The 56,444-nt window shown below is 70.7% G+C and carries 54 protein-coding genes, 1 tRNA gene and 2 riboswitches (1 of these 57 running past the window's edge); of the genes, 31 read left to right on the top strand and 24 right to left on the bottom strand.

From position 1 onward, the window contains the following. On the bottom strand, positions 1–714 hold the 5' portion of the coding sequence (locus ACSDR0_RS10865; protein WP_435288640.1) for a DivIVA domain-containing protein. It extends 573 nt beyond the left edge of the window; only the first 714 of its 1,287 coding nucleotides appear in the window; its start codon is at positions 712–714; its stop codon lies off the left edge, out of view. A 157-nt stretch (positions 715–871) separates the two neighbouring features. Next, positions 872–1,333, bottom strand: coding sequence for a methylmalonyl-CoA epimerase (mce, locus tag ACSDR0_RS10860; protein ID WP_435288639.1), 462 nt, complete (start codon positions 1,331–1,333; stop codon positions 872–874). A gap of 84 nt (positions 1,334–1,417) precedes the next feature. Between mce and ACSDR0_RS10855 the strand changes: the two genes are divergently transcribed. Next, entirely contained in the window at positions 1,418–2,605 is a 1,188-nt protein-coding gene (locus ACSDR0_RS10855; protein WP_435288638.1) for an acetyl-CoA C-acetyltransferase, read from the top strand. Continuing rightward, positions 2,602–3,546, top strand: a complete 945-nt coding sequence (meaB, locus tag ACSDR0_RS10850; RefSeq protein ID WP_435288637.1) for a methylmalonyl Co-A mutase-associated GTPase MeaB — start codon at positions 2,602–2,604, stop codon at positions 3,544–3,546. Before ACSDR0_RS10855 ends, meaB begins: the two co-directional genes overlap by 4 nt. Before the next feature lie 106 nt (positions 3,547–3,652). Here meaB and ACSDR0_RS10845 read toward each other — a convergent pair whose 3' ends face one another. Next, positions 3,653–4,330, bottom strand: a complete 678-nt coding sequence (locus ACSDR0_RS10845; protein ID WP_435288636.1) for a DUF4230 domain-containing protein — start codon at positions 4,328–4,330, stop codon at positions 3,653–3,655. Between the two features lie 55 nt (positions 4,331–4,385). Beyond that, positions 4,386–5,801, bottom strand: coding sequence for a hypothetical protein (locus tag ACSDR0_RS10840; protein WP_435288635.1), 1,416 nt, complete (start codon positions 5,799–5,801; stop codon positions 4,386–4,388). A 291-nt stretch (positions 5,802–6,092) separates the two neighbouring features. On the opposite strand from ACSDR0_RS10840, the gene ACSDR0_RS10835 reads away from it, so the two are divergent. The 5 genes from ACSDR0_RS10835 to ACSDR0_RS10815 all read left to right on the top strand — a co-directional run bounded on the left by ACSDR0_RS10835 (position 6,093) and on the right by ACSDR0_RS10815 (position 11,865). Continuing rightward, positions 6,093–6,626 carry a MarR family transcriptional regulator gene (locus ACSDR0_RS10835; RefSeq protein ID WP_435288634.1) on the top strand — a complete coding sequence of 178 codons (534 nt, stop codon included), beginning with the start codon at positions 6,093–6,095 and terminating at the stop codon, positions 6,624–6,626. A gap of 201 nt (positions 6,627–6,827) precedes the next feature. After that, positions 6,828–8,495 carry an acyl-CoA mutase large subunit family protein gene (locus ACSDR0_RS10830; RefSeq protein WP_435288633.1) on the top strand — a complete coding sequence of 556 codons (1,668 nt, stop codon included), beginning with the start codon at positions 6,828–6,830 and terminating at the stop codon, positions 8,493–8,495. A gap of 46 nt (positions 8,496–8,541) precedes the next feature. Continuing rightward, entirely contained in the window at positions 8,542–9,483 is a 942-nt protein-coding gene (locus tag ACSDR0_RS10825; RefSeq protein WP_435288632.1) for a tetratricopeptide repeat protein, read from the top strand. A 202-nt stretch (positions 9,484–9,685) separates the two neighbouring features. After that, positions 9,686–11,098 (top strand): NAD-dependent malic enzyme, encoded by a 1,413-nt coding sequence (locus tag ACSDR0_RS10820; RefSeq protein ID WP_435288631.1) that lies wholly within the window; start codon positions 9,686–9,688, stop codon positions 11,096–11,098. Positions 11,099–11,286: 188 nt separating this feature from the next. Continuing rightward, positions 11,287–11,865, top strand: a complete 579-nt coding sequence (locus tag ACSDR0_RS10815; protein ID WP_329091052.1) for a YqgE/AlgH family protein — start codon at positions 11,287–11,289, stop codon at positions 11,863–11,865. Between the two features lie 5 nt (positions 11,866–11,870). Here the strand turns inward: ACSDR0_RS10815 and ACSDR0_RS10810 are convergent, their stop codons facing one another. Then, a complete protein-coding gene (locus ACSDR0_RS10810; protein ID WP_435288630.1) occupies positions 11,871–12,527 on the bottom strand; it encodes a TetR family transcriptional regulator in 657 nt (218 codons plus the stop codon). Positions 12,528–12,681: 154 nt separating this feature from the next. Between ACSDR0_RS10810 and ACSDR0_RS10805 the strand changes: the two genes are divergently transcribed. The 6 genes from ACSDR0_RS10805 to ACSDR0_RS10780 all read left to right on the top strand — a co-directional run bounded on the left by ACSDR0_RS10805 (position 12,682) and on the right by ACSDR0_RS10780 (position 20,013). Continuing rightward, positions 12,682–14,268, top strand: coding sequence for an MFS transporter (locus ACSDR0_RS10805; RefSeq protein WP_435288629.1), 1,587 nt, complete (start codon positions 12,682–12,684; stop codon positions 14,266–14,268). Positions 14,269–14,403: 135 nt separating this feature from the next. Next, on the top strand, positions 14,404–14,655 hold the full coding sequence (locus tag ACSDR0_RS10800) for a DUF3039 domain-containing protein (RefSeq protein ID WP_386155541.1): 252 nt from the start codon (positions 14,404–14,406) through the stop codon (positions 14,653–14,655). A gap of 120 nt (positions 14,656–14,775) precedes the next feature. Next, entirely contained in the window at positions 14,776–15,654 is an 879-nt protein-coding gene (locus tag ACSDR0_RS10795; RefSeq protein WP_435288628.1) for a M43 family zinc metalloprotease, read from the top strand. Continuing rightward, positions 15,651–17,042 carry an MFS transporter gene (locus ACSDR0_RS10790; RefSeq protein ID WP_435288627.1) on the top strand — a complete coding sequence of 464 codons (1,392 nt, stop codon included), beginning with the start codon at positions 15,651–15,653 and terminating at the stop codon, positions 17,040–17,042. Before ACSDR0_RS10795 ends, ACSDR0_RS10790 begins: the two co-directional genes overlap by 4 nt. Positions 17,043–17,140: 98 nt before the next feature. Beyond that, positions 17,141–18,007 carry a hypothetical protein gene (locus tag ACSDR0_RS10785; protein WP_435288626.1) on the top strand — a complete coding sequence of 289 codons (867 nt, stop codon included), beginning with the start codon at positions 17,141–17,143 and terminating at the stop codon, positions 18,005–18,007. Between the two features lie 254 nt (positions 18,008–18,261). Beyond that, positions 18,262–20,013: a DEAD/DEAH box helicase gene (locus tag ACSDR0_RS10780; protein WP_435288625.1), complete on the top strand. Its 1,752-nt coding sequence runs from the start codon at positions 18,262–18,264 to the stop codon at positions 20,011–20,013. Between the two features lie 201 nt (positions 20,014–20,214). On the opposite strand, the gene ACSDR0_RS10775 is transcribed toward ACSDR0_RS10780, so the two are convergent. Further along, entirely contained in the window at positions 20,215–20,952 is a 738-nt protein-coding gene (locus ACSDR0_RS10775; protein ID WP_435288624.1) for a hypothetical protein, read from the bottom strand. A gap of 200 nt (positions 20,953–21,152) precedes the next feature. On the opposite strand from ACSDR0_RS10775, the gene ACSDR0_RS10770 reads away from it, so the two are divergent. Next, positions 21,153–21,620, top strand: a complete 468-nt coding sequence (locus ACSDR0_RS10770) for a hypothetical protein (protein ID WP_435288623.1) — start codon at positions 21,153–21,155, stop codon at positions 21,618–21,620. A 7-nt stretch (positions 21,621–21,627) separates the two neighbouring features. Here ACSDR0_RS10770 and ACSDR0_RS10765 read toward each other — a convergent pair whose 3' ends face one another. Both ACSDR0_RS10765 and ACSDR0_RS10760 read right to left on the bottom strand, forming a co-directional pair. Further along, positions 21,628–22,203, bottom strand: coding sequence for an isochorismatase family protein (locus tag ACSDR0_RS10765; protein WP_435288622.1), 576 nt, complete (start codon positions 22,201–22,203; stop codon positions 21,628–21,630). Positions 22,204–22,207: 4 nt separating this feature from the next. Then, complete coding sequence (locus tag ACSDR0_RS10760) at positions 22,208–23,485, bottom strand: nicotinate phosphoribosyltransferase (RefSeq protein ID WP_435288781.1); 1,278 nt, start codon at positions 23,483–23,485, stop codon at positions 22,208–22,210. Between the two features lie 52 nt (positions 23,486–23,537). Between ACSDR0_RS10760 and clpS the strand changes: the two genes are divergently transcribed. From clpS to ACSDR0_RS10730, 6 genes are all read left to right on the top strand, one after another. After that, the gene (clpS, locus tag ACSDR0_RS10755) at positions 23,538–23,825 is read left to right on the top strand and encodes an ATP-dependent Clp protease adapter ClpS (RefSeq protein WP_329091067.1); all 288 of its coding nucleotides are present in this window, start codon (positions 23,538–23,540) and stop codon (positions 23,823–23,825) included. 151 nt (positions 23,826–23,976) lie between these two features. Next, positions 23,977–24,501 carry a DUF2017 domain-containing protein gene (locus tag ACSDR0_RS10750; protein ID WP_435288621.1) on the top strand — a complete coding sequence of 175 codons (525 nt, stop codon included), beginning with the start codon at positions 23,977–23,979 and terminating at the stop codon, positions 24,499–24,501. A gap of 9 nt (positions 24,502–24,510) precedes the next feature. Further along, on the top strand, positions 24,511–24,927 hold the full coding sequence (locus ACSDR0_RS10745) for a Mov34/MPN/PAD-1 family protein (RefSeq protein ID WP_435288620.1): 417 nt from the start codon (positions 24,511–24,513) through the stop codon (positions 24,925–24,927). Between the two features lie 107 nt (positions 24,928–25,034). Then, on the top strand, positions 25,035–25,172 hold the full coding sequence (locus tag ACSDR0_RS10740; protein ID WP_435288619.1) for a hypothetical protein: 138 nt from the start codon (positions 25,035–25,037) through the stop codon (positions 25,170–25,172). A gap of 87 nt (positions 25,173–25,259) precedes the next feature. Then, positions 25,260–25,538: a MoaD/ThiS family protein gene (locus tag ACSDR0_RS10735; RefSeq protein WP_435288618.1), complete on the top strand. Its 279-nt coding sequence runs from the start codon at positions 25,260–25,262 to the stop codon at positions 25,536–25,538. Positions 25,539–25,673: 135 nt separating this feature from the next. Next, the gene (locus ACSDR0_RS10730) at positions 25,674–26,621 is read left to right on the top strand and encodes a PLP-dependent cysteine synthase family protein (protein WP_435288617.1); all 948 of its coding nucleotides are present in this window, start codon (positions 25,674–25,676) and stop codon (positions 26,619–26,621) included. Between the two features lie 229 nt (positions 26,622–26,850). Here the strand turns inward: ACSDR0_RS10730 and ACSDR0_RS10725 are convergent, their stop codons facing one another. After that, positions 26,851–28,695 (bottom strand): DUF3352 domain-containing protein, encoded by a 1,845-nt coding sequence (locus ACSDR0_RS10725; RefSeq protein WP_435288616.1) that lies wholly within the window; start codon positions 28,693–28,695, stop codon positions 26,851–26,853. Between the two features lie 351 nt (positions 28,696–29,046). Between ACSDR0_RS10725 and ACSDR0_RS10720 the strand changes: the two genes are divergently transcribed. The 6 genes from ACSDR0_RS10720 to ACSDR0_RS10695 all read left to right on the top strand — a co-directional run bounded on the left by ACSDR0_RS10720 (position 29,047) and on the right by ACSDR0_RS10695 (position 35,118). Continuing rightward, positions 29,047–29,838 (top strand): thioesterase family protein, encoded by a 792-nt coding sequence (locus ACSDR0_RS10720; RefSeq protein ID WP_435288615.1) that lies wholly within the window; start codon positions 29,047–29,049, stop codon positions 29,836–29,838. Between the two features lie 249 nt (positions 29,839–30,087). Continuing rightward, complete coding sequence (murI, locus tag ACSDR0_RS10715; RefSeq protein WP_435288614.1) at positions 30,088–30,909, top strand: glutamate racemase; 822 nt, start codon at positions 30,088–30,090, stop codon at positions 30,907–30,909. A 120-nt stretch (positions 30,910–31,029) separates the two neighbouring features. After that, a complete protein-coding gene (locus ACSDR0_RS10710; RefSeq protein WP_435288613.1) occupies positions 31,030–31,782 on the top strand; it encodes an MBL fold metallo-hydrolase in 753 nt (250 codons plus the stop codon). A 5-nt stretch (positions 31,783–31,787) separates the two neighbouring features. Further along, positions 31,788–32,504 carry a ribonuclease PH gene (gene rph / locus ACSDR0_RS10705; protein ID WP_435288612.1) on the top strand — a complete coding sequence of 239 codons (717 nt, stop codon included), beginning with the start codon at positions 31,788–31,790 and terminating at the stop codon, positions 32,502–32,504. Beyond that, complete coding sequence (rdgB, locus tag ACSDR0_RS10700; RefSeq protein WP_435288611.1) at positions 32,501–33,109, top strand: RdgB/HAM1 family non-canonical purine NTP pyrophosphatase; 609 nt, start codon at positions 32,501–32,503, stop codon at positions 33,107–33,109. The genes rph and rdgB overlap by 4 nt, the downstream gene beginning before the upstream one ends. A 317-nt stretch (positions 33,110–33,426) precedes the next feature. Then, the gene (locus tag ACSDR0_RS10695; RefSeq protein ID WP_435288610.1) at positions 33,427–35,118 is read left to right on the top strand and encodes a molybdopterin-dependent oxidoreductase; all 1,692 of its coding nucleotides are present in this window, start codon (positions 33,427–33,429) and stop codon (positions 35,116–35,118) included. A gap of 148 nt (positions 35,119–35,266) precedes the next feature. Here the strand turns inward: ACSDR0_RS10695 and ACSDR0_RS10690 are convergent, their stop codons facing one another. Further along, positions 35,267–36,124 (bottom strand): SAM-dependent methyltransferase, encoded by an 858-nt coding sequence (locus ACSDR0_RS10690; RefSeq protein ID WP_435288609.1) that lies wholly within the window; start codon positions 36,122–36,124, stop codon positions 35,267–35,269. A 297-nt stretch (positions 36,125–36,421) separates the two neighbouring features. On the opposite strand from ACSDR0_RS10690, the gene ACSDR0_RS10685 reads away from it, so the two are divergent. Then, positions 36,422–37,177, top strand: a complete 756-nt coding sequence (locus ACSDR0_RS10685) for a toxin glutamine deamidase domain-containing protein (protein ID WP_435288608.1) — start codon at positions 36,422–36,424, stop codon at positions 37,175–37,177. A 94-nt stretch (positions 37,178–37,271) separates the two neighbouring features. Then, positions 37,272–37,541: a hypothetical protein gene (locus ACSDR0_RS10680; RefSeq protein ID WP_344919251.1), complete on the top strand. Its 270-nt coding sequence runs from the start codon at positions 37,272–37,274 to the stop codon at positions 37,539–37,541. A gap of 30 nt (positions 37,542–37,571) precedes the next feature. Here ACSDR0_RS10680 and ACSDR0_RS10675 read toward each other — a convergent pair whose 3' ends face one another. From ACSDR0_RS10675 to bcp, 7 genes are all read right to left on the bottom strand, one after another. Further along, positions 37,572–40,088 (bottom strand): ABC transporter permease, encoded by a 2,517-nt coding sequence (locus ACSDR0_RS10675; protein WP_435288607.1) that lies wholly within the window; start codon positions 40,086–40,088, stop codon positions 37,572–37,574. A gap of 1 nt (position 40,089) precedes the next feature. Then, positions 40,090–40,860, bottom strand: coding sequence for an ABC transporter ATP-binding protein (locus ACSDR0_RS10670; RefSeq protein WP_435288606.1), 771 nt, complete (start codon positions 40,858–40,860; stop codon positions 40,090–40,092). A gap of 268 nt (positions 40,861–41,128) precedes the next feature. Beyond that, the gene (locus tag ACSDR0_RS10665) at positions 41,129–41,686 is read right to left on the bottom strand and encodes a DUF1707 domain-containing protein (RefSeq protein ID WP_435288605.1); all 558 of its coding nucleotides are present in this window, start codon (positions 41,684–41,686) and stop codon (positions 41,129–41,131) included. Positions 41,687–41,695: 9 nt separating this feature from the next. After that, a complete protein-coding gene (locus ACSDR0_RS10660; protein ID WP_435288780.1) occupies positions 41,696–42,361 on the bottom strand; it encodes a response regulator in 666 nt (221 codons plus the stop codon). Between the two features lie 23 nt (positions 42,362–42,384). Continuing rightward, the gene (locus ACSDR0_RS10655) at positions 42,385–43,584 is read right to left on the bottom strand and encodes a sensor histidine kinase (protein ID WP_435288604.1); all 1,200 of its coding nucleotides are present in this window, start codon (positions 43,582–43,584) and stop codon (positions 42,385–42,387) included. A 713-nt stretch (positions 43,585–44,297) separates the two neighbouring features. After that, positions 44,298–44,370: transfer RNA gene (locus ACSDR0_RS10650), tRNA-Leu, on the bottom strand. Positions 44,371–44,910: 540 nt separating this feature from the next. Beyond that, complete coding sequence (gene bcp, locus ACSDR0_RS10645) at positions 44,911–45,375, bottom strand: thioredoxin-dependent thiol peroxidase (RefSeq protein WP_435288603.1); 465 nt, start codon at positions 45,373–45,375, stop codon at positions 44,911–44,913. 111 nt (positions 45,376–45,486) lie between these two features. Between bcp and ACSDR0_RS10640 the strand changes: the two genes are divergently transcribed. Both ACSDR0_RS10640 and ACSDR0_RS10635 read left to right on the top strand, forming a co-directional pair. Further along, positions 45,487–45,816, top strand: a complete 330-nt coding sequence (locus tag ACSDR0_RS10640; RefSeq protein ID WP_435288602.1) for a DUF3618 domain-containing protein — start codon at positions 45,487–45,489, stop codon at positions 45,814–45,816. Between the two features lie 120 nt (positions 45,817–45,936). Beyond that, positions 45,937–46,410 carry a hypothetical protein gene (locus ACSDR0_RS10635; RefSeq protein WP_435288601.1) on the top strand — a complete coding sequence of 158 codons (474 nt, stop codon included), beginning with the start codon at positions 45,937–45,939 and terminating at the stop codon, positions 46,408–46,410. A gap of 345 nt (positions 46,411–46,755) precedes the next feature. Here ACSDR0_RS10635 and ACSDR0_RS10630 read toward each other — a convergent pair whose 3' ends face one another. Next, the gene (locus ACSDR0_RS10630; RefSeq protein ID WP_435288600.1) at positions 46,756–47,949 is read right to left on the bottom strand and encodes an amino acid deaminase/aldolase; all 1,194 of its coding nucleotides are present in this window, start codon (positions 47,947–47,949) and stop codon (positions 46,756–46,758) included. Between the two features lie 149 nt (positions 47,950–48,098). On the opposite strand from ACSDR0_RS10630, the gene ACSDR0_RS10625 reads away from it, so the two are divergent. Further along, positions 48,099–48,758: a DUF6286 domain-containing protein gene (locus tag ACSDR0_RS10625; protein ID WP_435288599.1), complete on the top strand. Its 660-nt coding sequence runs from the start codon at positions 48,099–48,101 to the stop codon at positions 48,756–48,758. A 227-nt stretch (positions 48,759–48,985) separates the two neighbouring features. Here ACSDR0_RS10625 and ACSDR0_RS10620 read toward each other — a convergent pair whose 3' ends face one another. The 6 genes from ACSDR0_RS10620 to ACSDR0_RS10595 all read right to left on the bottom strand — a co-directional run bounded on the left by ACSDR0_RS10620 (position 48,986) and on the right by ACSDR0_RS10595 (position 56,298). Continuing rightward, positions 48,986–50,992 carry a hypothetical protein gene (locus tag ACSDR0_RS10620; RefSeq protein ID WP_435288598.1) on the bottom strand — a complete coding sequence of 669 codons (2,007 nt, stop codon included), beginning with the start codon at positions 50,990–50,992 and terminating at the stop codon, positions 48,986–48,988. A gap of 301 nt (positions 50,993–51,293) precedes the next feature. Next, positions 51,294–52,670: an L-serine ammonia-lyase gene (locus ACSDR0_RS10615; protein ID WP_435288597.1), complete on the bottom strand. Its 1,377-nt coding sequence runs from the start codon at positions 52,668–52,670 to the stop codon at positions 51,294–51,296. 72 nt (positions 52,671–52,742) lie between these two features. Next, positions 52,743–53,135, bottom strand: coding sequence for a glycine cleavage system protein GcvH (gene gcvH / locus ACSDR0_RS10610; RefSeq protein WP_435288596.1), 393 nt, complete (start codon positions 53,133–53,135; stop codon positions 52,743–52,745). Further along, positions 53,132–54,220 (bottom strand): glycine cleavage system aminomethyltransferase GcvT, encoded by a 1,089-nt coding sequence (gcvT, locus tag ACSDR0_RS10605; protein WP_435288595.1) that lies wholly within the window; start codon positions 54,218–54,220, stop codon positions 53,132–53,134. Before gcvT ends, gcvH begins: the two co-directional genes overlap by 4 nt. 33 nt (positions 54,221–54,253) lie before the next feature. Further along, a riboswitch (glycine riboswitch) is annotated at positions 54,254–54,348 on the bottom strand. Continuing rightward, positions 54,349–54,447: riboswitch (glycine riboswitch) on the bottom strand. A gap of 73 nt (positions 54,448–54,520) precedes the next feature. Next, positions 54,521–55,216 carry a gamma-glutamyl-gamma-aminobutyrate hydrolase family protein gene (locus ACSDR0_RS10600; protein WP_435288594.1) on the bottom strand — a complete coding sequence of 232 codons (696 nt, stop codon included), beginning with the start codon at positions 55,214–55,216 and terminating at the stop codon, positions 54,521–54,523. A 197-nt stretch (positions 55,217–55,413) separates the two neighbouring features. Next, positions 55,414–56,298 (bottom strand): Ig-like domain-containing protein, encoded by an 885-nt coding sequence (locus ACSDR0_RS10595; protein ID WP_435288593.1) that lies wholly within the window; start codon positions 56,296–56,298, stop codon positions 55,414–55,416. Positions 56,299–56,444: the final 146 nt, after the last annotated feature.

Here is a 56,444-nt window from a genome sequence, read left to right as displayed (position 1 = left end):
CTCGGACTCCTCGAGCACCCGCTGGGCCTGGGCGCGCATCTCGTCGGCCTGGCGCTTGGCGGTGGTGAGGACCTCGTCGCGCTCACGCTTGGTCGAGGCGCGCAGCTGGGCCACCTCGCGCTCGGTGGTGGTGCGCAGCTTGGCGATCTCGCGCTCGGAGTCGGCGCGCTTCTCGGCCACCTCGTGGTCGGCGGTGGCGCGCAGCTTGGAGACCTCGCGCTCGGTGGTGGAGGTCAGCTCGTCGGCCTCGCGGCGCGCGGTCGAGCGGATCTCCTCGGCCTCGCGCTCCGCGCTGGTGCGCATCTCGTCGACCTCGCGGGTGGCGAGGGCGCGCTTCTCGGCCGCCTCGTTCTCGGCGGCGGCGCGCAGGTCGGCGGCCTCGACCTTGGACGCCGCCTTGATCTCGTTCGCCTCGGACCTGGCGGCCTGGACCAGCTCGGTCGCCTGCTCCTCCGCCAGGCGGAGCAGTTGCTCGATCCGGGCGCCGAGCCCGGAGTAGGTCGGGCGCTCCTGCTCCTGAAGCTGGCGCTGGGAGTCGGACAGATCCCGCTGCAGGCCCTGAACCTGCTCCCGGGACTGCCGGAGCTCGCCGTCGAGCTGCTTCAGGTGGTCGTGGACCTGGTGCCGGTCATAGCCACGGAGCACCACGTCGAATTCCCGAGCGGGGGCGTCTTCAAAGAAGTTGTTGAGCTGGGCGTCGATGTCGGACTGCATGGAGGCTCGATCCTGGGTTGTCGAGACGGCTACACGGGCCGGACGGGGGTTTCAGGCATCCGAAGCGGGAGCCGGGGCGGGATCCACGTCCGGTGGTACGCCAGCGTACTCCGCCGCTGCCGAGTTGGCGGTCTCGTCCGGCTTTATGCGTGACTTGTTACGTATCAGCGTTTCTTGCATTCGCCGTGGCCTCGCCTTGCCTTTCCGCGGCCTGTACGAGTTCGGTGAGCATTCCCCCGACGTCTTTGGGATGAAGAAAAGCGATCGAGGAGCCCAGGGTGCCGTGGCGCGGCTGGGCGTCGAGCAGCCGGACGCCCCTGCCGCCGATCTTCTCCAGGGCCTGCACGACGTCCGGGACGCCGAAGGCGACATGGTGAACACCTTCCCCGCGCTTGGCGAGAAATTTGCCGACCGGTGTGTCGGGGCCGAGCGGTTCGAGGAGCTGGATATAAGATCCACCGCCTTCGCCGTCGGCGATGTGCAGCATGGCCTCCTTCACTCCCTGCTCGGTGTTCACCTCGCGGGCCACCACCGTGAGCTCGAAGGTCCGCTCGAAAAAGGCGATCTTCTCCTCAAGGTCGTGGCAGGCGATTCCCACATGATCGATGCGCATGAACATAGGGACATCCTCCATGGCGATCGCTGATGTACTCATGGGTATGGTGGCAAAGTCGCCCCAAGCCCCGCCAGGGAGGCTCCTCTTATGTCTGGTTCCGTCATCGTCGCCGGAGCTCGTACGCCCATCGGACGGCTGCTCGGCTCGCTGTCCGGCCTGTCGGCCACCGAGCTCGGCGGCATCGCCATCAAGGCCGCGCTGGAGCGTTCCGGCGTCGCCCCCGAGGCCGTACAGTACGTGATCATGGGGCAGGTGCTCCAGGCGGGCGCCGGTCAGATCCCCTCCCGCCAGGCAGCCGTCAAGGCGGGCATCCCGATGACCGTGCCCTCCCTGACGATCAACAAGGTCTGCCTCTCGGGCCTGGACGCCATCGCCCTGGCCGACCAGCTCATCCGCGCCGGTGAGTTCGACATCGTGGTCGCGGGCGGCATGGAGTCCATGTCGAACGCCCCACACCTGCTGCCCGGCCTGCGCAGAGGCGTCAAGTACGGCGCCGCCGGCATCGTCGACTCGATGGCCTTCGACGGCCTCACCGACGCCTACGACCAGGTGGCGATGGGCGAGTCCACCGAGCGGCACAACGCGCGCCTCGGCCTGACCCGCGAGGAGCAGGACGAATACTCCGCCCGCTCCCACGAGCTCGCCGCCGCCGCGATCAAGAACGGGACGCTCGACGACGAGATCGTGCCGGTGGCGATCCCGCAGCGCAAGGGTGAGCCGGTGGTCTTCTCCGCCGACGAGGGCGTGCGCGGGGAGACCACCGCCGAGGTCCTGTCGCGGCTGCGGCCCGCGTTCACCAAGGACGGCACGATCACCGCCGGGTCGGCCTCGCAGATCTCCGACGGCGCCTGCGCGGTGGTCGTGATGTCCAGGGCCAAGGCGGAGGAGCTCGGCCTCGACTGGCTGGCCGAGATCGGCGCCCACGGCAACGTCGCCGGACCCGACAACTCGCTCCAGTCCCAGCCCGCCAACGCGATCAAGCACGCCCTGGGCAAGCAGGGCCTCTCGGCCGGCGACCTCGACCTGCTGGAGATCAACGAGGCCTTCGCGCAGGTCGTCCTCCAGTCGGCCAAGGAACTCGGCGTCCCCCTCGACAGGGTCAACGTCAACGGCGGCGGCATCGCCGTCGGCCACCCGATCGGCGCCTCCGGCGCCCGCATCGTCCTCACCCTCGCCCACGAGCTCAGGCGCAGGGGCGGCGGCCTCGGCGCGGCCGGCCTCTGCGGCGGCGGCGGGCAGGGCGACGCCCTGATCATCCGCGTCCCCTCGGCATGACCGCGGAGGTCTCCGACCTGGTCGCGATGGCCAGGGAGGGCAGGCCCCGGGCCGTGGCCCGGCTGATCTCCATGGTCGAGAACGGCTCCCCGCGACTGCGGGAGATCACCGGGCTGCTCTGCGCCGACCGGCCGCACCGGGCCCGGATCATCGGGCTCACCGGCTCTCCCGGCGTCGGGAAGTCCACCTCGACCGGGATGCTGGTCCACGCGTTCCGCAAGCGGGACATGAGGGTCGGCGTGCTCGCCGTCGACCCGTCCTCGCCGTTCACCGGCGGGGCGCTGCTGGGCGACCGGGTCCGGATGCAGGACCACGCCACCGACCCGGACGTGTTCATCAGGTCGATGGCCAGCCGGGGACACCTGGGAGGGCTCTCCTGGGCCACGCCCCAGGCGCTGCGCGTCCTGGAGGCGGCCGGCTGCGAGGTCATCCTCGTCGAGACCGTCGGGGTCGGCCAGGCGGAGGTCGACATCGCCTCGCTGGCCGACACCACCGTCGTGCTGCTCGCCCCCGGGATGGGCGACGGCATCCAGGCGGCCAAGGCAGGCATCCTGGAGATCGCCGACGTGTTCGTGGTGAACAAGGCGGACCGCGAGGGCACCCAGGCCACCGTCCGAGAGCTCCGCAACATGATCGCCCTGGTCGAGCGGCCCTGGAGGCCGCCGATCGTGCAGACCGTGGCCTACCGGGGCGAGGGGGGCGAGGAGGTGGTCGACGCCCTTGGCGACCACCTGGCCTATCTGGAGGCGTCAGGCGAGCTCGTCCGGCGCCGCCACGCCAGGGCCAGGGACGAGATCGAGGCGATCGCCCTGACGACTCTGCGCTCCCGCTTCGCCCACCTGCACGGCGACCGGCGCCTCGACGCCCTCGCCACCCGCGTCCTGGACACGGGACTCGACCCCTACACCGCGGCGGACGAACTCCTGGCCGCCACGGGCTGAGCGAGGCTCACCGCCCCGGTCCGGACGCCGGCTCACGGTGCCGGGCGCTAATGCCCGCGAGATACCGGTGCCCGAGCCCATGCGCAGGGGGCTCGGGCACCGGGGCTCAGGTCTCGTCGGCGAACTTGACGGTGACCTTCTCGAAGCCGAGACCCCTCAGCAGGCCCTCAAGCATGATCTTGGTGTTCTGGTCGGCCCGGTTGCGCAGGTCGCTGGCCTGGGCGGCCTCGGCGATCTTCTTCTCGGCGAGTACGTAGAGCTCCCGCTGGTCGGCGGGGGAGGAGGACAGCAGGTCCTCGACCCGGTCGAAGAGGCCGCGCTGCTGGGCGTAGACGTACGAGCGCTTGTTGTCGATGTTCGGCTTCTCCAGCTGGGCGCGGGGCAGCTTCATCGTGACCTCGGTGCGGTCGGGGGAGACCGTCAGGGCGTTGCCGGCGATGCCGCCGAAGTCGACGTAGGCGTCGACGCCGCCCGCTCCGACGAAGAGCGTCCTGCTGCCCTTGACCGCGTCGGGCAGGAAGGCCGCGTCCTTCTCCAGGTCCACCACGACCTGGAAGTTGCCGGTGGCGGCCTCGAAGCGGCTGAGGTTGTGGATGGACTCCAGCAGCACGGGCTGGCTGCGGTCGACCGTTTCCTCACCGAACGGGTTCAGCCACGACCACGTGAGGCGGGCGCCCACGACGAGGAGGATCCCGACGACGAGCAGCCCGGCGAGAAAACGCCAGCCGCGTCCGCGGCGCGCGGCCGGGGGCGCCACGGGCGGAGCTTCTTGGGAGGCTTTCACAGCGCTCTCCTTCCCCGGACGGTGACCTTCTCACGCGGAGCCTATGTCGATCTTCTCACCCTCGTGGCGACGGGAGCGCGCCGCCTTCGGCGAAGGGGGCGCGCCAGGGGCCGGTCGGCATGATCGATCCGGGGGACGGGGACCCGCCGGGTGCCTGGTGGACGGTGCCGGGCCGGGGTTCGGGGCCGGTCGAGGCGCCCCCCGCGCCCTGCCCGGCCTGCCCTGTCTGAGTGGTCTGCCCGGCCTGGCCCCCGAAGTGAGTGCTTTGTAGCCGGCAGCCGGTGAAGTCGGCGTAATACAGGCGGAGCCAGTCGCGCCGCTGGACGTCGGTGAGGCCGGAGAACCACGCCGCGGCGTAGCGGTGCTCCGGGAGCGGCCCGCCGGGAAGCGGCTCGCCGCGCAGCCACGCGGCCACGATGTCGCGGTAACCCGACGCGGGGCTGGCGTCGCACCGGGCGGCCAGGCCGTCGACGAACTCGTCGGCCGCCTTCTCGGCGAACCCGGCCGCCAGGTCGTCGACGTGGATCGCGATCACGCCCGCGGCGACGGGGGAGTTGTCGCGCCGGGGGTGCTGCTCGACCCGGGAGAACTCCCCGGGCGTCCCCGCCAGCCGTGACGCGATCTTGATGAACTCCGAGCCCAGCTCGGGCAGGCCGGCGCGCATCCCGGGGTGCACGCAGACCATGATCGGCCATTCCTGGCAGCTGTAGACGACCTGCTGGGCCGAGACCGGCTGCTGCTCGGTGAACAGCCGGGCCATGCCGGTCCCCGCGGCCAGCACCGCGATCAGCGCCGCGGCCAGCACCAGGGCCTGGCGCGTCACGACCGCCGCCCAGCCGAGCAGCAGCGCCGAGCTGATCCCCACCAGCCAGAGCGTCTGATCGGTGAACGCCGCCGCGTTCAACCCCTGGAACGGGTCGTACGGCTCCCGCGTGGCGGGGGCGAGCCGGTCACCCCAGGTCGGCCCCTGGCACAGCCAGGTGAACAGGCTGTAGCAGCCGAGCCCGGCCAGGACCGGCGTGATCGTCCACGGCATCAGCCAGCCGAGCACCCAGCCGATGACGACGTACAGCGCCAGCCCGGCGGCGCCCATCACCAGGCCGCTGGGCAGCAGCCGCCCGGCCTGTTCCGTGATCATGGTCCTGACCGCGAGGACCATGACGGTGGCGGTGAACGCGCCTCCCGTGACCACCAGGATCGCCAGCGGCGCGCGCACCGCCTGCCACGGGGTCATCGACCTCCCGCGCGTCCCGCGCCGCCTGCGCACCGCCACCCAGGCGGCGAACGCGGCCGCCACCGGGCCGGTCAGCCGGAGCGAGCCGATCACCGCGACGATGATGTTCTCCCACGCGCTGACACCGGGAATCAGGACGCTCCACGCCGCGACCACCCCGAGCACGAGCAGGATGGCGACGGCCATCAACCCGCTCTGCTGGAGTTCCTCGCGTGAAACGCCCCTGTGCTCACGCACCGGCGGGCGTGGTGGGAACCCACGCCGCGTCGGTGTGGCCGAAGCCTGTCTGGCGTTCGAACGCCGTCAAGTTGTCGTTCATCAAGCACCCCCCGTGCCGTGAATGTGCGGACGCCGGTCCCCTCGGCACCGGTCCGGCTCGCGTCCCCCGCAGGCCGGACTGAGTCATCGTGGCCACTTGGCCACGGCCTCACCATTCGATGTGGGAACCATAACGGAGCGTGACGTTTGGCGTCCGGGTTCTTGGTGAAGCCATCAGCCCGGTGACTCTACGTATATGGGCGAATCGGGATGAGGCCGCGCTACCGTAGCCCTGTGGTTACAGGTCAGCTGAATCTCCCGTTTGACCCCATCGAACGTGCCGCGGAGACGTGGCGCGTTCACTTCGGGCCCTCCTCGGCCATGGCCGCCGTCACATCGATCATGAGAGCGCACCAGATCCTGCTGTCGCAACTGGACACGCTGCTCAAACCGCATGACTTGACCTTCGCCCGGTACGAGGCGTTGGTGCTGCTGACCTTCAGCAAGACGGGGGCGCTGTCACTCTCCAAGATCGGCGAGCGCCTGATGGTCCACCCCACGAGCGTGACCAACACCGTGAGCCGCCTGGAGCGCGCAAGTCTGGTGCGGCGCATGCCCAACCCCCGCGACGGCCGGGGCGTGCTCGCCGAGATCACCGACCGGGGCCGCGAGACCGTCCGCCTGGCGACCGCCGACCTGATGGAGGCCGACTTCGCCATGCCCATGTACGACGAGGCGAGCCTGGAGCAGATGTTCGGCCTGTTCAGGACCCTCCGCGTGGCCGCCGGCGACTTCCGGCTCTGACGGCGGCGCGGGCGCGTCGCGGCGAGGCCGCTCGGGCCGGCCCCCTCCCGCCTCTCCCCGTCGTTCGTCCGCCGCGCTCCTCAATCCCTGTTCCAGCCCTCGTGCGACCCCGCGCCTGGCCAAGAATTAGTAGGACGTCCTAGTATCTGCATGAGGCCACAAGCCGGATAAGAAGCCACATGCCGTACAAGGGAGTTGGCCATGGACGCTGAGCGGGTCGAGGCGGGACGGGCGCGCTGGCAGGCGCGGTTCGACGGGGCGCGCAAGCGTGATGCGGAGTTCCGCACCCTCTCCGGGATCGACGTGGAGCCGGTCTACGGGCCCGAGGGCGGCGATCCGCGCATGGAGCGCATCGGCTGGCCGGGCGAGTACCCGTTCACGCGCGGCCTGCACCCCACCGGCTACCGGGGCAAGGCGTGGACCATCCGGCAGTTCGCCGGGTTCGGCAACGCCAGGCAGACCAACGAGCGCTACAAGATGATCCTCGGCGCGGGCGGCGGCGGGCTGAGCGTGGCCTTCGACATGCCGACGCTGATGGGCCGCGACTCCGACGACCCGCGCTCGCTCGGCGAGGTCGGCCACTGCGGCGTGGCAATCGACTCCGCGCTGGACATGGACCTGCTCTTCGACGGCATCCCGCTCGGCGACACCACCACCTCGATGACGATCAGCGGCCCGGCCGTCCCGATCTTCTGCATGTACGTCGTCGCCGCCGAGCGGCAGGGGGTGCCCGTCGGGAAGCTCAACGGGACCCTCCAGACCGACATCTTCAAGGAGTACATCGCGCAGAAGGAGTGGCTGTTCACCCCCGAGCCGCACCTGCGGCTGATCGGCGACCTGATGGAGTTCTGCGCCACCGACGTCCCCGCGTACAAGCCGCTCAGCGTGTCGGGCTACCACATCCGCGAGGCCGGGTCCACGGCCGCCCAGGAGCTGGCCTTCACCCTGGCCGACGGGTTCGGCTACGTGGAACTGGGCCTGTCGCGCGGCCTGGACATCGACGTCTTCGCCCCGGGCCTGTCCTTCTTCTTCGACGCGCACATCGACTTCTTCGAGGAGATCGCCAAGTTCAGGGCCGCCCGGCGGATCTGGGCGCGGTGGCTGCGCGACGTCTACGGCGCGAAGACCGACAAGGCCCAGTGGCTGCGCTTCCACACCCAGACGGCCGGTGTGTCGCTGACCGCGCAGCAGCCGTACAACAACGTGGTGCGCACCGCGGTCGAGGCGCTCGCGGCGGTGCTCGGCGGCACCAACTCGCTGCACACCAACGCGCTCGACGAGGTCCTCGCGCTGCCCTCGGAAAAGGCCGCGGAGATCGCGCTGCGCACCCAGCAGGTGCTCATGGAGGAGACCGAGATCGTCAACGTCGCCGACCCGCTCGGCGGGTCCTGGTACGTGGAGGCGCTGACCGACCGGCTGGAGGCCGAGGCCGAGGCGATCTTCACGAGGATCAGGGACATGGGCTCGGACGGCACGATGACCTCGGGCATCCTGCGCGGCATCGAGGACGGCTGGTTCATGTCCGAGATCGCCGAGGCGGCCTTCGACTACCAGCGCAAGCTGGAGAAGGGCGAGAAGAGGATCGTCGGGGTGAACTGCCACACGGCCTCCATCGACGAGCCGCTGGAAATCCTCCGGGTCAGCCACGAGGTCGAGCGCGAGCAGAACCGCGTCCTGGCCGAGCGCCGCGCCGCCCGCGACCAGGCGGCCGTGGACGCCGCCCTGGCCACGATGGTGCAGGTCGCCAGGGGTGAGGGCAACATGATCCCCGCCATGCTCGACGCGGCCAGGGCCGAGGCCACGCTGGGCGAGATCTGCGACGCGCTGCGCGACGAATGGGGCGTCTACACCGAACCGGCCCGCTTCTAGCGGAGGCGCGTCGGGGCATCGACCGGGATACGGCAGGATTGGAGTCATGAGCCCAGCGGACTTCACTCGACCCGGATCGCTCCACGGCGCCGTCGATCTCGGCGCCCGCAAGCAGGCACTCGAGGCACAGGCGCGGCGGGAGACCACCGCGCAGGAAACCGGCGGTGTTCCGGCGCCGGTCATCGACGTCGACGACGCCAACTTCGCGACCGAGGTCGTCGAACGCTCCATGAACGGCCTCGTGCTGCTGGAGCTCACCGTCACCCGTGCCGAGCAGGCCAAGCAGTACAGCCAGCTGCTGGAGAAACTGGCCGCGGAGAACACCGGCCGGTGGCTCCTGGCCAGGGTCGACGTCGAGCTCAACCCCCAGATCGCGCAGGCCCTGCGGGTGCAGAACGTGCCCGCCCTGTACGCGATCTTCCAGGGGCAGCCGGTGGCCGTCGTCCCCGGCATCGCCACCGAGCCGCAGCTGCGCGACTGGCTGTCGCAGCTGATGGAGGCACTGGCCCAGTACCTCCCGCCTCCCGGCGAGGAGGCCCCGAACGGGGAGGAGCAGCAGCAGCCGCAGGAGCCCCCGGTCGACCCGGACGTGCTCGCCGCCGAGCAGGCCGTCGACGCCGGTGACCTCGACGGCGCGGTGGCCGCGTACCAGCGGCTGCTGGCCCGCTCGCCGAACGACCAGGACGCCAAGCTGGGCCTGGCCGGGCTCGGCCTGATCCGCCGGACGCAGGACGTCGACCCGGCCGACCTGGAGGGCCGCCTGGCCGACCCCGCCGACGTCGAGGCCCAGCTCCTGGCCGCCGACTTCGAGATGCTCTCCGGCGAGGTGGACAAGGCCTTCGACCGGCTCGTCGACGTGGTGCGCCGCACCTCGGGCGCCGACCGCGACACGGCCAGGGTGCACCTGCTCGGCCTGTTCGACACGCTCCCCGGCGACGACCCGTCCATCGGCAGGGCCCGCAGGAACCTGGCCAACGCCCTGTTCTGAGCGGCCGGCGGCCCGGACACCCGGCTCACGTCTCCCCGTCGGGGGCCGGGTGGGGTGGAGTGCGTCGTGACCGTATCCGGTGGAGTGCGTCGTGACCGCATCTATATGGGCAGGTCCGCCGACCACGGCGCGCACACCCGTCATGGGATGGCACGATGGAAGCCATCCCAACCAAAGTCAGTCGCAAAGGAGCGGATTGGCTGTGGCCACCGTGCCGAGTGTGTCGTACTCCATCACCGTGCGCCTGGAGGTGCCCGCCGGCGGCAATGCCGTCAGCCAGCTCACCCACGCCGTAGAGTCCGCCGGAGGTGTGGTCACCGCGCTCGACGTGACCACGGCCGGGCATGAAACGCTGCGCATCGACGTCACCTGTGCCGCGCGTGACACCGATCACGCGCAGGCGATCGTCGACAAGCTGGAGGGCGTCGAGGGCGTCGTCATCCACAAGGTCTCGGACCGGACCTTCCTCATGCATCTCGGCGGCAAGATCGAGATGCGGTCGAAGGTGCCGCTGCGCAACCGTGACGAGCTCTCCATGGCCTACACCCCCGGCGTCGCCCGGGTCTCCATGGCCATCGCCCGCAACCCCGAGGACGCCCGCCGCCTGACCATCAAGCGCAACACCGTCGCCGTCGTCACCGACGGCTCGGCGGTGCTCGGCCTGGGCAACATCGGCCCGGCCGCCGCGCTCCCCGTCATGGAGGGCAAGGCCGCGCTGTTCAAGCGGTTCGCCGACATCGACGCCTGGCCGATCTGCCTGGACACCCAGGACGTCGACGAGATCGTGCGCACGGTGCAGATCATCGCCCCCGGCTTCGGCGGCATCAACCTTGAGGACATCTCGGCGCCGCGCTGCTTCGAGGTGGAGCGGCGGCTGCGCGACCTGCTGGACATCCCGGTCTTCCACGACGACCAGCACGGCACCGCGATCTGCGTGCTGGCCGCGCTCACCAACGCGCTGCGCGTGGTCGGCAAGGACCTGGGCGAGGTCCGCATCGCCCTGGCGGGCGCGGGCGCGGCCGGTACGGCGGTGCTGCGGCTGCTGCTCGCGGCCGGCGCCCGCAACGTGGTCGTCTGCGACTACCTGGGCGCCGTGCACCGCGGCCGCCAGGACCTGGACGACTCGCTCCAGTGGATCGCCGACCACACCAACGCCGAGGGCTACTCCGGCGATCTGCGCGGCGCGGTCAAGGGCGCCGACGTGTTCATCGGCGTGTCCGCGCCCGGCATCCTCAACGGCGACGACATCGCCACGATGGCCAAGGACGCCGTGGTCTTCGCGCTCGCCAACCCCGAGCCCGAGATCTCGCCCGACGACGCCCGCGAGTACGCCGCGGTGGTCGCCACCGGCCGCTCCGACTACCCGAACCAGATCAACAACGTACTGGCCTTCCCCGGTGTCTTCCGCGGCCTGCTCGACGCCCAGGCCACCGTGGTCAGCCAGGAGATGCTGCTGGCCGCGGCCAAGGCGCTGGCCGCCGTGGTGACCACCGAGGAGCTCGGCCCCAACTACATCGTTCCCAGCGTGTTCCACCCGGACGTGTCGGGCGCCGTCGCGGCGGCCGTGCGCGAGTCGGCCGGTGGCCGGGCCCGTACGGGCATGACGGAGGCGTGACGAGGAGAGCGTGACGGGAGCGCGACGAGGGGCATGACGGGGAGCCGGGGTCCTCGTTTTCCCCCGGCCACCCTCTCCGCTTCGCGGAGTGCCCGACCGTGCGCGCCGCGTGACATCGGGCGGGCTCCGGGCCATCGGAAGAGCGGGTGGAGCAGCGCGAGAGGGGGTTCACCCCTCATGATGGAGGTATGGCGGAGGCGATCTACGTCGGTGGGCTTCTGGTGGCGACCCCGCAGCTGGAAGATCCCAACTTCCGGCGCAGCGTGGTCCTGGTGCTGGAACACGACCTCGACGGCGGCACCCTGGGCGTGGTGCTCAACAGACCGAGCGACATCTCGGTGACCCAGGTGCTCCCCACCTGGGACACCATGGTCACCGGCCCGTCCGTGCTGTTCCAGGGCGGCCCCGTCCAGACGGACAGCGCCCTGGCGCTGGCCGCCGTCCCGAGCGGGCAGGAGCCGCTCGGCTGGCGGCGGCTGCACGCGGGCACCGCGGCCGTCTCCAGGCTCGGCACCGTCGACCTCGACGCGCCGCCGGAGATCCTCGCCGGGGAGATCGCCCAGATGCGCATCTTCGCCGGGTACGCGGGATGGTCGGCGGGGCAGTTGGAGAGCGAGATCGGCGAGGGCGCCTGGTACGTCGTGGACTCGGAGCCCGGCGACACCTTCCACCACGAGCCCGAGTCGCTGTGGCGGGCGGTGCTGCGCCGCCAGAGGGGCGAGCTCGCCTACGTGGCCACCTGCCCCGACGATCCGTCGATGAACTAGATGAACTAGCCGGACGACGGCCCTGGGACGGCGGGCCGTCCGGGGCGGTCCCAGCCGGGACGCAGGGAGCGTTCGGCCAGGGCGAGGGTCGACTCCAGCCGGGCGGCCAGGGCGCTGACGCCGTCGCTGCCGGTGGCCTCGCAGAACTCGAACCCGACCCGGGTGACGGTGGTGAAGAGCGCCACTGCGAAGTGGGGCAGGAGGTCGTCGGGGCCGGCGCCCTCGCGCCGGGCGAGCTCGGTGATCAGCCGCCGCTCGTTCTCCATCAGCCTGCGCACGCTTCCGGCGAAGAGCGCCGGGGTGGAGTCGATCACCTCGTGGGCCTTGAGGAACCTGGCGGTGTCATCGTGGTCCCCCTCCTCCAGCACGGTGACCATCGCGCGCACGGCGTGCGAGAGCGCGACGAACGGCGGCTCCTCGGCGGGCCGGGTGGCCAGCTCGGCGAGCATGACCTCCTGCCCGTCGTCGAGCAGGGAGAGAGCGACGTCCTCCTTGGTGGCGAAGTAGCGGAAGAACGTGCGGGGGGAGACATCGACGGCCGCGGCGATCTGGTCGACGGTCGTCGCCTCGTACCCCTGCTCCTGGAAAAGGGCGAGGGCGGCGTCGACGAGCGCCAGCCGTGTCTTCTGCTTCTTGCGCTCCCGTAAGCCGGGCCGACCCATGCTCGTCACCCCTTCGAAACGTGTGGTTCACAGTCTGCCATAAGTCACCGGCTGTATCTTGGGAGGATTTGTCACTTGTCAGTGACTGTCATAAATTACCGGAGGTTGACGCCTCAAGCGGGGGCGGACGAAAGAGCACAAGGGGGACCCTTCCATGGCACAGGCCAAGACGGTGACGATGCCGCCGCCACCGGATCCGGGCAGATCGTCCAGGCAGGGGCACCCGTGGCTCACCCTTCTCGCGGTGTCGCTCGGCGTGATGATGGTGATGCTCGACGGCACCGTCGTCTCCATCGCCAACCCGGTGATCGGCAGGGAGCTCAATGCCTCCCTCTCCGACCTGCAGTGGGTGACCAGCGGCTACCTGCTCGCGCTCGCGGTGTTCCTGATCACGGCCGGCAAGCTCGGCGACCTGTTCGGGCACAAGCGGCTCTTCGTGATCGGCATTGCGGGCTTCGCGCTCACGTCCCTGGCCATCGGGCTGTCCGACTCCATCACCTGGCTGATCGCCTTCCGCGTCCTGCAGGGGCTCTTCGGCGCCCTGCTGCAGCCCGCGGCGCTGGCCCTGCTCCGCGCCGCCTTCCCCGCCGAGAAGCTGAACATGGCGATCGGCGTCTGGGGTGCGACGATCGGCCTGTCCAGCGCCGCCGGTCCCATCGTGGGCGGCCTCCTGGTGGAGAACGTCAGCTGGCAGTCGGTCTTCTTCATCAACGTCCCGGTCGGCATCGTGGCCCTGATCGTCGGACTCCTGGTGATCAAGGAGAGCAGGGCCGCCTCCCTGTCGAGGATCGACTGGCTCGGCGTGGTCCTGCTCTCCGGCGCCATGTTCTGCATGGTCTGGGCGATCATCAAGGCCCCCGAGTACGGCTGGGGTGACGCCAGGACGCTCGGCTTCCTGGCGGGCGCCGTGGTGATCGGCGCCGCGTTCGTCTACTGGCAGACCAAGGCCGCCGAGCCGCTGATCCCGCTCAGCCTGTTCAGCAACGTCTCGGTCGCGATCGGCACCGTGCTGATGGTGCTGATGGCGTTCTCGATGTTCGGCGCGATGTTCTTCCTCACCTTCTACTTCCAGGGCGTGCACGGCCTGTCGCCGCTCGACTCGGGCCTGCGGATGCTCCCGATGAGCGCGGGAATGATCGTCGCCTCGCCGCTGGCGGGCATGGCGATCGGGAGGTTCGGCCCGAAGATCACGATCTCGGCGGGCATGCTGATCACGGCCGTGTCCATGTTCATGCTCTCCCGCCTGGGCCTGGAGTCGGAGTACATCGACAGCGCGATCCCGTTCGCGCTGCTCGCCTTCGGCCTGTCCCCGGTGATGGTCGGCGCCACCGAGATCATCGTGGGCAACGCCCCCGAGGAGCTCAGCGGCGTCGCGGGCGGCGTGCAGCAGTCGGCGATGCAGGTCGGCGGATCGATGGGCACCGCCGTGCTCGGCGCGATCGTCGCGGCCAGGGTGGCCGACGTGCTCCCCGGCCACTGGGCGGCGGCCAAGCTCCAGCCGCTCCCCCCGGAGCAGATGGCGGGGGTCAACGAGGCCGCCTCCTACGCCCAGGCCATCCCCATCCCCGGCGCGCCCGAGTCGATCGTGCAGGCCGTCAACGGCGTCGTTCACATGTCCTTCCTGGAGGGCATGCAGCTCGGATTCACGGTCAGCACCGGGGTGGCCGTCCTGGCGGCGCTGCTCGCCCTGTTCGTCCGGGCGGGCCGCAAGACCGAGGGCGCGCCGGTCCACATGGGCTGACGCCCTTCACGGCCGCCGCCCCCGCACCCGGCCGCCGGGCCGATCGGGCCGTCGCCCCCGCGCCGGTGGGTCGTCTTCCGCGACTCACCGGCCGCCGGTGCCCGGGCGCGGCGGTACGGGCATAAAATCGCCAGGGTGAGTACGAAGATTCTCCCTGAGAGCGACATCCGCCCGGACCTGTCGCACGGCGACGGCGACCACGAGCGCTTCGCCCACTACGTCGAGAAAAACAAGATCATGGAGAGTGCGCTGAGCGGGACCCCGGTCCGCGCGCTCTGCGGGAAGGTCTGGGTGCCGAACCGCGACCCCCAGAAGTTCCCGGTCTGCCCGGAGTGCAAGGAGATCTACTCGGGTCTGCCAAAGGGCGAAGACAGCAACAACGAGTGAGTGTTGCTCATGGGTGATCGCCACAGATGAGGCTACGGTCGGGATGCCGCCGGGGGGCGGCGAACGACCAGTGTCCGGGATCTGTCGGGGGAGTCCATGTTTCGGCGTGCGATCGCCGTTGTGTCCGCATGCCTGTTCACGGTGGGCGCCGCTTCTCCCGTCCCCGCCGCTCCCGGCCGGGGAACCGCCGCGTCCGGGCCGGGGTGCGCCCTCGCCCCCCGGGCCACCCGCTCTGTGGTGCCGGGACACGCGTCCGCGCCGTCACCCGCGCCCACCGGCGGGCGGCGCGAGCCGAGCCCGATTCCGCCGGCGCTTCCCATCACCGTGCCCACCTGGGTGCACGTCATCACCGACGGCCGCCTCGGCGCGCCCGAGGTCGCCGTGCGCGCCCAGATCATCACGCTCAACGCCGCCTACTCCGGGCGGTTCGGCGGCGTGGACACCGGGATCCGGTTCAGGCTGGACGGCCTCACCCGTACCGTCAACCCTGCCTGGTTCCGCGAGCCCGTCACCCACGAGCGGGCGATCAAGCGGATGCGCAGGGGCGGGCCCGAGACCCTGAATCTCTATATCGCCCAGCTCGGCGAGCTGGTGCTCGGCTACTCCACCTACCCCCACGGGTACGGCAAGGAGCCCGGTCTCGACGGCGTGGTCGTCGACTGGCGGAGCCTGCCCGGCGGGGCGATGCGCAGCTTCGACCGGGGATACACGGGGGTCCACGAGATCGGGCACTGGCTCGGGCTGCTGCACACCTTCGAGAAGGGCTGCGAGCCGCTGGGCGACGGCGTGGCCGACACCGAGCCCGAGGGGCAGCCCACCGAGGGCTGCCCGCTGACCAAGGACACGTGCAGGGGCGGCGGACCCGACCCGATCCACAACTTCATGGACTACTCCGACGACCGCTGCATGTCCGGTTTCACCCCTGGCCAGACCGTCAGGATGCAGGAGATGTGGGCCGCCTACCGGGGCCGGGAGGCGGACACTACCCTTAATGGGTGACAGCACCGAAGACAGTCGACGCTCCATACAAAACCCCCCGGATCTTCGGTCCCGAGTACCGAACCGCCTCCCTGGGCATCCTGCTCGTCGTCACGCTGATCGCCTTCGAGGGCATGTCCGTGAGCACGGTCATGCCCGCCGTCTCCGAGGACCTCGACGCCCTGGACCTGTACGGGGCGAGCCTCTCCGCCTTCCTCATCGCCTGCCTGCTCGCCAATGTCGTCGCCGGGCTCTGGTCCGACCGGCGGGGGCACGCCTGGCCGTTCCTGCTCGGCGTGGGGCTGTTCACAGCAGGTATGGCCATGGCGGGGGCCGCCGTGACCAAGGAACTGTTCATCGTCGCGCGGGTCGTGCAGGGCCTCGGCGGCGGCGCCGTCATCGTGGCGATCTACGTGATGATCGCGCGGGTCTACGTCCCGGAGACCAGGCCCCGGGTGTTCGCCGCGCTGTCGGCGGCCTGGGTGCTCCCCGCCCTCATCGGACCCGGCCTCACCGGCCTCATCGCCGAGACCGTGGGATGGAGGTGGGTCTTCTACGGCATCGTGCCGCTGGTCGTCCCCGCCCTCGTGATGCTCCTGCCCGCGCTGCGCGTCGGCGGAGACACCCAGGTGCCCACGCCCTCCGCGGGACCCCGCTCCAGGCCGCTGGCGATGACCCTGGCCGCCACCGCCACGGCGTGCGGCGCGGGAATCCTGCTGTACGGGGCGAGCCACCTCCACGACGCCCCGGTACCGGGCGGGATCGCCACCGTCGCGGGACTGGCCGCCCTCGCCGCGGGCCTGCCGAGGCTGCTGCCTCCCCGGGCCCTCAGGTTCGGCCGCGGCCTGCCCACCACGATCATGATGCGCGGGGTGCTCGCCTCGGCGTTCTTCGGGGTCAACGCCTTCATCCCGCTGTTCCTCACCAAGGTGCACGGCTTCTCCCTCGCCGAGGCGGGGGTCGCCCTCACCATCGGCGCTCTGGGCTGGACCATCGGCTCCTACCTGCAGACCCGACGCTCGTACGACAGGCCGCTGCTGGTACGGATCGGCGCCGTGGCGATCACCGTGGGCATCCTGACGACCCTGCTCGCCCTCGTGCCCGGGGTCACCGGCTGGGTCACCGTGCCCGCCTGGGTCATCGCCGGGTTCGGCATGGGCCTCAGCATGACCAGCGTCAACGTCACCGCGATGCAGCAGTCGCCCGACGCCGAGCAGGGCGCCAACTCCGCCGCGCTCCAGGTCGTCGACACCCTGGGCAGCGCGATCACCATCGGCTTCGGCGGGGGTCTGATCAACCTGATCGGCCACGACGACATCGCCACCGGCTACACCACGATCGTCGCGCTGATGGCCGCCGTGGGGCTCTTCGGGGTGATCGTGGCCCGGCGCATGAGAGACATCCCATGACTCATTGGTCACTCCCGTAACAGCGATCACCCATAGCCGGGTCACGCCACGGGATGCGTGGTAGGACGGTAGGACCGTCACCGCCGGGAGGAGGTCCCGTGCACGAACGACCTCGCCGGTCGGACCCGCCCGACGAGCCCGGCCGTGGCGGGGGGCGCCGGTCCCGGCGGGCCCGCAGGGCCGCGCGGGCGGCCGAGGACCAGGTGTGGCCGCCGACCGACCCGGACCTCGACGACGAGCGCCGTCCCTGGCCGGCCCCCGAGGACGACGAGTACCGTCCCTGGCCGCCGCCGGAGGACGAGCCGTCCGACGCCCGCTCCAGCCTGACCTGGCCTCCCCGCATCCCCGAGCCCGGCGACGACCTCCCGCCCTCCGCCCGCTGGTACGGCACGCCCATCGCCCCTCCCGAGCGCCGTCCGGGGCGCCTGCGCCGCGTGCTGCTCGTGCTGCTCGCCCTGGCCGCGGGGGGCGGCGTCATCGCCGGGGTGGCCGTGCTGGCGCTGCGGGCGCTGCCCTCCACGCCGCCGGCGCGGGTGGTCGATCAGGTCGCGGGGGTGAGCTACCCGCTGCCCGACCGCTGGCTCACGGGTACGGTGCCGCCGGTCACGGACTTCACCTCGGCCGCGGGCGACGGCGTCAACACGACCGTGATGGTCATGCCCGCCGAGCCCGCGACCGACGTGCGCGCCACCACCACCGAGCTCAGCGATCTGTACGCGCGGCTCCTGCTCCACGGCGACGAGGTGAAGGTCGTGGACGACACGGAGATCACCGTGGGCGCGCGTACCGGGCACGCCCGTTCCCTGCGCGCGGAGTACCGGGACGTGGTGAACCGGCCGGCGTACCTGCGCGTGGTCTTCCTCGCCGGGGCCGGAGGGCGCCCGGTGGTCGTGGTCGCGATGACCCAGCCGGACGATCCCGTGTCGAGGGCCGAGATCGACACGGTGATCGGGGGCCTGCGCTGAGGGGAAGGCCGAGCGGGCCGAGGGTGTGGTTCTTGCGGGCGGCGGCCTGTTCCGAGAGCCGGTGGGTTCCATCCCGGTGAGCCGCCGGTCCCGGCCTCGTGAGGCGATGGTCCCGGCTTCGCGGGCCGGTTGGTTTCGGCTCCGCGGGCCGGTGGTTTCGGCTCCGCCGGTCACTAGCACGCGGGGACGACCTTGGCGAGGATCTCGGCGGATCGGCACGTCTTGTCGGCGGCGCAGATTACCCTGGGGACACTGTGAGCACTTTCGCCGCATCCCACCTCTCGCCCTCATATCCGGACCGTGCCGCCTGGGGCACCGCGCCGAAGCTTCGCGCGTGGCAGCAGGAGGCCTTTGACCTGTACTCCAGCCGTGAGCCGCGTGACTTCCTGGCGGTCGCCACGCCGGGTGCGGGCAAGACGACCTTCGCGCTCCGCATCGCCAGCGACCTCCTGTCACGAGGGATCATCCGGGCTGTGACGATCGTCACACCGACGGAGCACCTCAAGCAGCAGTGGGCGGACGCCGCCGCCAAGGTCGGCATGGCGATCGACCCCGAGTTCAAGAACAGTCAGGGCGCGACCTCCCGCGACTACATCGGGGTGGCCATCACCTACGCCCAGGTGTCCATGCACCCGGCGCTGCACCGCGCCCGCACCGAGGCACGCAAGACGCTCGTGATCTTCGACGAGATCCACCACGCGGGCGACGCGAAGTCCTGGGGCGACGGCGTGCGGGAGGCGTTCGAGCCGGCCGCCAGGCGCCTCGCCCTGACCGGAACCCCCTTCAGGTCCGACGTCAACCCGATCCCCTTCGTCACCTACGCCGAGGACGGCGACGGGATCCGGCGCAGCGTCTCCGACTACTCCTACGGGTACGGCCCGGCACTCGCCGACGGCGTCGTCCGGCCGGTCATCTTCCTCGCCTACGCCGGTGAGATGCGCTGGCGGACCCGCGCGGGCGACGAGATCGCCGCGACCCTCGGCACCCCGCTCACCAAGGACCAGCTCGGCCAGGCGTGGAGGGCCGCGCTCGACCCGAAGGGCGAGTGGATCCGCCAGGTCCTCCGGGCGGCCGACCGGCGCCTGACCGAGGTGCGCAGGGGCGTGCCCGACGCCGGTGCCCTGGTGATCGCGACCGACCACGAGACCGCCCGCGCCTACGCCCGCCACATCCGGACCATCACCGGAGAGGGCGCCACGGTCGTGCTCTCCGACGACCCCACGGCGTCCAAGAAGATCAAGGAGTTCTCCGCCTCCGAGCAGCGCTGGCTGGTCGCGGTCCGGATGGTCTCCGAAGGGGTCGACATCCCGCGCCTGGCCGTCGGCGTCTACGCGACGAGCATCTCGACCCCGCTGTTCTTCGCCCAGGCCGTCGGCCGCTTCGTCCGCGCCCGCAAGCGGGGGGAGACCGCCTCCGTCTTCGTGCCCTCGGTGCCGACCCTGATGGGCCTGGCGGGGGAGATGGAGGCCGAGCGCGACCACGTGCTCGACCGCAAGCCCCCCGAGGAGGGGCTGGACGACTTCCTCCTGGAGGACGCCCAGCGCAAGAAGGACAATCCCGATGTCGTGGGCGACGAGCTGCCGTTCGAGACCCTGGAGGCGGTCGCCACCTTCGACCGGGTCCTCTTCGACGGCGGAGAGTTCGGCAGCGCCGCGGAGACCGGTTCCCCCGAGGAGGAGGACTTCCTCGGCCTGCCCGGCCTCCTGGAGCCCGACCAGGTCCGCACCCTGCTGAGCAAGCGTCAATCCGACCAGCTCAAGGCCAGGCGCAACAAGCCGGAGCCCAAGGAGCCGCAGCTCGCCCCGCACGAGCTGATCGCCAACCTCCGCAAGGAGCTCAACGGTCTCGTCGGCGCCTGGAACCACCGCACCGGCCAGCCCCACGGCGTCATCCACGCCGAGCTTCGCAGGGCCTGCGGCGGGCCCGCCATCGCGCAGGCCTCCGCCGAGCAGATCCAGGAGCGGATCGGCAAGATCCGCCACTGGGCCACCCAGCGTTCCCACTGATCGGTCACCGGGTCGGGCGGTTTCCCGTTCGGCCCGGTCGCCGGAACGGGTGATCTCCGTCCGGCCCGGTCGCCGGACCGGCTGACCTCCGTCCGGCCCGGTCAACGGACCGGCCGACCTCCGCCGATCTCGTTGACGGGGGGTGATCCCAGTCGGCTCCGGTCACCTGACCGGTGCTCCAGGCGGGTCCGCCGGGCCGGATCACCGGGCCGCGGGCGGTTCCTCCGGTACGCGGCCCGGCCGGGCGAGGACGATCGGCCTGCCGGTCCGCCCGTCGATCGCCCTGAACGCCCCCGTGTCGCGCACCGGCACCGTGAGCGGCACCTCCAGGGAGGCCACGCCGCCGGCGACGCTCACGGGCCGCGTGGTGGCGTCCAAAAAGCGGCTCTCCGCCCTGTCCTCGCGCATCCAGACCTTGATCGTGCGGCTCCTGTGGTGCAGGACCACGGTCGCGCTGTCGCACTCGTCCGCCCTGGCCTTCCAGAAGAGCGTCACGCCCCGCGGCGCGCCCTGGAGGCGAGCCAGCCGCACCCGCTCGGGAGCCGGCATCCGCCCGCGGCAGGAGGTGTCCCGCGCCCGCGCGCCGGACGCGCCTCGCCCGCCCGGCTCGTGCGGAGTGACCCGCTCTCCCCGCCCCGCCTGCGCTCCCCGTGTGTCCCGCGCGCCTTGCTGGGCCGCCTCCGGCAGGGGCGTCGACGCCTGGGGCGCCGGGAGCGGAGACGAGGGCCCTGTCTCGGTCTCGGCCAGGGCCGCCGGGCGCGGGGGTGCGGCGATCGGGGTCCGCGCGGGAATCAGGACGACGGTGGTGGCCCAGATCGTGGCCGCTTCCAGCGCGACCAGCGACAGCACGCTCGTCAGCCGTACCAGCGTCCCTCCGCGAAACAGGTTCCACAGGCACAGCGGGGTCAGGATCAGCCAGGAGACGCCGAGCACGAACATATGAGGTCACCACCGGTAGTAAGAGATATCAACTCCCCGTGATACTCCTGTCGCAACCGGTGATGGTTCTGTTTACCCGCTCATGCCCGCTCGGTGATCGTTCGTATTCCTAGAGTCACCGTACTTGGTAGCCTGTTCCCGCAATCGCTCCGGCCCCCCTCCAACCGGTGCCTCAGTGCTCTCATTCGAGAAGAGGGTTCATGTTGGCGGAGATGATCCGTACGGAGATCATGGAATACGTGGCTCCGATGTTCGAGCAGATCATGGCGAGGATGGACACCCTCGCCACCAAGGAAGACCTCGCCGAGGTCAAGCGGGGCATCGCCGAGGTTAAGCAGGAGGCCGCAGAGCTTCGGCTTGATGTTGCGAAGTGTGCGACCAAGGAGGATCTCGCCGAGGTCAGGCGGGACGTCGACGGGGTCAAACGGGATGTCGATGGAGTCAAGCAGGAGGTCGCCGAACTCAGGCTGGAGGTTGCGAAGTGTGCGACCAAGGAGGACCTTGACGGTGTCAAACAAGATGTCGCGGTCCTGGCGGAGGACATGGTCGGAGTCAAGCGCCACATAGGGGCCATAGCGTACGACATCGGCAAGCTGAAGGAGAACTACCGGATCATGGACGGGAAGCTCGACCGGATGATTCTCTTTCTGGGGATGCCGCAGAGCTGAGAGACCGTCAGGCCGGGCGGACCACGGGGGTTCCCGTGAGGCGGGCTCCGGCGGCGCCGAGTTCGGCGAGGGCGGTCTCGGTGGTCGGGGCGGACACCCCGGCGGTGAGGTCCAGCAGCACCTGAACGGACAGACCGTGCGCGACCGCGTCCAGGGCGGTGGCCCGCACGCAGTGGTCGGTGGCGATGCCGACGACGTCCACCGCGTCCACGTGGCGCTCGCCGAGCCAGTCGGCCAGGCTCGTACCGTCGGAGGTGGCGCCCTCGAAGCCGCTGTAGGCGCCGCTGTGGGCACCTTTGCTGAACACCTCCTCGACGTGTGCGGTGTCGAAGGCGGGGTGGAAGTCGGAGCCCGGTGTCCCGGCGACGCAGTGGGCGGGCCAGGTGGTCACGTAGTCGGGTTCGGCGGCGAAGTGGGGGCCGGGATCGACGTGATAGTCACGGGTGGCCACGACGTGGTCGTAGCCGTGTGAGGCGGCGTGCCGGGAGATGGCGGCGGCCACCTCGGCGCCGCCGCCGACCGGAAGGCTCCCGCCCTCGCAGAAGTCGTTCTGGACATCGACGATGATCAGTGCTGTTGGCATGCGGTCAGTCAAACACGGTCGGGATCGCGGCGTAGCCCCGGGACAGCTGGTAGGCGTTCGAGGGCAGCTCGGCGACGGCCTCGCGGTGTCGCGCGCGGCCCGCGTCCAGCTTCTCGCGGCCGACGATCTCGCCCTCCCTGACCAGCGGAACCTGTAGCGGGCGGGCGCCCGAGGGGTGCTCGCCCGAGACGGTGACCAGCTCGGCGACCGCCGTGCCCTCGGCGTCGAGCTCGCGGAAGGCCTCCTTGCGCCCGCCCCGGCTGGGCTTGCCCACCGACTTCTTGGCCACCGGCCGCATGACCCCCTCGGCGTCCTCGCGGGCGACGAGCTTGTAGACCAGGGCGGCGGTGGGCGAGCCGGAGCCGGTGACCAGCGAGGTGCCGACTCCGTAGCCGTCCACGGGGGCGGCGGCCAGGGCGGCGATGGCGTACTCGTCGAGGTCGCTGGTGACGATGATCCGGGTCTTGTGGGCGCCGAGCGCGTCGAGCTGCTCGCGGACCTCGTGGGCGACCTGGGCGAGGTCACCGGAGTCGAGGCGGACCGCTCCGAGGGAGGGCCCGGCGAGCTCCACCGCGGTCCGTACGGCCTGGGCCACGTCGTAGGTGTCCACGAGCAGCGTGGTACCGGCGCCGAGGGAGGCGATCTGGGCCTGGAAGGCCCGCTCCTCGGAGTCGTGGAGCAGGGTGAACGCGTGGGCCGCGGTCCCGGCGGTCGGTATGCCGTATTCGCGGCCCGCCATGAGGTTGGAGGTGGAGGAGAACCCGCAGAGGTAGGCGGCCCGCGCCGCGGCCACGGCCGCCGCCTCGTGGGTGCGCCGTGAGCCCATCTCGATGAGGGGCCTGGTCCCGGCGGCGCGGATCATGCGCGTGGCGGCGGTGGCGATCGCGCAGTCGTGGTTGAGGATCGACAGGATCACGGTCTCCAGCAGCACGGCCTCGGCGAACGTGCCCTCCACCGTCATGATCGGGGAGCCGGGGAAGTAGCACTCGCCCTCGGCATAGCCGTCCACGTTCCCGGAGAACCGGTATCCGGCGAGGAACTCCAGGGTGGGCTCGTCGACCACCTCGTTTTCCCGCAGGAACTCCAGCGACTCCTCCTCGAAGCGGAAGGATTCCAGCGCGTCCAGCACCCGGCCGGTTCCCGCCACGACCCCGTAGCGCCGTCCGCCGGGCAGCTGGCGTGCGAACACCTCGAAAACCGCTCGCCTGGAGAAGGCCCCGCTTCTCAGCGCCGCCTCCAGCATCGTCAGCTCATAGTGATCGGTAAGCAACGCGGTGCTCATGCTCTTTGTCACGAGTCGAAGACTAAGCCCGGGGTAGGGCAGACTGGTGAATGTGGGTAGCACCGCTCCAACGGAGGTCGAGCGTCCGTCAATCGACGTACGGCCCGATCTGCCATGGTTGACGATCGTCTGGAACGACCCGGTCAACCTGATGTCCTATGTGACGTACGTCTTCCAGTCCGTTTTCGGATACTCCAAGGAGAAGGCGGAGAAGCTGATGCTCGACGTGCACCACAAGGGTAAGGCCGTGGTTTCCAGCGGCACCCGCGAGGAGATGGAGCGCGACGCGCAGATCATGCACTCGTACGGGCTGTGGGCCACCGTCCAGCGGGATTCGTGAGCGCGCGGGTGCCCCGGCGTCACCCGTCGCCGTGCGGCGAACGGCCGAATTCGAAGAGGCCGGGCTCGAAGCGGCCGGGCCTTGGGCGGTGGGGGATTCCCGGGCGGCGCGCGGGTCTCGGGCGGGGCCCGCGAGGAATGGTGGGCGAGAGATGAGTTCGGGGTTCAAGCCGGGGCCCGAGGGCGGCGTGATCACGGTTTTCGACGCCGCGGAGGTGTCGATCCTGCGCTCGCTGGTCACGCAGATCCTGGGCCTGATAGAGCCGGGGGAGACCGGCGACGACCCTCTGGAGAAGGCGCTCGGCATCGGCGCCTCCGAGCAGTCCAACGACCCGGTGCTGGCCCGGCTGTTCCCCTCGGCGTACGAGGACGGCGAGGCGGCCGCCGAGTTCCGCAGATACACCGAGGCGACGCTGCGCGAGGGCAAGCGGGCCGACGCCCAGACGATGCTCGACAGCGCGGAGCCCGGCAGGGTCGAGCTGACCAGGGAGCAGGCACAGGCGTGGATGCGCGCGCTGAACGACGTGCGGCTCGCGCTCGGCACCCGGCTGGAGGTGACCGAGGAGGTGCACGACGAGATCGCCGACATGTCGGAGAGCGACCCCCGCTATCCGGCGTACGTCATCTACGACTGGTTGACCTACCTCCAGGACACCCTGGTCCGGGCCCTTTGGTAACTTCCAGTCATGCTCACGATCTCTCGGGAACTGGTTGACAAGATCATCGCGCATGCTCGGGCGGACCATCCCGACGAGGCCTGCGGGGTGGTCGCCGGGCCGGTCGGCTCCGACTCCCCCGAACGGTTCGTCGCGATGGAGAACGCGGAGCGGTCGCCGACGTTCTACCGGTTCGACTCGCTGGAGCAGCTGCGCGTCTGGCGGGAGATGGACGACCTCGACGAGGAGCCGGTGATCATCTACCACTCCCACACCGCCACCGAGGCCTACCCCTCCCGCACCGACATCTCCTACGCCTCCGAGCCCAACGCCCACTACGTGCTGGTCTCCACCCGCGAGGAGCTGGGGGAGAAGGCCGAGTTCCGCTCGTACCGGATCGTCGACGGCGTCGTGAGCGAGGAGGAGGTGACGATCACCTCCGGGTGATCGTCGATGTCCGGGCCCGCCTCCGGGCGCCCGCGTCCGGCATTCGCGCGGCGCCGGTGTCCGGTACGGCCGTGAGGCGAATGGACCCTTTGGGTAAGCTGGTGAGCATGCTGACCGCCGCCCCGAGCCAGGAGGACGTCGTGCTCTCGCGTCCCGGCCCTCGGGCCCGGCACGCGGGTGTCGCGCCCGTACAGAACTTCCTGTTCGCGCACACGCCCTCCGTCGTCGTCTACGACTGTCCCTGACCGGCTTTTCTGGAATCCTCCGGTGCTCACCGGTGTTCTGATCCGGTGGGCTTTACTCCCATGACGACGCAAGGAGATTGACCCGCGATGGCCATCGAGGTTCGCATTCCGACCATCCTGCGCACCTACACCGACGGCGCCAAGGCCGTCGACGCCAAGGGCGCCACGCTTGAGGAGCTCATCGGCGACCTGGAGGCCCGGCATCCCGGGCTGAAGGATCGCCTGATCGACAAGGGCGCGCTGCGCCGCTTCGTGAACGTCTACCTGAACGACGAGGACGTCCGCTTCCTGGGCGGGCTGGAGACCCCGATCGCCGACGGCGACACGGTCACCGTCCTGCCCGCCGTGGCCGGCGGCTCCCGCTAGCCGCGCGGTGCCGCCCGCTCCGCGAGACCCGCCGGGATCTCACGGAGCGGACGGCGCACGCCGCGGTCTCAGGGTCGTCACCGCGAGGCACAAGGTCTGTCACCACAAGGTCAACCGAGGCGGAAGCCGTACACCATGCGTTTTGACTCACTGATCGAATCGGTCGGCCGGACCCCGATGGTCGGCCTGCCCAGGCTCTCGCCCTCGGAGAAGGTGCGGATCTGGGCCAAGCTCGAAGACCGCAACCCGACAGGTTCGATCAAGGACCGTCCGGCGCTGTGGATGATCGAGCAGGCGGAGAAGGACGGGCTCCTCCAGCCGGGCTGCACGATCCTCGAACCCACGAGCGGCAACACCGGCATCTCGCTGGCGATGTCCGCCAGGCTCAAGGGCTACAAGCTGATCTGCGTGATGCCGGAGAACACCTCCGAGGAGCGCCGCCAGCTGCTGCGCATGTGGGGGGCGCAGATCATCTCCTCGCCCGCGGCGGGCGGCTCCAACGAGGCGGTCAGGGTCGCCAAGGGCCTGGCGGCGGAGAATCCCGACTGGGTGATGCTCTACCAGTACGGCAACCCGGCCAACTGGCGCTCGCACTACGAGTCGACGGGGCCGGAGATCCTGGAGGACCTGCCGTCCGTCACCCACTTCGTGGCCGGTCTGGGCACCACGGGCACCCTGATGGGCGTCGGCAGGTTCCTGCGCGAGCACGTCCCCGGAGTGAGGATCGTCGCCGCCGAGCCGCGTTACGGCGAGCTGGTGTACGGGCTGCGCAACGTGGACGAGGGCTTCATCCCCGAGCTGTACGACGCCGACGTCCTGACCACGCGGTTCTCGGTCTCCTCCGCCGACGCGCTTCGGCGTACCCGGGAGCTGCTGGCCGGGGAGGGCATCTTCGCGGGGGTCTCCACCGGAGCCGCCCTGCACGCCGCGCTCGGCATGGCGGCCAAGGCCGTCAAGGCGGGCGAGCGGGCCGACATCGTGTTCGTGGTCGCGGACGGCGGCTGGAAATACCTGTCCACCGGCGCCTACGAGGGGACGCTGGACGAGGCCGAGGAGCGGCTCGAAGGCCAGCTCTGGGCCTGACGGCCGTACCTGCAGATCAGGCGGGATCAGGCGGGATCGGCGGGCGCGGGAAACCGCGACGGCGGACGACGTGTGGATGACGTGTGAACGGCAAAGGGCGGGCGTCCCGGTGGGACGCCCGCCCTTCGCCGTCCCCGGGTGGGGACGGATCCCCGGCGGGCAGGAGCCCGGCCGGGGATCCGGGGAGGCCTGATCGAACAGGATCAGAAAGCCCGGCGGGTCAGGTCGGTCAGTTGAACAGGAGCCTCAGCGAGAAGGTGGCCTCGCTGCCCGACTGGGTGCCGCTCACGCCCACGGCGCGGAGCACCTGGAGGTTGGCCTTGTCCTCGCCCTGGAGGCTGCTGAGGTAGAGGTTCTCCACCTTGTCCAGGTCGGCGTAGAGGGCGAAGGTCGCCTCGCCGGCGTTGGGGATCGCGAGCTGGAAGGTCTCGCTGTCGCCCAGGGCGCCGTCCTTGTTGAGCTCGGCGGCGTAGTCCTGCGCGCTGGCCAGGACGAAGACGCCGTCGCCGGGAACCTTGGCGAGCTGGGGGACGGTCGTCCCGGAGTCCGCGAGGAACTTCTCGATCTTGCCGACGACCTCCTGTGCCTTGGCCGGGTCAGTGACGATCTTCGCGCCGAACTTCGGCTGGTTGCTGTCGAGGCCGCTGGAGTCCAGGGCGAGGGTGATGTTCTTGCCGAGCAGCGTCACCAGGTCGTCGGGGAGCGCCAGGCCGTACTTCTGCTTGGCCTGGTCGGCGAACTGCTGGACGCCGCCGCCCGCGGCCTGGTCGGCCGACTTCATGACCTGGGCCCACTGCTTGCCGATGATCTCGCCGAGACCGGAGATCGAGATCGCGCCGGCGGTGGAGGCCGGAAGCGTGCCGATCCTGGAGGCCTCGGGAGTGCCCATGTTCAGGCTCTCGGTGCCGCGGCTGATGCCCGCGAGCTCGACGTACTCGCCGTCGAAGCGAAGGGCGCCCGCCACGCGGGCGTTCTTGAGCTGGGCGAGGGTGGCGGGGTCCTGCGACGCCAGCTCGGGAGCCATGCCCGCGAGCTTGCCCGCGTCCGCCCAGAAGGAGAGCACGCCGGTCTCGCCGAGGGCGCTCAGGTCGTCGGAGAAGTTGGCGTTCCCCGACAGCGTCTCGGCCGCGACGGCCTTGTCGGCCTCGGCCTGGGTCGCGGTGAGCAGCGCGTAGTCCTCGCGGAACGCGATGCCGTACTTCTCCTCGCCCATCAGCTTGGCGATGCCCGCCGTGGCCTTGTCCTGGTCGGTGACCTGGACGGCCACCACGACGCCGGGCTCGGCGCCGGCCTTGGCCGGGGGCAGCGCGGCCACGCCGACGCGGACGCCGAGCCACGGCTCGATGTCGGCGGCGTAGTCGATCTTGCTGAGGCTCTCGGTGTCCTTCTTGATCAGGTTGAAGATCGCCTGACGCGGGTCCTCACCGCTGAAGGAGTCCTTGGTGACCGTGAACTTCCTGGCGATGGTGAACAGCGCCACCTTCTGGTTCGCGGCCGGGTCGAGGTCGAGGCGCACGTAGCCGATGGCGTTGCCGGGCAGTACGTCGTGCGGCTGCGCGCCGCCGCCGCTGAGCAGGTTGACCGCGAAGAAGCCGCCACCGCCCACGAGGGCCACGACCAGCGCGGCGATCAGCGCGAGCAGCCAGCCCTTGCCGCCCTTGCGCGCGGGAGGTCCGGCCGGCGGCCCGGCGCTCAGGAAGTCGGGCCCCTGCTGCCAGTTCCCGGCCTGCTGCGCGTACCCCTGCTGGCCGTAGTTCTGCTGCTGGTAGCCGGGCTGCTGCTGCCCGTACGGCTGACCGGCCTGCTGGCCGTAGTTCTGCTGGCCGTACGGCTGCTGCTGCTGGTAGCCCTGCTGGGGGCTCTGCTGCTGGTAGGGCTGGCCCTGCTGCGGGTAGGGCTGCCCCTGCTGGTAGCCGCCGGGAGGCTGTGAATATCCGGGCTGGCCGCCTTGCGGATAGGCCTGGGTGTGCGGCTGGTCGTTGTGCTGCGCGCCCTCGTTCCAACGGTAGGCGATCGTCCTGTCGGGCTGCTGACCCGGCGTGGGCGACTGGTCGGGGGGATTGTTGGCAGGCATGATCACTCACAATGTGGACTTCGCGGACAGGGAGAAGTTAGTGCACATTGCTAGCAACCCGCTTGCATTGAACTAACTATGTGATTGGTGCATCTAAGCGGGCTCAATCCCTGTTCAGAGGTGTTTTGTAGCGTGTTGTCGCCTTTGTCGCCCTATTCCCGCAGGTCACCACTGTCCCTCCCGCACCGTGGGCCCCCGTTTTTCCCGGAGATTCCGGAGCTCCGGACGGCTCCGATTCCCGGGCCTCGGGCTCGGCCCGGCTCCGGGGAGGGGGCATCCGGAGGGCCGGGGAGGCGAATGCCGCGCGGAATGGGTAAAGTGACCTCTCTAGAACAAGGTTCGGGAGCGTGGATGACGAAGTTCGACGAGGCGACCGCGGCCATCAGGGTGGACGAGACCACCTACGACGTGTGCCTCGACACCGGCTACTCGATCGGCGGCCCCCTCAACGGCGGCTACCTGATGGCCGTGCTGCTGCGCGCGGTCGTGGACGCCTCCCCCCACGAGCACCCGGTGACCACGGGAGTCCAGTTCCTGCGCGCGGCGAGGCCCGGTCCCGCGCAGGTGCGCCTGGAGCAGGTCAAGACCGGCCGCACCGCCACGATGACCCGGGCGACCCTGGTCCAGGACGGCAAGGCCTTCATCGAGGGACTCGTCACGACCGCGACCCTCGGCGCCGCCGCCCCCGACTGGGCGGACGGGCCTTCGGCGGAGATGCCGCCGATCGAGCGCTGCGTCTCGCTGCCCGCTCCCAAGGCCGAGTCGAACATGACGCTCAACGCCCAGATGGAACTGGTCTTCGACCCTCCCACCATCGGCTGGCTCGCGGGCAAGCCCACCGGAAGGCCCGAGGCCCGCGCCTACTTCCGGATGTCCGAGCCGCAGGACCCCGACCCGTACGTGCTGGCGCTGGCCGTGGACGCCCTCCCGCCGGTGGTCTTCTCCGCCGGAGGGCGCGGCTGGGCCCCCACGGTCGACCTCACCTGGCACCTGCGAGCCCTGCCCGCTCCCGGCTGGCTGACCCTCCTGGCCGCAGGCCGCCTGATCAGCGACGGCTGGTTCGACGAGGAGGTCGAGGTATGGGACTCGGCCGGCCGCCTGGTCGCCCAGTCCCGCCAGCTGGCCCGCGTCGGACGGGGCTGAGGTCCGCGGGGGCGATCCCCGCAGCGTCGCAGGGTGTCGTACGGCGTCCGCGCGGTGTCCCCTGGCGTCGCAGGGTGTCGCACGGTGTCGCACGTGTTCCCGGTGTCGCAGGGTGTCGCACGGCATACCTCGGCGTCGCACGGCCTCGTACGGCTAGATGTCACGAAAAATACATGGCTGAGCTGGTAATCAGCGTTGTGAGGATTCTTACCGTGATCGGTCGTCCCAGGTCGCCTAGCCTTGGGAACTGTGTCGCAAGCGAGCATTGGAATCTTTGACAGTGGTGTCGGCGGTCTCACGGTGGCCCGGGCGATCATCGATCAACTACCCAGTGAGTCGATCTTCTATGTGGCCGACACGGCGAGGCAGCCGTACGGTCCCAAGAGCATCGCGCAGGTTCGCGCCTACGCGCTGGAGGTGATGGACCACCTCGTCGAGCACGACGTCAAGATGCTGGTGATCGCGTGCAACAGCGCCAGCGCGGCCGTGCTCCGCGACGCCAGGGAACGCTACGCCGTCCCGGTCGTCGAGGTGATCCAGCCGGCCACCCGCCGTGCCGCGCGGGCCACCCGCAACGGCAGGGTCGGGGTGATCGGGACCAGGGCCACGATCGAGTCGATGGCGTACCACGACGCGTTCGCCGCGGCTCCCGACGTCCGGCTCACCGGGGTGGCGGCGCCGCGCCTGGTGGAGTTCGTCGAGCGGGGGGAGACGATGAGCGACGAGCTCATCGACGTCATCCGCGAATACCTGGAGCCGGTGCTCGCCGACCGGTGCGACACGCTGATCCTGGGATGTACGCACTACCCGCTCCTCGCCGGGCCGATCTCCTATGTGGTGGGAGACGGCGTCACGCTGGTGTCCAGCGCCGACGAGACGGCCAAGGACGTGTACCGCGTCCTGCACGACCGGAGCCTGGCCGCCGTAGGGGGCGCGCCCAGGCACCGTTTCCGCGCCACCGGCGACGCGGGCCTCTTCGCCGACCTCGGACGACGGTTCCTCGGACCCGAGATCCAGGCGGTCGAAGTGGCGGTAGTAGGGGATGTTCCGAACAACGGGCATCGCGTGTGACGGTGCTCAGGCGCTCCGTAGGGGGAACGCCGGAGAGTGGCGGACGAAGGGGGACGGATACCGGCCACCGGCGCCCGCGCCGTGACACGCGGCGCCGCACAGTAACCGTAGGAGGCCGCCGTGAAATTGACGATCATTGGATGCTCGGGAAGTTTCCCCGGGCCTGACAGCCCTTCCTCCTGCTATCTGCTGGAGGCGGAGGGGTTTCGCATGCTGCTCGACTTCGGGAACGGCGCGCTCGGCGCCCTCCAGAAGTACATAGGCCTGTACGACGTGGACGCGATATGCCTGTCGCATCTGCACGCCGATCACTGCCTCGACATGTGCCCGTACCACGTGGTGCGCACCTACTCCCCCCAGGGCCCGCTGCCCCGGGTGCCGGTGTACGCGCCCTCCGACGCGCGTGAGCGCCTGAACTCCGCCTACGCGATGCCGGACGAGCCGGCACTCGACACGGCCTTCGACTTCGTGGGCCTGATGCCCGGGATGTTCGAGATCGGCCCGTTCGAGGTGACGGCCGCCCTGGTGAACCACCCCGTGGAGACCTACGGGTTCAGGGTCTCCTACGGCGGGCGCTCGGTGGCCTACTCCGGCGACACCGGGGAGAGCGCCGAACTGGTCAAGCTCGCCTCGGGGGCCGACGTGCTCCTGTGCGAGGCGTCACATCTCGACAAGCCCGGTCTTCCCACGGGCCTGCACCTGAACGGCCGCCAGGCGGCCGAGCACGCGGCCAAGGCGGACGTGGACACCCTGGTCCTGACCCACCTGGTGCCCTGGAACGACCGCGACCGGGTCATGGAGGACGCCTCCCGCGGCGGGTTCGGCGGGCGGATGGAACTCGCACGGAGCGGGGCCCGGTATGACCTAGGGTGAACGTCATGGCTCGTGCAGATGGACGTTCTTTCGATCAACTCCGCCCCGTCACCATCACCCGCGGCTGGCTGGCGCACGCCGAGGGTTCGGTGCTCGTCGAGTTCGGCGGCACCAAGGTGCTCTGTGCCGCCTCCGTGCAGGACAGTGTGCCCCGCTGGCGCCGGGGCAGCGGTCAGGGCTGGATCACGGCCGAGTACGCCATGCTGCCGCGTGCCACGAACACCCGCAACGAGCGCGAGTCGGTCCGCGGCAAGATCGGCGGCCGTACGCACGAGATCTCCCGCCTGATCGGCCGCTCCCTGCGCGCCTGCGTCGACTACAAGACGCTGGGCGAGAACTCGATCGTCATCGACTGCGACGTGCTCCAGGCCGACGGCGGCACCCGCACCGCCGCCATCACCGGGGCGTACGTGGCGCTGGTCGACGCGGTCGCGTGGATGCGCAAGCGCAAGATGTGCGGCGGAGACCCGCTGGTCGACTCGGTCGCGGCGGTCTCCGTCGGCGTCGTCGGCTCGACGGCGCTGCTCGACCTCTGCTACACCGAGGACGTCGCCGCCGAGACGGACATGAACGTGGTGATGACCGGCTCCGGCGAGTTCGTCGAGGTCCAGGGCACCGCCGAGGGCAAGCCGTTCAACCGCGCCGCCCTCGACGAGCTGCTCGACCTCGGCGCGGCCGGGTGCGTCGAGCTCACCCGCCTCCAGCGGGAGGCACTGGCGTGAGCGCGCCGCGCGTTGTCCTCGCCACCCGGAACGCCGGGAAGATCGCCGAGCTGCGCCGGATCCTGGCCGACGCCTCGATCCCGGTGGAGATCGTCGGGCTTGAGGAGTTCCCCGAGATCGGCGACGTCGCCGAGACCGGCCTGACCTTCGCGGAGAACGCCCTGCTCAAGGCGCACGCGGTTGCCCAGCAGTCCGGCCTGCCCGCGATCGCCGACGACTCCGGCCTCTGCGTCGACGCCCTGAACGGCATGCCCGGCATCTTCTCCGCCCGCTGGTCGGGAAGGCACGGCGACGACCCGGCCAACCTCGCCCTGCTGCTCGCGCAGGTCTCCGACGTGCCCGAGGGGCACCGGGGCGCGCACTTCGCGTGCGCGGCGGCGCTGGCCCTCCCGTCGGGCGAGGAGCGGGTGACCGAGGGCGCGCTGCACGGCGTGATCATCACCGCTCCGCGCGGCACCGGCGGTTTCGGCTACGACCCGATCCTCGTCCCCGTGGGCGAGACCCGGACCACCGCCGAGCTGTCCGCCCAGGAGAAGGACGCCATCAGCCACCGTGGCCGCGCCTTCCGCGCCCTGGCCCCCATCATCGCCGAAGTGATCGCCTGACCTCACCGGCCTGCTCCCTGGCCTGACCTCACCGGCCTGCTCCCTGGCCGGAGCGGCCGGCCGACCTCTCCGGCTCGGGTCCGCCTGTGGGGGCCGGCTCGGGTCCGGCCGTAGGGTGCCGGCTCGCCCGGCCTGTCCGGCTCGACCTGAGGCCCGTTCGTGGAGCATTTTCTGACCCGGCCCGGTGGAAGTGATCGTCCGGCTTCCTCTCGACGGTGGCGGGTGGCCGCGGGGACCCGTACGGAAAGCGGGCGTCCGGCCGGACCTGTAATCGGGGCGTAAGAACCAGTGGTCCCGTATGGGCGTAGCGTCGGGGTATGCAGAGCAACAGGCGCATGCCCTCGTGGGCCGCGGCGCTGATCGGCCTGGTGTCCGGCGCGGTGGCGGTGGGGGTGTCCCTGCTCGGCGCGGGCCTGGTGAAACCCGCCGCCTTCCCGGTCGTCGCGGTCGGCAACTCCGTTGTCGACCTCACCCCGGCCCCACTCAAGGAGTGGGCGATCCGCACCTTCGGCGAGAGCGACAAGACCGTGTTGCTCGCCGGGATCCTCCTGATCCTGGCCGCGATCGCCGCCGCGCTGGGAAGGGCCGCCGTCCGCGACCTCAGGTACGGGATGGCGGGCCTGGCCGTGTTCGGCCTCATCGGTGTCGCCGCCGTGCTGACCCGCCCCGGCTCCGGGCCGATGGACGTCGTCCCGACGCTGGCCGGGGTCGGCGCCGCCATGCTCGCCCTGCGGTGGCTCGTCCGCCGAGCCCTCGTACCGGCCGATGACTCGGCCGTCCTGTACGGAGGCGTGTCCGGTGCCGTGGGCGCGGCGGGGGCCGCGCGCGACACCGGGACGACGCCTCTGCCGGAGACCTCGCCCGAGCCCCTGCCGGGATCCGGGGAGCGTCATGATCCGTCGACGCCACCCGTCATGCGGGCCGGGAACGACCTGCGCGCCTTCGACCGCCGGGGCCTGCTGACCGGGGCGCTCGGCGGCGTGGCCATCGCCGGGGTCGCGGGAGCGGCCGGGCAGATGTTCTCGGGGCGGGCCGAGGTGAGCGCGGCGCGCGGCGCCGTCACGCTGCCCCGGCCCGCGAAACCCCTCGCCGCGCTGCCCGCCGGGGTCGACCTCAGGATCAAGGGCCTGTCGTCGTTCGTCACCCCCAACAACGACTTCTACCGGGTCGACACCGCCCTGGTGGTCCCCCAGGTCGACCCGCGCGACTGGACCCTCACGATCCACGGCATGGTCGACAGGCCCGTGGAGCTCACCTTCGCCGACCTGATGAAACGCGCCGTGGTCGAGGCCGACGTCACGCTCTGCTGCGTCTCCAACGAGGTCGGCGGCCCCTACATCGGCAACGCCCGCTGGCTGGGCGTCAGCCTGGCCGGGGTGCTGCGCGACGCGGGGGTCCAGAAGGACGCGGACATGCTGCTCAGCACCTCCGCCGACGGCTGGACCGCCGGGACCCCGGCCGACGTCGTCATGGACGGCCGCGACGCCCTGCTGGCCTTCGGCATGAACGGCCGGCCGCTCCCCGTCGACCACGGCTTCCCGGTCCGCCAGGTCGTCCCCGGGCTCTACGGCTACGTCTCGGCCACCAAGTGGGTCACCGACATCAAGGTCACCCGCTTCGACCGGGACGAGGCCTACTGGACCCCCAGGGGCTGGTCCGCCAAGGGCCCGATCAAGACCGAGTCGCGCATCGACCTGCCCAGGGACGGCGCGACCGTCCCGCCGGGCAGGACCGTCGTCGCGGGCGTCGCCTGGGCCCAGCACAAGGGCATCGACGCGGTCGAGGTCCGCGTCGACCGGGGCCAGTGGCGCCAGGCGCGCCTCGCCGAGGCCCCCACCGCCGACACCTGGCGCCAGTGGGTCCTCGACGACTGGGACGCCACCCCCGGCAGCCACACCATCGAGGTCCGCGCCACCGACGCCACCGGCTACACCCAGACCGGCGACCGCGTCCCCATCGCCCCGGACGGCGCCACCGGCTGGCACACCGTCACCGTCGAGGTCGCCTGACCCGGGCCGTGACCTTGTACCCCGCGCGGTCCGCGGCCGATGCGGGGAATCGTGTTCCGGCCTGTGCGGGACGGCCTCCGGCGGATCAGGCGGCGGACCGGGTGAACGGCGCGGCCGTGCCGCGGATCGGCGCCCGGCCGAGGTTCGTCTAGGGCTTGCGGGCCAGACCGCCGTAATAGGTGTGGTACAGAAGGGCGTTCTTGACGAAGAAGCTCGGCTCGGCACGCCACTCGGGGAGCGGGACGAGGCCCGGTTCGACCAGCTCGAAGTCGCCGAAGTACTCCGTGATCTCGTCCGTGGTGCGCCAGCGGCCGGTGCCGAGGTTCTCGTTGAAGAGTTTCTCGACCGTCGTGGCCTGCTGGGACGCCGCCGGATGCACCTCACCGGGATTGCAGAAGTGCGAGATCGCCACGAAGCTGCCGGACACCAGCGGGGCGCGCAGCGTGGCCGCCACTCCCGCGGGATCGTCGTGGTCGTTCAGATGGTGCAGGATGCTCAGCATCAGCAGCCCCACCGGCTCGCTGAAGTCGATGAACTTCTTGACCTGGTCGTTCTCCAGGATCGACCGCGGGTCGCGCGCGTCCGCCTGGATGACCGTCGTGCTGTTGTCGGCGGCGAGCAGCGCCCGCCCGTGGACCAGCACCATGGGGTCGTTGTCCACGTAGACCACCCGGGCCGCCGGATCGACCTCCTGCGCCACCTGGTGCACGTTGCCCTGAGTGGGCAGGCCCGACCCGATGTCGATGAACTGCCTGACCCCCGCCTCGGCCGCCATGTGGTGCACGACCCGCTGCAGGAAGGCGCGGTTCTGCTGCCCGGCCTCCTGGGCTCCCGGCGCGATCTTCAGGGCCGCCTCGGCGACCTGCCGGTCGATGGCGAAATTGTCCTTCCCACCCAGAAACCAGTCGTAGACCCTCGCGATGCTGGGCTTCGTCGTGTCGATCTCCGCAGGAAGTTGACCCTTGTTCAGCATCGCCTCGTTCCAATCCTCGCCGCGCTCGGACACCTCGCCACCTTCGTTCCGATCGGGGCCCCGCTTGATCGCGGGGAGCTGGGCAGATAATAACCCTGAATATCGGGAGAAAGGGGGGAAGATCTGAGCCACATTCCCGCGGGTATTTGACCTTCCGCCCAGCACGAGGCCCGTACCGCCGAACGGCCCCGAATCGCCATCCTCACCATGCGGCGGCTTCTCCGCCGCCCCGTCCCAGGGCGGTCCCCGGGCTGTAAATGGTCAACTCTTCCCTGTCGCGGAGAGGGCCGCCCTACTATCTGGCTCCCAGGGGATGGTGACGGGGGAGCCGTGAACGAGTGGAGTTTGCCCGCGGGGGTCTACAACCCCGTGGTGACGGTGGACGGGCAGCGGTGGCGGGACTTCGAGCTGGAGGTCCAGGTGCCGGTCGTGGCACCGGCGCCGCGCGAGCGCGAGCGGGAGCGGATGCGCTGGGGTCCGGCGCGGCTGGACCAGTGCAGGCCGTACGGGCTGGCGGGCGGGCTGGCCAGGCCCGATCCGCAGACCGAGGAGGACATGCTGCGGGCCGTCCCCCTCACCGAGCAGGGAACCCCGCGCCGCTTTCCCGACCCGCGCGGCATGTGGATCAGGCTGATCAACGGGACCGGCCCGGCGGACGACCCGTTCCGGGCGACCAACGCGATCGACTGCGCCCTGTCGGTGCTCTCCACCTGGTACGGCTCTCCCACGGTGGCCGCGCCTCGCAGGCCCGAGTACGACCGGGTGGGCAAGCCGCTGCTCAGCGGGGAGGCCGGGGGAGTGGCCAGGGCGGAGCGGTGGCTGGGGCAGCGCTTCCAGTACGTGGGGCAGGGGCGCCACTCCTACCTCCCGATCGCGCAGGCGTTGCTGGCCGGGGGGCACGGCTCCTCCGCGGTCATCGTCAACCGCTGGCCGGCCGGGGGCAGCCACGCCTGGAACGCGGTGAACTTCGACGGCGAGGTGATCTGGATCGACGCGCAGCGGGGTCACATGGCGGTGGAGCCGCCGTACGAATCGGTGACCGGCGTGTTCTGCGTCGTGATCGACAGGGAGGGGCGGCGGTTGTGACGCCCTTCCCGATGGCTTTCCCCGCGCCTTCCCCCGCGCCTTCCCCGACGTTCGCCCCCCTGGAGGCGGGCTTCCGCGAGACGAGGAGGACAGGGTGAACCCGGACCAGGCGCGGGCGGTGGCGGAGGAGTACTTCAACGGGGTCCGCGGCCCTGGCTCCGCCGTCGAGATCAGGATTTATGCCTTCAATGAGGGTTATGTGGCCTGGTCGAACGAGCCCGAGTCCGACGATCCCAGCGTGCTGCCCGACACCGTCGGCTCCGGGTGCGTGGTCATCGACAGGGCCACCGGCGAGATCGTCATCCGGCCGCTGCTCAACCCCGAGACCGTGGCCGAGCAGTGGCCGGGACGCCGCCCCCGATAGCGAGACGTCCCGGCCACCGTCCGGCCGGGGTCAGCCGCTCGCGAGCGCGCCCACGACCGAGGCGCGGGCCGCGCGCCGGGCGGGCAGGACGGCGGCGAGGACCCCGGCCAGGCCGGACAGGGCCACGAACGACAGGATCTGCGGCACCGGCAGCTGGAAGATGACGTTGTCGGTCATCGTCTGCACGGCGGCCCAGCCGAACGCGATGCCCAGCGCCACGCCGACCAGCGCGCCGATGAGGCCCAGGACCAGCGCCTCGACCGAGAGCATCCGCCGCAGCTGGGGCCGGGTCAGGCCGAGCGCCCGCAGCAGCGCGGACTCGCGGGTGCGCTCGTGGACCGACAGGGAGAGCGTGTTGGCGATGCCCAGCAGGGAGATGAGCACCGCCAGGCCGAGCAGCCCCGTGATGATCATCAGCATCATGTCGAGCGCCTCGTCGAACTGCCCCCGCATCGCCGTCGAGCTGAGGACCTTCGCCGTCGGGTACGGCTCCGTCGCCGCCTCGACCGCCGCGAGCGCCCGATCGGGGCTCACGCCGTCCCGGTGCTTGATCATCACCCGGCTGTCGCCGACCTCGCCGAAGTAGCGGTCGAACTCCCGCTCGGGCACCGTCACGCTGGCGAGGCTCGCGTCGACGTCGGCGAGGCCCACGATCGTCAGGTCGACCGCGCCCGCCTTCGCCGTCCGTACGGTGACCCGGTCGCCGACCCCGAGCTTGAGCCGCTCGGCGACGCGCTCGGCGACGAGCGCGGTCCCGGGCCCGAGCCGGTCGAGCGAGCCCGCGTCGAGCGGCGGGTTGAAGCCGGGGGCCGGGGTGAAGGTCCCCACGTCGTAGCGCGCGGTCCCGGTCGCGAGCCTGGCGGTGGTCTCGCGGAAGGCGATGACCGAGGCCAGCTCGGGCCTGGTCCGCAGGCCCTCGGCGATCGTACGGGGCAGGCCCGAGTCGCGCTCCTGGGTCTGCACCATGTAGTCGAAGGGGAACTGCTCGTCGAGCTGCTGGGTGTACGTCACCCGCACGGTGCCGGTGACGACGGAGATGACCGTCATCAGCGTCACGCCCACGGTGAGCGCCACGGTGGTGGTCGCCGACCGCTTCGGGTTGCGCCGGGAGTTGTCCACGGCCAGCCTGCCGGGCACGCCGAAGAGCCTGGCGGGCACCCACCCCGCGAAGGCGGACAGCGGCCTGACGATCACCGGGCCGAGGGTCAGCACCGCCAGGAAGACGAGCGAGCAACCGGCCATGACCACCACGAGGGCGGTCTCGCCGGGCTTCATGGACATCCCCGCCACCGCGGCGCCCACGCCCGCGACCAGGAACAGTCCCGCGAAGATCATCCGTACCAGGCCGGCCCTGAAGGTCTGCTCCTCGGCCTGCGAGCGCAGCGCCGCGATCGGCGCCACCCGCGTCGACGCCCGAGCGGGCAGCAGCGCCGAGACGACCGTGACCGTCAGGCCGATGACCAGGCCCAGAACGATGGTGCGCGGTGTCAGGGTGACGGCGGCGGCCGAGGGCAGCGGCGCGTCGAACGCCGCCAGCACGGTGAGCGCCCCCGCGCCCAGGCCGTAGCCGAACAGCAGGCCGAGCACCGACGACAGCAGGCCGACCACGGCCGACTCCAGCACGATCGACCCGAAGACCTGCCCGCGCGTCGCCCCGATGCACCGCAGCAGCGCCATCTCGCGGGTCCGCTGGGCCACCAGGATGTTGAAGGTGTTGTAGATGACCAGCGCGGCCACGAACATCGCCACCACGCCGAACAGCAGCAGGCCCAGCATCAGGAAGTCGCTGTTGGCGCCGTTGGATTTGGCCAGGTCCGCCGCGTACCGCTCACCGGTCTTGACCTCGTGACCCGCGCCCACGGCCGCGGCGACCGAGCCGCGCAGCGCCTCCTGGGTGACGCCCTCGGCGGCGGCGACGTCGATCTCCCGGTACCCCTTCTGCCCGGTCATCCTTTTGGCCGTGTCCGTGGTGTAGCCGACCGCGCCGAAGTATCCGAGCTCCTGGTCCAGGCCGAGGTCGAACAGGCCCACCAGCGTGAACTCGTGCCGGACGTTCTTCGCGTCGAGCACCGCGATTATGTCACCGAGCCTGAAGCCCCTGGTCTTGGCGGTGCCCTCGTCGAGCACGGCCTGCGTCGGGCTCCTCGGGGCCGCACCGCTGACGATCGAGGTACGGTTCAGGTCGCCCTCGGGCAGGGAGATCCCCGCCGTGGGAAAGTCGCCGGCGACCTTGCCGTCCTTGCCGAGCAGGGCCGACGTGCCCCGCACCAGCCCCTGGGCGTCGGCCACACCGCTCACGGCGCGCACCTTCTCCAGGGTCGCCTCGGAGGAGGCCGGAGGCTCGTCGCCGTTCCCCTTCGGCAGGGGGATCACGGCGACGTCGATCCTGTCGGCCGCCGCCGAGAACTTCTCGGTGAAACCCGCGTCGATGGTGTCGGTCAGCACGAACGTCCCCGCGATGAAGCCCACGCCCAGCGCGATCGCCAGCGACGTCAGCACCAGCCGCAGCCGGTGCGCCAGCAACCCGGCCAGCGTCGTCCTCAGCACCTCACGCCTCCAGCTTCAGCAGCGTGTCCAGCACCGACTGCGGCGTCGGCCCGGCCAGCTCGCTGACCAGCAGGCCATCGCGGAGGAAGACCACGCGGTCGGCGTACGAGGCCGCCACCGGGTCGTGGGTGACCATCACGATCGTCTGGTCGAGCTCGCGCACCGACGTCCGCAGGAAGGACAGCACCTCGGCGCCGCTGCGCGAGTCCAGGTTGCCGGTGGGCTCGTCGGCGAAGATGACCTGCGGCCTGCTGATCAGGGCACGGGCCACCGCGACGCGCTGCTGCTGGCCGCCGGACAGCTCCGAGGGCTTGTGACCGAGCCGGTCACGCAGGCCCACGGTCTCCACGACCAGGTCGAACAGCGCGGGGTCGGCCAGCCGCCCGGCGATCTCCAGCGGGAGCCGGATGTTCTGCTCGGCCGTCAGCGTCGGCAGCAGGTTGAACGCCTGGAAGACGAAGCCGATCCGCTCGCGGCGGAGCATGGTGAGCTGCTTGTCGTTGAGCCCGGTCAGCTCCACGTCCCCGATGCGCACCTGCCCGCCGCTCACCGTGTCCAGCCCGGCCAGGCAGTGCATCAGCGTGGACTTGCCCGACCCGGAGGGACCCATGATCGCGGTGAAGGCGCCCGTCGAGAAGGAGACGTCCACCCCCCGCAGCGCGTGCACGGCGGTGTCCCCCCGGCCGTACACCTTGGTGAGTCCCCTGGCCGTCACGGCCGGTACCGCGCTTTCCCGCGCGTCCCACGCGCCGACCTCTCCGGTGATGGTCACGGCAGCTCTCCTCAACAACGTATGGCGTTATGACGGACCAAACGGTATTGATGCGGCAAGAGGGATCCATCAGGCGTTAGGCCTGACTCGTGGTGCCGCGGAGGGGGTCCGGAGGGGGACGGGCGCCACCTTCGTCGTAGCGCGGCCTCGGCCATTCGGCCGAGGCCTTCACCCTCGGCGGGCCGCCGCCTTCACCCCCGGCGGACCGTCGTTCTCGCCCCGGCGGGCCGAGGCCTCACCGTCGGTGGGCCGCCGTTCTCGCCCGCCGCTACTTTCGCGGGTATTTGATCTTGAGGGTGCCCAGGCCGACCTTGCCGGTGACACGCAGCACCGGCGCCTCCGGGTGGCCCGGGTCGGTGGCCTTGTTGGCGATCGTGCCCATGTTCGTCGTCAGCGAGTCGATCCACACGGTCCACCCTCGCGGCACGATCACCAGGATGTTGCCCATCCCGCAGGTCGCCTCCAGCAGCACCTCGCGGTGCGAGCACACCGCCCCGGTGAAGTCGATCTTCACGCTGCCCGAGGCGCAACTCGCCACGATGTGCGCGGGCACCACCCAGTAATCCTTCTGCTGCACCTGCCCGTGCTTCGTCCGCAACTCCAGGACCCCGCCCCCGCCGCCCGGCAGGGCGAGCGACGAGCCCAGCGGCAGGTCGGCGGTCAGAGCCCTCAGATCGGCGTACGTCTTGGCGGACTGCGCCCGCTCGATCCGCTCCTCCAGCTCCTCCAGGGTGATCCGCCCTTCCCCGGCGGCCACGCGCAGCTGCTCGATGACCACATCGCGGTCGGCGTGCGACGCGCGCAGCCGACCGTCAGGATCCGTCATACGATCATGCTAGTCGGCCGAATGCGGAGTTACGATCCCCGATTCATAGGCATATACGACGACCTGCGCTCGATCTCTCAGGCTCAGCTTCGCCAGTATCCGGCCCAGATGCGTCTTGACCGTCGCCTCCGCCAGCTCCAGCCGACCGGCGATCTCCATGTTCGACAACCCCCTGGCCACCAGCACCAGCACCTCCCGCTCCCGCGCGGTCAACCCGGCCAGCACCGCGGGCTCGGCCGCCGCCGCCGACGGAAGGTGCACCGCGAAACGCTCCAGCAAACGCCGCGTCGTGCTCGGCGCCACCACCGCGTCCCCGCTATGCACCGACTGGATCGCGCTCACCAGATCGGCGGGCGGCACGTCCTTCAGCAGGAACCCCGACGCGCCCGCCTTCAACGCCGCGAACGCGTACTCGTCCAGATCGAACGTGGTCAGGATCAGCACCCGAGGCCCCCCGGCCGCCGAACAGATCAGCCGCGTCGCCTCCACCCCGTCCATGACCGGCATCCGCACGTCCATCAGCACCACGTCGACGGCGACCGTCTTCACCGTCTCCACCGCCACCGCCCCGTTACCCGCCTCCGCGACGACCTCGATACCGGGATGGGCGCCGAGAACCATCCGGAAACCGGTGCGCAGCAACTCCTGGTCGTCGACCAGCATCACCCGGATCACCTGGTCACCCACCGCACGCTCCGTCAAGCCGCCCGACCCGCCCCGGTATCGCCGATCGGCAACCGCGCCACCACCTGGAACCCGCCACCGGGAACGGGCCTCGCCTCCAGGCTCCCGCCGAACAGCGCGACCCGCTCCCGCATGCCGACCAGGCCGTGCCCGCCCTCGCGCTCCGGCGTCGCGGCACCGCGACCGTCGTCGGTCACCCGCAAGAGCAACTCCCGCACGCCGTACTCCATCTCGACCGTGGCCCTGCTGTCCGGACCGCCATGCTTGAGGGTATTGGTGAGCGCCTCCTGAACGATCCGGTAAACCGTCAGCTGCTCCCCCTCGGGAAGCTCCCGGGGAACGCCGGACACCCGCAACTCCACCGGCAACCCCGACTCCCGCACCTGCGCCACCAGACCGTCCAGCTGCGACAGGCTCGGCTGCGGAGCGTACTCCTCCTGGACACCGTCGGCCCGCAACACGCCCACCATCCGCCGCATCTCCGCCAGCGCCCTGCGCCCCGTGGCCGAGACCGCCTCCATCGCCCGGCGCGCCTGCTCGGGATCGCTGTCGATCGCGTACCCCGCACCGTCGGCCTGAACGATGATCACACTCACGTTGTGCGCGACCACGTCGTGCAGCTCACGGGCGATCCGCGCCCGCTCCGCGGCCGCCGCGAGCCTGGCCTGCTGATCACGCTCCCGCTCCGCCCGCTCGGCCCGCTCCTCCAGACCCTCCAGGTAACGGCGGCGGGTGTTCGCGTAGATCCCCGCCATCCAGATCGCCACCGCGAACGCCGAGGCCGTGGCGAAGGCACTCAGGTCAAGCCCCTGAGGCACCCGCCCGAACACCAGGAACAACCCCAGCTCCACCACCAGCCCCGCACCGACCGCCCAGCGCAGCGGGCGCCTCGACGCCACGCCGTACATGGCGACGAGCACGGAGACGTTGAAGAACAGGGTCTGCACCCCCAGGAGCCACTGGAGGAAGGAGGTCAGCGAGATGATCGCGAAGACCGCGACGGGACGCTCGCGCAACCAGAACAGCGGCACGAACAGCAGCAGCGTCAGCCCCGCGAACCCCCACAGCCCGAGCCTCTCCGCCCCCCAGGCCACCAGATCGATCACTCCGATGGTCCAGACGTTGAGCAGCGAGACCAGCAGGAACGGAGTCAGCCACAGGGCGTCCGTGATCCTGGGATGGCGCCCGCTCCAGGCGCGTAGTCTGCCGAACACAACACCACGATATGTATGCGCAGATCAGACCCCTTCCCCCTCAAGGTGGAACCCGGTGTACGACTCAGGTCGCACGCCGGGTCGCACATTCGGCACGGCTTACGCGGCCTTTACGGTCTCTGGGGCACCATGGTTTCCGGGAGCGCCCTCTGGGGTGAGTAAAGGGAGACAGTTTGTGGTGATCAGTCACAACGACGCCGGGTCGCGCGGCCACGAGGATGGCCGCGCGACCTGATGTTTTCCCCCCGCCGAACCGGACGGCGTCGCACCGGATAGCGCCATGCCGGACGGTTGTCATGCCGGATAGGCGCTGCCCCGCCCTCTCGGATGTTCCGGTGATCTAACCCGATCGCCCGCTGCCAGGGCGGATCCCCAGAATTCTTCATTCGGCGGTGAGCATCGTGCCGTCCCGGGCGACGCGGCCGGACGGGGCCGGGCCCTGTGCGGGCGACGTGCCAGGGCCGTTCCCCACGACGAAACCACGCGAACCCGTATCCCCATCCCCGCTCTCGCCCACCGCACCCGCCGCGGCGGCGCGGTCCTCTTCGAGGAAGGATTCGCGCAGTAATTGAATGGCTCTGCGTATGACCGCGGATCTCGACGCGAAGCGTCTTTCGCTCCGGCAATATTCTATGAAGAATGAATCCTGGGCCGATATCGTCACGCTGGTGTCTATTGATTTAATGTTGATCGGCTGGCTTTTAATTGTTTTGTAGGGCCGCCGGGATTCGAACCCGAACTGGCACGGACCTAAACCGTGTGTCTCTACCGTTGGACTACGGCCCCTTGATTTTCCGGCGAAATTCTCTGTTTGTGAATGGCGATTCGGGCAGAGAAAACGCAGGTTTTCTTTTCTGTTGTCCAGCCAGTCGCCGTTGATGTGGTCGACCTGCAGCGTCAATGCCCGGCCCAGCCAGGCGCCCTCGATCCTACATCCCGCGCAGCGGTACGGCATCCCGATCTCGATCAAGCTGCGCCTGAGCTGCCCCGGGTCCGGGCGCGGGCTGCCCTCCGGTCGCATGACGAGAACCTGTTCCGGGCGACGGCGTCGTGGTGAGGGCTTCCCCTTGTTGGGGGAGACCCTGCGAAAGTGCGACGTGTCGATTCCGAGGTGCTTCAGCCGGCGGCTGATGTGGGCGTGGTTGCCGCCCGCGATGGTGATGCCGAGGTGGCGTAGGACGTCGGCGATGCTGAGGGAGTTGGCCGCGGCCTCCGCCAGCATTTCGGGGGTGTATTTGTATTTGGTGAGCACGCCCCAAGGTTAGGTAATGGGGACGACAATTCTCGGGGCATGCTCACATCGCGTTAAATGGTGAAAAACAGGTATTAGTCGAGGCCGAGTTCGCGGCGGAGGCGGGCCACGTGGCCGGTCGCCTTCACGTTGTAGAGGGCCTTCTCGATCTTGCCGTCGGCGTCGATGACGAAGGTGGAGCGGATGACCCCGACGGTCGTCTTGCCGTACATCGTCTTCTCCCCGTACGCGTCGTAGGCCTTGTGGACCTCGAGGGAGGGGTCGGACAGGAGCGGGAAGGTCAGGGCGTCGTGCTCGACGAACTTGGCGAGCTTGGCCGGGGTGTCCTTCGAGACGCCGAGCACGGCGAATCCGGCCGAGGTCAGCGAGGCGAGGCTGTCGCGGAAGTCGCAGGCCTGCTTGGTGCAGCCCGGGGTCATCGCGGCGGGATAGAAGTAGAGGATGACGCGCTTGCCGCGGTGTGTCTCCAGCGACACGGTGGTGCCGTCGGCGGCGGGAAGCGTGAAGTCCGGGGCGGCGTCGCCCGGCTCAAGTTTCATGGTGTTCCTCCGAGGAATGGTTCCCCGGTCAACTTACCGGCCTGTCCGAAGTGCCGTGGGCGGGCAGGACCTGACAGACTGATCAATGTCAAGGAGTAGGGGAGGAGAGCCATGGCGGACACCGATCCCGCGGAGTTGGAACGGCAGATCGAGCGCACGCGCGCGGAGTTGGCCCAGACGGTGGACGCCATCGCGGACCGGGTGAACCCCAAGCGGGTCGCGGCGCGCGGTGTGGCGAAGGTCCGGGCGAACGCGGAGCATCTCGTCACCCAGGTCGGTGACCTGGTGGGCGTGACGGGGCCGAAGCCGGTCAAGCTCGCCGACGAGCCCGAGGATCTGTGGGCGGACGACCGGCCGGACCTGGCGCCGATCCTGATCGGAGTGGGGGCGGTGCTGGCGCTCGGCGCGGTGGTCATGCTGTGGCGGCGCCGTCGTCGCTGAGCGGGGTTCCGGATGCCGCCGGTGATCGGCCGGCGGCCCCGAATTGAGTAGGGGTTTACTCATGTGACCTTTTTCCTGTTCGCGGAACATCGCGAGTAGGTGAAAGGGAGGGGTAAATCCATGAAAAGCATCATTCGCGCCGCGATCGCGGTGGTGGCGACCACGGGTCTCATGCTGACGGTCGCTCCGGCCGCCTTCGCCGCGACACCGGCGTCCTCGGCGCGCGACTTCGACGACAGCTTCGAGCAGGAGTCCAGGAACGGCCTGGCCACGCTGGAGGCCGAGTACTCGGTCGAGGGTGACGAAGAGGACGACAACACGTTCAGGCTGGTGGGTGAGCTGTACGACGGTGACAGGCGCACCCTCCACCAGGGCGGTCGCTGCGCCTACGTCGAGGTCCAGATCATCTCGTCCGGTGACGAGGACTGGGACGTCGCCAAGCGCGACAGGCTGTGCAGCTACGACGACACCAAGCGTTTCCGCGTCACGGCGCACGACGTCAGCGAGGTGCGGGTCAAGACCTGCCAGGTCAAGTACAGGAGCTCGTCGACCTACAAGTGCAGCAGGTGGGAAGAGCTCGACCTGGGCTTCTGAGATCTCTCGAAGGCCAGGCCCCTCCGGGCGCGGGAGTACCGCAGGCCATCGTGCCCGGCGGAAGGGGCGGAGATGTGACAGGAACGGGCACTCGCCGGTGGAGCGGCGGGTGCCCGTTTCGCGTGCCTGGACCCGCTGCCGTGCCCCGGGCGCGGCAGCGGGTTGAAGGGGGATCGCCCCGCCGGAGGGACGGCGGCCCAGGCGGAGAACCGGTAAGGGGCCAGGCAGGACACCGGTGAGGGGGCCAGGCGAGGGACCGGTGAGGCGACCAGGCGAGGGGCCAGGTGAGGGACCTGTGAGGGGACCGGGCGAGGGAGTCGGGCAGGACGCCGGTAAGGGAGACGTTCAGAGGAAGGTGCGGCCCTCGCCTCGGTAGGTGGGGACCTCGTCCACCACCTCGTCCCCCTCGATCAGGTGCAGGCTCGCGAAGCGCTCGCAGAGCTCGCCCGCCTTGGCGTGCCGGAACCAGACCCGGTCACCGGCGCGCAGGTCCTCGGCGGCCTGCCCGATCAGGGGGGTCTGGACCTCTCCGGCTCCCTCGTCGGAGTCGTAGCGCAGCCCGCACGGCAGGTAGGGCTGGGGCAGGCGGTCGTCGCCGGGGGCGCCGGAGGCGGGGTAGCCGCCGCCGAGGACGGTGACGACGCCGGGGGCGGGGCGGCGTACGACGGGCAGGGCGAACAGGGCGGCGGGCCGGCCGGTGAATCCCCGGTAGAAGTCGAGCAGGCGGGGGTGGAAGAAGCCGGATCCGGCGGCGATCTCGGTGACGGCCCTCTCCTTGGCGGTCTTCTCGATGCTGCCGCTGCCGCCGCCGTTGACGAACTCCAGGTCGCTGATCTGGCGGACGGCCTGGACGATCCGGCCCCTGCGCGTGATCAGCTCGCGCCGGGACCGGGCCTGCATCAGGCGGATGGCCCGGCCGAAGGCGGGCTTGCCCGGAGGGTTGTCGCCGACTCCGGCGATCTGTCCCTCGTACGCCATCACGCCCACGAGCCGGAACCCGGGCCGTTTCGCGATCTCGGTGGCGAGGTCGGCGGCCTGGCCGGCCTCGCGGATGGGGGAGCGGCGGGCGCCCGCCCTGAACCGGCCGCCGAAGGCGAGGTAGCTCGCGTCGATGTCGAGGCAGAGCCGGATCTCGTGGCGGTCGCGGACTCCGGCGACGGCGGAGTCGACGAGGTCCAGGTGCTCGGCCCGGTCGACCATGATCGTGATCTCCCGTGCCGCGACGGGCCCGGCGGCCAGCTCGGCGAGCGCGGCGCGGTCGACGGTGGGGTACGCGACCAGCACGTCCCGCATCCCGGTGGAGACGAGCCAGAGGGCCTCGGGGAGGGTGAAGGCCATGATCCCGGTGAAGCCGTCCATGGCGAGGATCCGTTCGAGCACGGCCCGGGACCTGATGGACTTGCTGACGACCCTGATCGGCTTGCCGCCGGCCCGGCGGACCATTCCCTCGGCGTTGGCGCGCAGGGCGGGTAGGTCGAGGACGGCGAAGGGAGGGGCCAGATGCGCTGTGGCCCGGTCGTAGCGCTGGCGGTCGTCCATGTCCGCAGGATAACCCGGCTCCAACGAATATGAGCAGTATTCATATTGTTGGACGGGTGGTCAATGCTCCCGCCAGGAGGATCCCAAGATCGCGTAAGTGGGCGGTTGATCCCCGGCCCGGCCCTGCCGGAACGCGTACACATGACCGAATGACGACTACTCTCCAGGACATCCTGGCGGGCTCGGGAAACGGCGGCGGCACGGGGGCCACCACCGGAGGCTCGGGAGGCAGGGCGGCGGTCGAGCAGTTCCAGGACGTCCGCCGCAGGTCGGTGCGGTTGCTCAGGCCCGACAGGACCCCCGCCGGTGTTCTCGTGGCCCTGACGGTGTCCGCCGTGCTGGCGGTCTCGGCCTCGGTGACGGTGGGCCTGCTCATGGAGTCACCGGTCGCGCGCTCGTCCTACCGGTGGCTCGTCGACGGTGTCGGCGCGTGGAACTGGTCGGATCCCGCCACGTTCGCCGCCTCGACGCTCGCCATGGCGGTGGGTCTGGTGATGCTCGCTCTCGCCGCGCTGCCGGGGCGGACCCGGCTGGTGCCGCTGGAGTCGGGAGACCCGCACATGGTGATCGGCATCACCAGGTCCGGGCTGCGCCGCACGCTGCGGGAGGCCGCCGAGGCGGTGGACGAGGTGAACGGGGCGCGGGTCCGGCTCACGTCGCGGATCGTCGAGGTCACCGTGTTCACCGACGCCGAGCGGACCGGGCCGGTGCTGCGCCGGGTGGGCGCGGCGGTGGGCGACCGGCTGGCGGGCCTGGGCGCGATGTGCGCGGATGACGTCGTGGTGCGGCTGCGCAGGCGGGGGGCCTGATGAGGCCGTACCTGGGCAACCGGATCGGCCTGGCCGTCACCGGGGCGGTGCTGGTCTGTGCCGGGCTCTACGCCTTCCTGCGGGGACGCGGCGACATCCCCGGCCGGCCGCCCGGGGCCAGGCTCGTGCGCGGGGGGTTCCCCGGGTGGCTGGCCGCGCATCCGTGGCAGGGCTGGCTGGTCGCGCTGCTGCTGGCGGTTTCGGCCGTCCTGGCGACGCGGTGGCTGCTACACGCCGCGGGATGGGGGCGGCGGGGCAGGCGGACCGGGACGGGGACCGCCATGCTCGGCGTCGCTCTTAAAGAAGTCGAAGGGCTCACCCGTGTCCGCGTCAGGTACGTAAGGCACGAGCGGCTGCGAATCGGGGTGGGCTGCGCGCCCGCCACCGACGTCGGCAAGCTTGTGGCCCGGCTGAACAGGGACGCGGTGGGGAAGGTCCGACGGGCGCTCGGGGAGGTAGAACTCGGCGTGGCGGTCCGCCTGCACATCCGCCGCCGCTGACCCTCCGTACCCGGGCCGCTCGCCCGTCCCTCCGTACACCGGCCGTTCGACCGTCCCTCCGTACACGGACCGGTCGCCCGTCGCGCCGAGCACCGGCCGCTCCGTCGTGTCCCCGTACGCGGTGCCTCCGTAGGAGGTGGCCCGGTACGCCTGCCCGTCGTACGACCCGTGCGCCGTTTCCTGGACGGGGCTCGCGTACACCGGCCGCTCGGCCGTCGGGCCGTACGCCGGGTCGTCGTCGCCGGGTCCCTCGTAGGGAGGGTCCTCGTCCGGTTCCCCGGCCGCCGCCTCGGTCGTCTTCTCCTTGTGCCTGACCCCGAAGGCCAGCCCGGCGGCCAGGCAGACCAGCGGGAGGGCGGGGACGACATAGCGGTGGTCGAAGGCCGCGATGAAGGGCGGCAGGATCAGCAGCATGGTCCCCGCCGCCCAGGGCAGCAGCACCACGCCGCCGAGCCGCCGCAGCCGCGTCAGCACGCCGACCAGGCCGACCAGCAGGATCACCGCGAGGTACGGGCCCCGCACGAAGACGTACTCCTGGTAGCCGCGCAGCCAGCCCGCGTACGGCTCGGCCATCACCGGCGCTCCCGACGAGCCCTGGTAGGCCACGGTCAGCTGCTCGGCGGTCTTGCCCTGCGAGGCGGCCCCCGAGGAGAAGGGCCGCACGGTGTCGGGGAAGACGTAGGCGCTCTGCGGCCCGGGGGCCGGGTAGACGCGCCGGGTCCAGTCGAAGATGTGGGCCGCGTCCTCCATGCCCGCCCGGAGGAAGTCGAGCGGCTGGGCCATGATCGCCTGGGTGGCGAAGGTCCCCGCGAGCGCGTCGCGCTCCGCCCAGCTGCCCTTGACCTTGTTCAGCGGCGACTCGCCGTCCCAGATGTAGACGGGCGGCGCCTTACGCTGTCCCGGCGGCTCGACGGGGCACAGGGCCGCCTCGGGGCCGATCGGCCGGATCTGCGCGCAGTCGGCGAAGGTCATCGTCCGGGCCCAGAGGAAGGTGTTTCCCCTGGTCAGCGCGAAACTGCCGTGCTCGGCCCTGAACCAGGCCGCGTACGAGCCCAGGCCGATCGCGGCGGCCAGCGTCGCGGCGACGACCGCCCGCCACCCGGCACGGCGGATCACCATGCAGACCAGCGCCACGGCGATCAGCGGCAGCCCGATCGTGCGGGTGACGGTCGCCGCGGCCAGCAGTGCTCCGGCCAGCGCCGCGACCCACGCCGCGGGGCGCCGCCGCCACAGCAGCAGCGTGACCGCCAGCACCGCCAGGAACTGGAAGAGCAGGTCCGCCATGACGAGGTGTTCGAGCTGGATCTGGTAGGCGTCCAGCAGCACCGGCAGCGCGGCGAGCGTCGCGCCCCACCCCGGCAGCCCGCCCAGCCTGCGCAGCAGCAGGTAGACACAGACGGCCACGACCAGTCCGAGCAGGTGCTGCACCACGACCACCGCGGGGACGCTGGACAGCGGCTTGAGGATCCACAGGAACAGCGCGTAGCCCGCCGGGCGGGACTCCAGGGGCCGGGGGGCGAGCCCCGCGTTCAGGTAGACGAAGGAGTCGGCCCAGAACCACAGGGCGGGCCGGTAGCCGAGCATGGCGAGGACCCGCAGGAAGCCACCCGCCAGCAGGGCGGTCATGAAGAGCCAGTGCGACCCGAGGAAGCGGAGCATCCGCACGGGGCGGGAGGGGTTCGCGGAGCGCTGGGAGCGACGGGAACGGCTTGCCGGGTGCGTTCCCGTTACCACCGCGACCTCCCGAATCCCGCGCACATGGCCACCCAGCATAGGCGCGTGATCGGAGGCGCCTGCACGTGATGCGAAATTTGGTAGCGATCGAGTTATATGTCCCCAAGGACCCGCGGTTCGCCTCCCACGCGCCCGCGGGACCTCCGGCAGCCGGGGGCCCTCGACCCTGCCCGTCCGCCCAGGGGTCTCCGACGGCCGGGAGCCCTCGACCCTGCCCGTCCGCCCAGGGGTCTCCGACGGCCGGAAACCCCTGCCCGCCGAGGAACCCGGCAGCCGGGCCCCTCGGCCGTTCCGTCCCCGCTCAGCACTCGATGACGTTCACCGCGAGACCTCCCCGGCTGGTCTCCTTGTACTTGTCGAGCATGTCGCGGCCGGTGTCGCGCATCGTCTTGATGGCCTTGTCCAGCGAGACGAAGTGGCGGCCGTCGCCGCGCATCGCGATCCTGGCGGCGGCGATGGCCTTGATCGAGGCGACCGCGTTGCGCTCGATGCACGGGATCTGCACCAGGCCGCCGATGGGGTCGCAGGTCAGCCCCAGGTTGTGCTCGATGCCGATCTCGGCGGCGTTCTCGACCTGCTCGGGGGTCCCGCCCATCACCTCGGTGAGCCCGGCGGCGGCCATCGAGCAGGCCGAGCCGACCTCGCCCTGGCAGCCGACCTCGGCGCCGGAGATGGAGGCGTTCTCCTTGAACAGCACGCCGATCGCCCCCGCGGTCAGCAGGAAGCGGATCACGCCCTCGTCGTCGGAGTCCTTCGTGAAGCGGTCGTAGTAGGTGAGCACGGCCGGGATGATGCCCGCGGCGCCGTTGGTGGGCGCGGTGACGATGCGGCCTCCGGCGGCGTTCTCCTCGTTGACCGCGAGGGCGAACAGCGAGACCCAGTCCATCGTCTGCAGCGAGTCCTTCTCCGGCGACTCGCTGCGCAGCTGCCGATGGAGCTGGTGGGCGCGGCGGCGGACCTTCAGGCCGCCGGGCAGCACCCCCTCCTTGCCGATGCCGCGCCGCACGCACTCGCTCATGACCTGCCACAGGACGAGCAGCTGGGCGCGGATCTCGGCCTCGGTGCGGCCGAACGCCTGCTCGTTCTCCAGCATCAGCCCGGAGATCGACAGCCCGGTCTCCGCGCACTGGGCGAGCAGCTCCACGGCCGTGGTGAAGGGGTACGGCAGGACGGTGTCGTCGGGCTTGATCCGGTCGGCACCGGTGGCGTTCTCGTCGACGACGAAGCCGCCGCCCACCGAGTAGTAGACCTTCTCGCGGATCGTCTCGCCGGACTCGGACAGGGCGGCGAAGCGCATGCCGTTGGGGTGGCCGGGGAGCGAGATCTTGCGTTCGAAGACGAGGTCCTCGCCGATGACGAAGGGGATCTCGTGGGAGCCGTACAGGGAGATGGTGCCGGACTCGCGCATGGCGGCCAGCCGCCCGTCGACCGTGTCGACGTCGACAAGCTCGGGCTTCTCGCCGGACAGGCCGAGCAGCACGGCCTTGTCGCTGCCGTGGCCCTTGCCGGTCAGGCCCAGCGAGCCGTACAGGATGGCGCTCACCCGGGCGGTCTTCTCCAGGAGCCCGTCCTGATGAAGGCCGCGGGCGAACTTGTGGGCGGCGGCCATCGGTCCGCCGGTGTGCGAGCTGGACGGGCCGATTCCGATCTTGAAAAGATCGAAGACACTGATCGTCATCTGAATCCTTCCAGCGTGGACGGCCACGCGCGCCCAGGGACGCGCGTGACCGTGACGCGAGGGGGGAGAGGCTTAGGACTCACCCGAGGTGAGCGCGGCGTACTCCTCCGGCGACAGCAGGTCGTCGGCGGAGCCCTCAAGACGTACGCGGAACAGCCAGCCCTCACCGTAGGAGTCGCTGTTGACCAGCGAGGGGTTGTCCACGACGGCCTGGTTGATCTCCACGACCTCGCCGCTCACCGGCGCGAAGATGTCGCTCACCGACTTGGTCGACTCGACCTCGCCGACGGCGTCGCCGGCGGTGATCGTCGAACCGACCTCGGGGGTGATCTGCACGTAGACCACGTCGCCCAGCGCCTCGGCGGCGTAGGCGGTGATGCCGACGGTGAGGGTCAGGCCGTCATCGATGCCGGAGATCCACTCGTGTTCCTTGGTGTAGTGCAGGTCCTCGGGAATGCTGCTCATTTTTTCCTCCTGTAGAAAGGCAGTGCGACGACCTCGACCGGCTCGTGGCTGCCCCTGACGTCCACGGCCAGTCCCGACGACTGGCCGTTGTCCACGTAGGCCATGGCGATGGGCCTGCCCAGTGACTGGGAGGGCGCCCCGCTGGTGACCTCGCCGACGACCGTGCCGTCATCGGTGACCACCGGATACCCGTGCCTCGGCACCCTGCGGCCGGCCGAGATCAGGCCGACCAGGCGGCGGGACGGCGGGACGTCCCCGAGCGATTCGAGGGCGGCCCGGCCGACGAAGTCGCCTGGCTTGTCAAACCTCACCACACGGCCCAGCCCGGCGTCGAACGGGGTCAGATCGGCCGACAGCTCGTTGCCGTACAGCGGCATCCCGGCCTCCAGCCGGAGGGTGTCGCGGGCGGACAGGCCCGCGGGGATCAGGCCGTGCGGCGCGCCCGCCTCGGTGAGGGCGGCCCAGACCGGCTCTGCGTCCTCGGCCGCGACGAACAGCTCGAAGCCGTCCTCACCGGTGTATCCCGTACGGGCGACGAGGGCTTCGCGGCCCGCGACGACGGCGGGCAGGCCGGCGTAGTACTTGAGCCCGTCGAGGTCGGCGTCGGTGAGTGAGCCCAGGATCTCCGCGGAGCGCGGGCCCTGGACCGCGACCAGCGCGTATCGCTCGGAGCGGTCGTCCACCGCGGCGTCGAAGTCCTTGGCGCGGCCGGTCAGCTCGGCGGCCACCCGGGGGTAGTTGGAGGCGTTGGCGACGACCATGAACTCGGCGGGGGCCAGCCGGTAGACGATCAGGTCGTCCAGCACACCGCCCTCGGCGTCGACGATCATCGTGTAGCGGGCGCGGCCGGGCTCCAGGGCGGAGAGGTGGCCCACCAGGGCGTAATCGAGGGCCTCGGCGGCCTGCGGCCCGGTCACGAAGATCTCACCCATGTGGGAGAGGTCGAACAGGCCGGCCGCCTGGCGGACCGCGTTGTGCTCGGCCGACTCGCTGCCGTAGCGGAGCGGCATCAGCCAGCCCGCGAAGTCGGTCAGCGTCGCGCCGAGGGACTCGTGCACGCCGCGCAGCGGCGTAGGTCGGGACATGTGCGCACCTCAGACAAGGGACAGATGAGAGCATCCTCCCCCTCTGTCGTGGGTGCCTGAGAGTTTCATCCGGGTTTTACCGGACTTTCACCTTCGGCGAGGCCGTGGGACCTGCTTTCCAGAGGGCACCTACCCGCACGGTCCTTTGCCTTGAGAGGTTCGCGGGGAGGGCTTGCTCCTTCAGGGGTCCTGGCCTGGGTGTCAGGACGCTCTCCCGCACGGGATTCATCGGTGTCACCGGCCAGCCTAACCGCCCGCACCGGACGAGCGAAATCCCCTCGCGGTCCCGATCCGTGCCGGTCAGGGGGTGGCGTGCCGTACCAGCGCCTCGAACAGGGCCGACTCGTCGTCGGCCTCGGGGTGCCACTGGACGGCGAGGGCGAACGGGTGGTCGTCCAGTTCCACGGCCTCGACCGTGCCGTCCTCGGCGTGGGCGGTCACGGTCAGGCCCTCGGCCAGCCGGTCGAGGGCCTGGTGGTGGTAGTGGGCCACGTCCACGGTCTCGGTCCCGAAGATCTTCGAGGTGTGGCTGCCGGGGGCGAGCCGCACCGGCATCCTGCCGTAGTGGCCGGGGGCCGGGGCGTGCCCCGGATGGCCCACCACGTCGGGCAGGTGCTGGTGGAGGCTGCCGCCCAGCGAGACGTTCAGGATCTGCATGCCCCGGCAGATCCCCAGGAAGGGCAGGCCCCGCTCCAGCGCCGCCCGGACCAGCCCCAGCTCGGCGTCGTCGCGGAACGGCCGCACGTGGCCGGTCCGCTCGTGCGGCTCCTGCCCGTACCGCTCCGGGCCGACGTCCCCGCCACCGGCCAGGATCAGCCCGTCCAGGCGCCCCGCCAGTGCCGCGGGGTCGCCCGCGGGGGGCAGGATCACCGGCTGCCCGCCCGCGCGGGCCACGTGGTCGACGTAGTCGTAGGGCAGGAGCGCGGTGGTCGTCTCCCAGACGGTGAACCGCGCGGGCTCGACGTAACAGGTGATGCCGATGACGGGACGGGACATGATCTCCTGTTTCGCCGCGCTTCCACCGATGTCCTGGCACCGCGTCCTGCGCACGGTGTCCTGGCAGCGTTTGCCTACGCCGCACGTTACCGGCCGCGGCGAGGGGACGTGCCGCCGGGGACGGGTGGACGCCGTTTCTCTCATGTTCCGCCGGCCGTGGTCGCGGGCGCCGCCTCTCGCGACGCCCGCGACCCGGGCTACTCGGCGCGGATGTTGTCGAGGTGGAACGTGCCGGGACCGGCCCAGGTGAAGACGGCGCGGACGTCGGCCAGATCCTCGGGCGCGCATGACAGCCCGGAGAGCAGGTCGGTCTCCACCGTGGCCGTGGTGGCGGGGTTCTGGTAGCCCCACGTCGACTGACACCAGGTGTGCCCGGGGCCGGTCTGGAAGGCGACGCTGGTGGAGGTGCCCGCGGCGTCGCTGCGCAGGTCGAGCTTGAGCGTTCCCTTGGCCGACAGGTCGACCGGTTCGGCGAAGGCGGCGCCGAACCAGCCGCCGCCGGTGGCGTCGACGCGGAGGCTGTGGGTGCCGTCACCGGCGAACTCGTCGGAGTGAGCCACGGAACCGGCGTCGCTCTGCCAGGAGGCGGGAGCCCAGCCCTGCACTCCCTCCTCGAAGGAGAACAGTTTGATCGCGGCCCCCGCGTCGGGCTTGACGGTCACGGTGATCTCGGCGGTGTTGGAGAGCCGCAGCAGGGTGTCGCGCACGGTGTAGGTGGCGGTCGCCCGGCCGCTGAAGCCGTCGGCGGGGGTGAAGGTGACCTCGCCGGAGGCCGCGGCGAAGGTGCCCTTGGCGGTGGCGAGGGTGTCCTGCCGGCCGGCCGTGACGGGGTCGAGGTCGAGGCTGCCGGGACGGATCCCGGCCGCGTAGGCGATGCCGTTGGCGGTCGCGTCCACGGTGACGGCCGTGCCGTAGGAGGTGACGGCGGCGTCGTGGTCGGCCACCGGCGGGAAGACCGCCGGCCTGCCGCGCATCATCGCCGAGGCGTTGGTGACGGTCTGGCACACCGGGCCGGGGCAGTAGACGGTGAACCCGTCGTAGTCGGGGTAGAGCGTGCCGTCGTCCTGGGTTCCGGCGATCATCCAGGGGGATCCAGCTGACGCCACGCACGAACACCGGGGTGTCGTTGACGATGACGGTGAAGCCCTCACCGGTCCGGTCCAGGCGCACATCGCGAAACCCGACCCGCCCCGTCCACTCTTCCAACGTCGCCCCGCTCTCCCCGGTC

The organism is Streptosporangium sp. G11 (assembly GCF_051192615.1).
Classification (GTDB): Bacteria; Actinomycetota; Actinomycetes; order Streptosporangiales; family Streptosporangiaceae; genus Streptosporangium.
Note: the sequence above shows the minus strand (reverse complement) of the source record. Positions and strands in the feature narration are given on the sequence as shown.

Coding starts and splice junctions, on each gene's coding strand:
- mce (WP_435288639.1), bottom strand. CDS start 1,333: ATGTTCATGCGCATCGATCATGTGGGAATCGCCTGCCACGACCTTGAG.
- ACSDR0_RS10855 (WP_435288638.1), top strand. CDS start 1,418: ATGTCTGGTTCCGTCATCGTCGCCGGAGCTCGTACGCCCATCGGACGG.
- meaB (WP_435288637.1), top strand. CDS start 2,602: ATGACCGCGGAGGTCTCCGACCTGGTCGCGATGGCCAGGGAGGGCAGG.
- ACSDR0_RS10835 (WP_435288634.1), top strand. CDS start 6,093: ATGAGGCCGCGCTACCGTAGCCCTGTGGTTACAGGTCAGCTGAATCTC.
- ACSDR0_RS10830 (WP_435288633.1), top strand. CDS start 6,828: ATGGACGCTGAGCGGGTCGAGGCGGGACGGGCGCGCTGGCAGGCGCGG.
- ACSDR0_RS10825 (WP_435288632.1), top strand. CDS start 8,542: ATGAGCCCAGCGGACTTCACTCGACCCGGATCGCTCCACGGCGCCGTC.
- ACSDR0_RS10815 (WP_329091052.1), top strand. CDS start 11,287: ATGGCGGAGGCGATCTACGTCGGTGGGCTTCTGGTGGCGACCCCGCAG.
- ACSDR0_RS10810 (WP_435288630.1), bottom strand. CDS start 12,527: ATGGGTCGGCCCGGCTTACGGGAGCGCAAGAAGCAGAAGACACGGCTG.
- ACSDR0_RS10805 (WP_435288629.1), top strand. CDS start 12,682: ATGGCACAGGCCAAGACGGTGACGATGCCGCCGCCACCGGATCCGGGC.
- ACSDR0_RS10775 (WP_435288624.1), bottom strand. CDS start 20,952: ATGTTCGTGCTCGGCGTCTCCTGGCTGATCCTGACCCCGCTGTGCCTG.
- ACSDR0_RS10770 (WP_435288623.1), top strand. CDS start 21,153: ATGTTGGCGGAGATGATCCGTACGGAGATCATGGAATACGTGGCTCCG.
- ACSDR0_RS10765 (WP_435288622.1), bottom strand. CDS start 22,203: ATGCCAACAGCACTGATCATCGTCGATGTCCAGAACGACTTCTGCGAG.
- ACSDR0_RS10760 (WP_435288781.1), bottom strand. CDS start 23,485: ATGAGCACCGCGTTGCTTACCGATCACTATGAGCTGACGATGCTGGAG.
- ACSDR0_RS10750 (WP_435288621.1), top strand. CDS start 23,977: ATGAGTTCGGGGTTCAAGCCGGGGCCCGAGGGCGGCGTGATCACGGTT.
- ACSDR0_RS10745 (WP_435288620.1), top strand. CDS start 24,511: ATGCTCACGATCTCTCGGGAACTGGTTGACAAGATCATCGCGCATGCT.
- ACSDR0_RS10740 (WP_435288619.1), top strand. CDS start 25,035: ATGCTGACCGCCGCCCCGAGCCAGGAGGACGTCGTGCTCTCGCGTCCC.
- ACSDR0_RS10735 (WP_435288618.1), top strand. CDS start 25,260: ATGGCCATCGAGGTTCGCATTCCGACCATCCTGCGCACCTACACCGAC.
- ACSDR0_RS10730 (WP_435288617.1), top strand. CDS start 25,674: ATGCGTTTTGACTCACTGATCGAATCGGTCGGCCGGACCCCGATGGTC.
- ACSDR0_RS10725 (WP_435288616.1), bottom strand. CDS start 28,695: ATGCCTGCCAACAATCCCCCCGACCAGTCGCCCACGCCGGGTCAGCAG.
- ACSDR0_RS10720 (WP_435288615.1), top strand. CDS start 29,047: ATGACGAAGTTCGACGAGGCGACCGCGGCCATCAGGGTGGACGAGACC.
- rph (WP_435288612.1), top strand. CDS start 31,788: ATGGCTCGTGCAGATGGACGTTCTTTCGATCAACTCCGCCCCGTCACC.
- ACSDR0_RS10695 (WP_435288610.1), top strand. CDS start 33,427: ATGCAGAGCAACAGGCGCATGCCCTCGTGGGCCGCGGCGCTGATCGGC.
- ACSDR0_RS10665 (WP_435288605.1), bottom strand. CDS start 41,686: ATGACGGATCCTGACGGTCGGCTGCGCGCGTCGCACGCCGACCGCGAT.
- bcp (WP_435288603.1), bottom strand. CDS start 45,375: ATGAAACTTGAGCCGGGCGACGCCGCCCCGGACTTCACGCTTCCCGCC.
- ACSDR0_RS10640 (WP_435288602.1), top strand. CDS start 45,487: ATGGCGGACACCGATCCCGCGGAGTTGGAACGGCAGATCGAGCGCACG.
- ACSDR0_RS10635 (WP_435288601.1), top strand. CDS start 45,937: ATGAAAAGCATCATTCGCGCCGCGATCGCGGTGGTGGCGACCACGGGT.
- ACSDR0_RS10630 (WP_435288600.1), bottom strand. CDS start 47,949: ATGGACGACCGCCAGCGCTACGACCGGGCCACAGCGCATCTGGCCCCT.
- ACSDR0_RS10625 (WP_435288599.1), top strand. CDS start 48,099: ATGACGACTACTCTCCAGGACATCCTGGCGGGCTCGGGAAACGGCGGC.
- ACSDR0_RS10615 (WP_435288597.1), bottom strand. CDS start 52,670: ATGACGATCAGTGTCTTCGATCTTTTCAAGATCGGAATCGGCCCGTCC.
- gcvH (WP_435288596.1), bottom strand. CDS start 53,135: ATGAGCAGCATTCCCGAGGACCTGCACTACACCAAGGAACACGAGTGG.
- gcvT (WP_435288595.1), bottom strand. CDS start 54,220: ATGTCCCGACCTACGCCGCTGCGCGGCGTGCACGAGTCCCTCGGCGCG.
- ACSDR0_RS10600 (WP_435288594.1), bottom strand. CDS start 55,216: ATGTCCCGTCCCGTCATCGGCATCACCTGTTACGTCGAGCCCGCGCGG.
- ACSDR0_RS10595 (WP_435288593.1), bottom strand. CDS start 56,298: ATGATCGCCGGAACCCAGGACGACGGCACGCTCTACCCCGACTACGAC.